General features: G+C 54.0%; 54 protein-coding genes and 1 other RNA gene (2 of these 55 running past the window's edge). 28 read left to right on the top strand and 27 right to left on the bottom strand.

Going from position 1 to position 57126, the window contains the following annotated elements:
* The 4 genes from sdeX to ykgO all read left to right on the top strand — a co-directional run.
* Positions 1-1139, top strand: the 3' portion of a protein-coding gene (sdeX, locus tag H5P17_RS05810) for a multidrug efflux RND transporter periplasmic adaptor subunit SdeX (protein ID WP_044548725.1). The gene continues 49 nt to the left of window position 1, outside the view; only the last 1139 of its 1188 coding nucleotides appear in the window; its start codon lies beyond the left edge, outside the window; its stop codon occupies positions 1137-1139.
* Between the two features lie 17 nt (positions 1140-1156).
* Positions 1157-4303 carry a multidrug efflux RND transporter permease subunit SdeY gene (gene sdeY, locus H5P17_RS05805; RefSeq protein WP_044548724.1) on the top strand — a complete coding sequence of 1049 codons (3147 nt, stop codon included), beginning with the start codon at positions 1157-1159 and terminating at the stop codon, positions 4301-4303.
* Between the two features lie 178 nt (positions 4304-4481).
* On the top strand, positions 4482-4736 hold the full coding sequence (locus H5P17_RS05800; RefSeq protein ID WP_020825521.1) for a type B 50S ribosomal protein L31: 255 nt from the start codon (positions 4482-4484) through the stop codon (positions 4734-4736).
* 12 nt (positions 4737-4748) lie between these two features.
* Positions 4749-4889: a type B 50S ribosomal protein L36 gene (ykgO, locus tag H5P17_RS05795; RefSeq protein WP_012005563.1), complete on the top strand. Its 141-nt coding sequence runs from the start codon at positions 4749-4751 to the stop codon at positions 4887-4889.
* Positions 4890-5001: 112 nt separating this feature from the next.
* Here ykgO and H5P17_RS05790 read toward each other — a convergent pair whose 3' ends face one another.
* Genes H5P17_RS05790 through H5P17_RS05775 form a run of 4 tightly spaced genes read right to left on the bottom strand, consistent with a single transcriptional unit; the run spans position 5002 to position 7615 of the window.
* Complete coding sequence (locus H5P17_RS05790) at positions 5002-5880, bottom strand: metal ABC transporter substrate-binding protein (protein ID WP_044548723.1); 879 nt, start codon at positions 5878-5880, stop codon at positions 5002-5004.
* Positions 5881-5905: 25 nt separating this feature from the next.
* Entirely contained in the window at positions 5906-6763 is an 858-nt protein-coding gene (locus H5P17_RS05785) for a metal ABC transporter permease (protein WP_044548722.1), read from the bottom strand.
* Entirely contained in the window at positions 6750-7472 is a 723-nt protein-coding gene (locus tag H5P17_RS05780; protein WP_044552824.1) for a metal ABC transporter ATP-binding protein, read from the bottom strand. The genes H5P17_RS05785 and H5P17_RS05780 overlap by 14 nt, the downstream gene beginning before the upstream one ends.
* Complete coding sequence (locus tag H5P17_RS05775) at positions 7469-7615, bottom strand: hypothetical protein (RefSeq protein WP_182821803.1); 147 nt, start codon at positions 7613-7615, stop codon at positions 7469-7471. Before H5P17_RS05775 ends, H5P17_RS05780 begins: the two co-directional genes overlap by 4 nt.
* Positions 7616-7944: 329 nt before the next feature.
* Between H5P17_RS05775 and H5P17_RS05770 the strand changes: the two genes are divergently transcribed.
* From H5P17_RS05770 to H5P17_RS05760, 3 genes are all read left to right on the top strand, one after another.
* Positions 7945-8271, top strand: a complete 327-nt coding sequence (locus tag H5P17_RS05770) for a hypothetical protein (protein WP_182821801.1) — start codon at positions 7945-7947, stop codon at positions 8269-8271.
* A gap of 162 nt (positions 8272-8433) precedes the next feature.
* The gene (gene tomB / locus H5P17_RS05765) at positions 8434-8802 is read left to right on the top strand and encodes an Hha toxicity modulator TomB (protein WP_044548720.1); all 369 of its coding nucleotides are present in this window, start codon (positions 8434-8436) and stop codon (positions 8800-8802) included.
* Between the two features lie 56 nt (positions 8803-8858).
* Entirely contained in the window at positions 8859-9062 is a 204-nt protein-coding gene (locus H5P17_RS05760; RefSeq protein ID WP_044548719.1) for an HHA domain-containing protein, read from the top strand.
* Positions 9063-9139: 77 nt separating this feature from the next.
* Here H5P17_RS05760 and H5P17_RS05755 read toward each other — a convergent pair whose 3' ends face one another.
* Positions 9140-10072, bottom strand: coding sequence for a LysR family transcriptional regulator (locus H5P17_RS05755; RefSeq protein ID WP_182821799.1), 933 nt, complete (start codon positions 10070-10072; stop codon positions 9140-9142).
* Between the two features lie 138 nt (positions 10073-10210).
* On the opposite strand from H5P17_RS05755, the gene H5P17_RS05750 reads away from it, so the two are divergent.
* The 3 genes from H5P17_RS05750 to H5P17_RS05740 all read left to right on the top strand — a co-directional run bounded on the left by H5P17_RS05750 (position 10211) and on the right by H5P17_RS05740 (position 15320).
* Positions 10211-11998 (top strand): adenine deaminase C-terminal domain-containing protein, encoded by a 1788-nt coding sequence (locus tag H5P17_RS05750; protein ID WP_182821798.1) that lies wholly within the window; start codon positions 10211-10213, stop codon positions 11996-11998.
* Between the two features lie 40 nt (positions 11999-12038).
* Positions 12039-13382, top strand: coding sequence for an NCS2 family permease (locus H5P17_RS05745; protein WP_044548716.1), 1344 nt, complete (start codon positions 12039-12041; stop codon positions 13380-13382).
* Positions 13383-13664: 282 nt separating this feature from the next.
* Positions 13665-15320, top strand: coding sequence for a hypothetical protein (locus H5P17_RS05740; RefSeq protein ID WP_182821796.1), 1656 nt, complete (start codon positions 13665-13667; stop codon positions 15318-15320).
* 139 nt (positions 15321-15459) lie between these two features.
* Here H5P17_RS05740 and ffs read toward each other — a convergent pair.
* Positions 15460-15556, bottom strand: an RNA gene (gene ffs / locus H5P17_RS05735) — signal recognition particle sRNA small type.
* 157 nt (positions 15557-15713) lie between these two features.
* Here ffs and H5P17_RS05730 point away from each other — a divergent pair.
* Positions 15714-16028: an MGMT family protein gene (locus H5P17_RS05730; RefSeq protein ID WP_182821794.1), complete on the top strand. Its 315-nt coding sequence runs from the start codon at positions 15714-15716 to the stop codon at positions 16026-16028.
* 65 nt (positions 16029-16093) lie between these two features.
* Here the strand turns inward: H5P17_RS05730 and H5P17_RS05725 are convergent, their stop codons facing one another.
* Complete coding sequence (locus H5P17_RS05725) at positions 16094-16585, bottom strand: YbaY family lipoprotein (protein ID WP_044548713.1); 492 nt, start codon at positions 16583-16585, stop codon at positions 16094-16096.
* Between the two features lie 230 nt (positions 16586-16815).
* Here H5P17_RS05725 and tesB point away from each other — a divergent pair, with 230 nt between their 5' ends.
* On the top strand, positions 16816-17679 hold the full coding sequence (gene tesB, locus H5P17_RS05720) for an acyl-CoA thioesterase II (protein WP_020825508.1): 864 nt from the start codon (positions 16816-16818) through the stop codon (positions 17677-17679).
* Between the two features lie 101 nt (positions 17680-17780).
* Here tesB and H5P17_RS05715 read toward each other — a convergent pair whose 3' ends face one another.
* The 8 genes from H5P17_RS05715 to H5P17_RS05680 all read right to left on the bottom strand — a co-directional run bounded on the left by H5P17_RS05715 (position 17781) and on the right by H5P17_RS05680 (position 26242).
* Entirely contained in the window at positions 17781-18359 is a 579-nt protein-coding gene (locus H5P17_RS05715) for a peroxiredoxin (RefSeq protein WP_182821792.1), read from the bottom strand.
* 57 nt (positions 18360-18416) lie between these two features.
* Positions 18417-19265 carry an archaetidylserine decarboxylase gene (asd, locus tag H5P17_RS05710; protein ID WP_182821790.1) on the bottom strand — a complete coding sequence of 283 codons (849 nt, stop codon included), beginning with the start codon at positions 19263-19265 and terminating at the stop codon, positions 18417-18419.
* A 1-nt stretch (position 19266) separates the two neighbouring features.
* Positions 19267-19953: an MOSC domain-containing protein gene (locus H5P17_RS05705; RefSeq protein WP_182821788.1), complete on the bottom strand. Its 687-nt coding sequence runs from the start codon at positions 19951-19953 to the stop codon at positions 19267-19269.
* A gap of 230 nt (positions 19954-20183) precedes the next feature.
* Positions 20184-21470, bottom strand: coding sequence for an ammonium transporter AmtB (gene amtB / locus H5P17_RS05700; RefSeq protein WP_020825504.1), 1287 nt, complete (start codon positions 21468-21470; stop codon positions 20184-20186).
* A 36-nt stretch (positions 21471-21506) separates the two neighbouring features.
* Complete coding sequence (gene glnK / locus H5P17_RS05695; RefSeq protein ID WP_012005549.1) at positions 21507-21845, bottom strand: P-II family nitrogen regulator; 339 nt, start codon at positions 21843-21845, stop codon at positions 21507-21509.
* A 291-nt stretch (positions 21846-22136) separates the two neighbouring features.
* The gene (gene smdB, locus H5P17_RS05690) at positions 22137-23915 is read right to left on the bottom strand and encodes a multidrug efflux ABC transporter permease/ATP-binding subunit SmdB (protein ID WP_182821786.1); all 1779 of its coding nucleotides are present in this window, start codon (positions 23913-23915) and stop codon (positions 22137-22139) included.
* On the bottom strand, positions 23908-25683 hold the full coding sequence (locus H5P17_RS05685; protein WP_182821784.1) for a SmdA family multidrug ABC transporter permease/ATP-binding protein: 1776 nt from the start codon (positions 25681-25683) through the stop codon (positions 23908-23910). Before H5P17_RS05685 ends, smdB begins: the two co-directional genes overlap by 8 nt.
* 97 nt (positions 25684-25780) lie before the next feature.
* Entirely contained in the window at positions 25781-26242 is a 462-nt protein-coding gene (locus H5P17_RS05680; RefSeq protein WP_182821783.1) for an Lrp/AsnC family transcriptional regulator, read from the bottom strand.
* A gap of 122 nt (positions 26243-26364) precedes the next feature.
* Here H5P17_RS05680 and H5P17_RS05675 point away from each other — a divergent pair, with 122 nt between their 5' ends.
* Positions 26365-27405, top strand: coding sequence for a PLP-dependent cysteine synthase family protein (locus H5P17_RS05675; protein ID WP_182821781.1), 1041 nt, complete (start codon positions 26365-26367; stop codon positions 27403-27405).
* 61 nt (positions 27406-27466) lie between these two features.
* On the opposite strand, the gene cof is transcribed toward H5P17_RS05675, so the two are convergent.
* A complete protein-coding gene (gene cof / locus H5P17_RS05670) occupies positions 27467-28291 on the bottom strand; it encodes an HMP-PP phosphatase (protein WP_182821779.1) in 825 nt (274 codons plus the stop codon).
* Between the two features lie 103 nt (positions 28292-28394).
* On the opposite strand from cof, the gene H5P17_RS05665 reads away from it, so the two are divergent.
* The gene (locus tag H5P17_RS05665) at positions 28395-30143 is read left to right on the top strand and encodes an SgrR family transcriptional regulator (RefSeq protein ID WP_182821853.1); all 1749 of its coding nucleotides are present in this window, start codon (positions 28395-28397) and stop codon (positions 30141-30143) included.
* A gap of 97 nt (positions 30144-30240) precedes the next feature.
* Complete coding sequence (gene queC, locus H5P17_RS05660; protein WP_182821777.1) at positions 30241-30939, top strand: 7-cyano-7-deazaguanine synthase QueC; 699 nt, start codon at positions 30241-30243, stop codon at positions 30937-30939.
* Positions 30940-30973: 34 nt separating this feature from the next.
* On the opposite strand, the gene H5P17_RS05655 is transcribed toward queC, so the two are convergent.
* From H5P17_RS05655 to bolA, 9 genes are all read right to left on the bottom strand, one after another.
* A complete protein-coding gene (locus tag H5P17_RS05655; protein ID WP_020825496.1) occupies positions 30974-31387 on the bottom strand; it encodes a thioesterase family protein in 414 nt (137 codons plus the stop codon).
* A gap of 155 nt (positions 31388-31542) precedes the next feature.
* Positions 31543-31926: a ComEA family DNA-binding protein gene (locus tag H5P17_RS05650; protein ID WP_182821775.1), complete on the bottom strand. Its 384-nt coding sequence runs from the start codon at positions 31924-31926 to the stop codon at positions 31543-31545.
* A gap of 139 nt (positions 31927-32065) precedes the next feature.
* Positions 32066-33949 carry a peptidylprolyl isomerase gene (gene ppiD / locus H5P17_RS05645; RefSeq protein WP_182821773.1) on the bottom strand — a complete coding sequence of 628 codons (1884 nt, stop codon included), beginning with the start codon at positions 33947-33949 and terminating at the stop codon, positions 32066-32068.
* A 182-nt stretch (positions 33950-34131) separates the two neighbouring features.
* Entirely contained in the window at positions 34132-34404 is a 273-nt protein-coding gene (gene hupB, locus H5P17_RS05640; protein WP_006319790.1) for a nucleoid-associated protein HU-beta, read from the bottom strand.
* Positions 34405-34620: 216 nt separating this feature from the next.
* Positions 34621-36975, bottom strand: coding sequence for an endopeptidase La (gene lon, locus H5P17_RS05635; RefSeq protein ID WP_044548697.1), 2355 nt, complete (start codon positions 36973-36975; stop codon positions 34621-34623).
* A 194-nt stretch (positions 36976-37169) separates the two neighbouring features.
* On the bottom strand, positions 37170-38441 hold the full coding sequence (gene clpX / locus H5P17_RS05630; protein ID WP_182821771.1) for an ATP-dependent protease ATP-binding subunit ClpX: 1272 nt from the start codon (positions 38439-38441) through the stop codon (positions 37170-37172).
* 163 nt (positions 38442-38604) lie between these two features.
* Positions 38605-39228: an ATP-dependent Clp endopeptidase proteolytic subunit ClpP gene (gene clpP / locus H5P17_RS05625; RefSeq protein WP_020825491.1), complete on the bottom strand. Its 624-nt coding sequence runs from the start codon at positions 39226-39228 to the stop codon at positions 38605-38607.
* Positions 39229-39655: 427 nt separating this feature from the next.
* Positions 39656-40960 (bottom strand): trigger factor, encoded by a 1305-nt coding sequence (gene tig / locus H5P17_RS05620; protein ID WP_044548696.1) that lies wholly within the window; start codon positions 40958-40960, stop codon positions 39656-39658.
* A gap of 366 nt (positions 40961-41326) precedes the next feature.
* Positions 41327-41641: a transcriptional regulator BolA gene (gene bolA, locus H5P17_RS05615; protein WP_004940361.1), complete on the bottom strand. Its 315-nt coding sequence runs from the start codon at positions 41639-41641 to the stop codon at positions 41327-41329.
* Positions 41642-42006: 365 nt separating this feature from the next.
* Between bolA and H5P17_RS05610 the strand changes: the two genes are divergently transcribed.
* The 8 genes from H5P17_RS05610 to H5P17_RS05575 all read left to right on the top strand — a co-directional run bounded on the left by H5P17_RS05610 (position 42007) and on the right by H5P17_RS05575 (position 51063).
* On the top strand, positions 42007-42585 hold the full coding sequence (locus H5P17_RS05610) for a lipoprotein (protein WP_006319785.1): 579 nt from the start codon (positions 42007-42009) through the stop codon (positions 42583-42585).
* 53 nt (positions 42586-42638) lie between these two features.
* Entirely contained in the window at positions 42639-44117 is a 1479-nt protein-coding gene (gene ampG, locus H5P17_RS05605; RefSeq protein WP_182821769.1) for a muropeptide MFS transporter AmpG, read from the top strand.
* A gap of 441 nt (positions 44118-44558) precedes the next feature.
* Complete coding sequence (cyoA, locus tag H5P17_RS05600) at positions 44559-45506, top strand: cytochrome o ubiquinol oxidase subunit II (RefSeq protein ID WP_041414273.1); 948 nt, start codon at positions 44559-44561, stop codon at positions 45504-45506.
* 4 nt (positions 45507-45510) lie between these two features.
* Positions 45511-47502 carry a cytochrome o ubiquinol oxidase subunit I gene (gene cyoB / locus H5P17_RS05595; RefSeq protein WP_020825487.1) on the top strand — a complete coding sequence of 664 codons (1992 nt, stop codon included), beginning with the start codon at positions 45511-45513 and terminating at the stop codon, positions 47500-47502.
* Positions 47492-48109 (top strand): cytochrome o ubiquinol oxidase subunit III, encoded by a 618-nt coding sequence (locus tag H5P17_RS05590; RefSeq protein WP_044548686.1) that lies wholly within the window; start codon positions 47492-47494, stop codon positions 48107-48109. The genes cyoB and H5P17_RS05590 overlap by 11 nt, the downstream gene beginning before the upstream one ends.
* On the top strand, positions 48106-48444 hold the full coding sequence (locus tag H5P17_RS05585; RefSeq protein ID WP_020825485.1) for a cytochrome o ubiquinol oxidase subunit IV: 339 nt from the start codon (positions 48106-48108) through the stop codon (positions 48442-48444). The genes H5P17_RS05590 and H5P17_RS05585 overlap by 4 nt, the downstream gene beginning before the upstream one ends.
* 17 nt (positions 48445-48461) lie before the next feature.
* A complete protein-coding gene (gene cyoE / locus H5P17_RS05580) occupies positions 48462-49352 on the top strand; it encodes a heme o synthase (protein ID WP_020825484.1) in 891 nt (296 codons plus the stop codon).
* A gap of 346 nt (positions 49353-49698) precedes the next feature.
* On the top strand, positions 49699-51063 hold the full coding sequence (locus tag H5P17_RS05575) for an MFS transporter (protein WP_020825483.1): 1365 nt from the start codon (positions 49699-49701) through the stop codon (positions 51061-51063).
* Positions 51064-51262: 199 nt separating this feature from the next.
* Here H5P17_RS05575 and H5P17_RS05570 read toward each other — a convergent pair whose 3' ends face one another.
* A complete protein-coding gene (locus H5P17_RS05570) occupies positions 51263-51754 on the bottom strand; it encodes a YajQ family cyclic di-GMP-binding protein (RefSeq protein WP_182821767.1) in 492 nt (163 codons plus the stop codon).
* 167 nt (positions 51755-51921) lie between these two features.
* Between H5P17_RS05570 and panE the strand changes: the two genes are divergently transcribed.
* Together panE and yajL are read left to right on the top strand one after the other, a co-directional pair.
* Positions 51922-52833, top strand: a complete 912-nt coding sequence (panE, locus tag H5P17_RS05565) for a 2-dehydropantoate 2-reductase (RefSeq protein WP_182821765.1) — start codon at positions 51922-51924, stop codon at positions 52831-52833.
* Positions 52796-53386 (top strand): protein deglycase YajL, encoded by a 591-nt coding sequence (gene yajL, locus H5P17_RS05560; protein WP_044548681.1) that lies wholly within the window; start codon positions 52796-52798, stop codon positions 53384-53386. Before panE ends, yajL begins: the two co-directional genes overlap by 38 nt.
* Positions 53387-53419: 33 nt before the next feature.
* On the opposite strand, the gene thiI is transcribed toward yajL, so the two are convergent.
* Positions 53420-54868 carry a tRNA uracil 4-sulfurtransferase ThiI gene (thiI, locus tag H5P17_RS05555; RefSeq protein WP_182821763.1) on the bottom strand — a complete coding sequence of 483 codons (1449 nt, stop codon included), beginning with the start codon at positions 54866-54868 and terminating at the stop codon, positions 53420-53422.
* A gap of 232 nt (positions 54869-55100) precedes the next feature.
* Between thiI and xseB the strand changes: the two genes are divergently transcribed.
* The 3 genes in view from xseB to dxs are tightly spaced (at most 34 nt apart) and all read left to right on the top strand, a layout consistent with a single transcriptional unit that may run on beyond the window.
* A complete protein-coding gene (xseB, locus tag H5P17_RS05550) occupies positions 55101-55364 on the top strand; it encodes an exodeoxyribonuclease VII small subunit (RefSeq protein ID WP_044548677.1) in 264 nt (87 codons plus the stop codon).
* Positions 55365-55369: 5 nt separating this feature from the next.
* Positions 55370-56290 carry a (2E,6E)-farnesyl diphosphate synthase gene (gene ispA / locus H5P17_RS05545; RefSeq protein ID WP_182821761.1) on the top strand — a complete coding sequence of 307 codons (921 nt, stop codon included), beginning with the start codon at positions 55370-55372 and terminating at the stop codon, positions 56288-56290.
* Between the two features lie 34 nt (positions 56291-56324).
* Positions 56325-57126 carry the 5' end (the start) of a 1-deoxy-D-xylulose-5-phosphate synthase gene (gene dxs / locus H5P17_RS05540; RefSeq protein WP_182821759.1) on the top strand. It continues 1064 nt past the right edge of the window, so only the first 802 of its 1866 coding nucleotides appear in the window; the start codon lies at positions 56325-56327; the stop codon falls past the right edge of the window.

Here is a 57126-nt window from a genome sequence, read left to right as displayed (position 1 = left end):
CAGGCAGCTTAGTGCTAACAGGATGTAACGATAAAGAAACCCAACAGCAAGGCGCCCAGGCACCGGCTCCCGAAGTGGGTGTAGTGACATTGAAGGCAGAACCTCTCAACATCACCACCGATCTTCCTGGCCGCACCGCTGCGTATCGTATCGCCGAAGTTCGCCCTCAGGTTAGCGGCATTATCCTGAAACGTAACTTCGTAGAAGGCAGCGATATCAAGGCAGGGACTTCCCTGTATCAAATCGATCCTGCTACCTACCAGGCGGCCTATGACAGCGCTAAAGGCGATTTGGCGAAAGCCCAAGCCAGCGCGTCTATCGCACGCGTGACGGTCAACCGCTACAAACCATTGCTGGGTACCAACTACATCAGTAAGCAAGATTACGATAACGCCGTTTCTACTCTGCAGCAGGCTGACGCCGCCGTGGTCGCCGCAAAAGCGGCCGTTGAAACTGCCCGCATCAATCTGGCTTACACCAAGGTGACTTCGCCAATCTCCGGCCGCATCGGCAAATCTGCCGTGACCGAAGGGGCTCTGGTTACCAACGGCCAAGCCACTGCTCTGTCCACCGTGCAGCAGCTTGATCCGATGTACGTCGACGTGACTCAGTCGAGCAACGACTTCCTGCGTCTGAAGCAAGAACTGGCAAGCGGTGCGCTGAAGCAAGAGAACGGCAAAGCCAAAGTGAAACTGCTGCTGGAAAACGGCGCGCAATACGCTCAGGAAGGCACGCTGGAATTCTCTGACGTCACCGTTGATGAGACCACCGGTTCCATCACCATTCGTGCGGTGTTCCCTAACCCGAACGATACGCTGTTGCCGGGCATGTTCGTTCGCGCCCGTCTGGACGAAGGCGTGCGCAGCGACGCATTGCTGGTGCCGCAGCAGGGTGTGACGCGTAACCCACGTGGCGATGCTACCGCACTGGTGGTAGGTGCTGACGACAAAGTTGAATTGCGTACGCTGAAGGCCGATCAGGCTATCGGCGACAAATGGCTGGTTACCGACGGTTTGAAAGCCGGCGACCGCGTGATTGTCACCGGCTTGATGAAAGTCCGTCCGGGCGCTCAGGTAAAAGTGCAGGAAGTTGACACTCAGGCGCAAAAGCAGCCGCAGTCTGAAGCGCAGAAGTCATAAAAAGGAGCCGGTAAGACATGGCTAAGTTCTTTATAGATCGCCCGATTTTCGCCTGGGTAATCGCCATCATCATCATGTTGGCGGGTGTGTTGTCAATAATGAAACTGCCGATTGCGCAGTATCCTACTATTGCACCACCGGCGGTCAGTATTTCCGCAAACTATCCAGGCGCGGATGCCAAAACGGTGCAAGATACCGTCACTCAGATTATCGAACAGAACATGAACGGTATCGATAATCTGATGTACATGTCTTCCACCAGCGATTCCTCTGGTAGCGTCACCATTACTTTGACGTTTGAATCCGGTACCGACCCTGACATTGCGCAGGTTCAGGTCCAGAACAAACTGTCGTTAGCCACCCCGTTACTGCCGCAAGAAGTGCAGCAACAGGGTCTGAAAGTAGAAAAATCCAGCAGCAGCTTCCTGATGGTGGCCGGCTTCGTTTCCGACGATCCGAACATGACCCAGGATGACATTGCGGACTACGTAGCTTCCAACATCAAAGATCCTATCAGCCGTTCATCCGGCGTGGGTGAAGTGCAGCTGTTCGGTGCCCAGTACGCCATGCGTATCTGGCTGGATCCGAACAAACTGAATAATTTCCAGTTAACCACTTCAGATGTCACCTCATCCATTACCGAGCAAAACAACCAGATCGCCGCAGGGCAGCTGGGGGGGATGCCACCGGTACCGGGGCAACAGTTGAACGCCTCGATCATCGCGCAGACTCGCCTGACCTCTCCTGAAGAGTTCGGTAAAATTCTGCTGAAGGTGAATAGTGATGGTTCTCAGGTTCGCCTGAGCGATGTTGCGCACATTGAACGCGGTGCAGAAAGCTACGCGGTAACCGCACGTTACAACGGTAAACCGGCAGCAGGTTTGGGGATCAAACTCGCCACCGGCGCCAACGCCCTGAATACCGCTAAAGGCGTAAAAGATGCACTGACCAAAATGGAACCGTTCTTCCCGCAGGGGATGAAAGTGGTTTACCCATACGACACCACCCCGTTCGTTAAAATCTCCATCAACGAAGTTGTGAAAACGCTGATGGAAGCGATCTTGCTGGTGTTCCTGGTTATGTATCTGTTCCTGCAGAACTTCCGTGCGACGTTGATCCCAACTATCGCGGTACCGGTAGTATTGCTGGGGACCTTTGCGATCCTGGCGGCGTTCGGCTTCTCGATCAACACACTGACGATGTTCGGTATGGTGTTGGCGATAGGCTTGTTGGTGGATGACGCCATCGTGGTGGTGGAAAACGTCGAGCGCGTAATGTCCGAAGAGGGACTGTCGCCGAAAGAAGCCACCCGTAAATCGATGGGCCAAATTCAGGGTGCGTTGGTCGGTATCGCCATGGTGCTGTCAGCGGTATTCGTACCTATGGCGTTCTTCGGTGGTTCAACCGGTGCCATCTATCGTCAGTTCTCGATCACCATCGTTTCCGCGATGGCCCTGTCGGTTCTGGTAGCGATGATCCTGACGCCGGCACTTTGCGCCACCATGCTCAAACCGGTTCCGAAAGGCGATCATGGGATTAAAACAGGCTTCTTCGGCTGGTTTAACCGCATGTTCGAAAAGAGCACCAACCACTACACCGACAGCGTAGCCAATATTCTGCGCAGTACCGGGCGTTATCTGGTGATCTACCTGCTGATCGTCGTTGGCATGGGCCTGTTGTTCCTGCGCCTGCCGTCCTCGTTCCTGCCGGAAGAAGACCAGGGCATCCTGTTGACCATGGTTCAGCTGCCGGCGGGTGCGACTGAAGCGCGTACCGCTAAAGTGCTGGAAGAAGTCACCGACTACTTCATGACCAAGGAAAAGGACAACGTGGTCTCGGTGTTTACCGTAGCGGGCTTCGGCTTCAACGGTAACGGCCAGAACAACGGTCTGTCATTCGTCAGCCTGAAAGACTGGTCCGAACGTTCCGGTGAGCAGAATAAAGTGCCTGCGATTGCCGGCCGCGCGATGGGTGCGTTCTCTCAGATTAAAGAAGGCCTGGTGTTCCCGTTCAACCTGCCGGCGATTATCGAACTCGGCACCGCGACAGGCTTCGACTTTGAACTGATCGATCAGGGCGGCTTAGGCCATGAAAAACTGACCGAAGCGCGTAACCAGTTGTTGGGTATGGCGGCCGAACATCCGGACCTGCTGGTGGGCATGCGTCCTAACGGCCTGGAAGATACGCCACAGTTCAAACTGATCATCGATCAGGAGAAAGCCAAGGCGCTGGGCGTGAGCATCACCACCATCAACAGTACGCTGACTACCGCGCTGGGTGGCACCTACGTTAACGACTTCATCGACCGCGGTCGTGTGAAGAAGGTCTACGTTCAGGCTGATGCGCCATTCCGTATGCTGCCAGAAGACATCAATAAATGGTTTGTTCGTGGCGGCACCGGCCAGATGGTTCCTTTCTCCGCGTTCTCTACGGCGAAATGGGAATACGGTTCTCCGCGTCTGGAACGTTATAACGGCCTGCCATCCATGGAAATTCTTGGACAAGCAGCACCGGGTAAAAGTACCGGTGAGGCGATGAACATGATGGAAGAGCTGGCATCCAAACTGCCAAGCGGTATTGGTTACGATTGGACCGGTATGTCCTATCAGGAACGTCTGTCCGGTAACCAGGCGCCTGCACTGTACGCCATTTCGATTCTGGTGGTGTTCCTGTGTCTGGCAGCGCTGTATGAAAGCTGGTCGATTCCGTTCTCGGTCATGCTGGTACTGCCGTTGGGGGTTATCGGTGCTCTGCTGGCAGCAACCATGCGCGGCATGAACAACGACGTTTACTTCCAGGTGGGGCTGTTGACCACCATAGGTCTGTCGGCGAAGAACGCCATCCTGATAGTGGAATTCGCCAAGGATCTGATGGAGAAAGAGGGCAAGGGTCTGATCGAAGCGACGCTCGATGCGGTACGTATGCGTCTGCGTCCAATCCTGATGACCTCACTGGCCTTCATCCTCGGGGTACTGCCGCTGGTTATCAGTAACGGTGCAGGCTCCGGCGCACAGAACGCGGTCGGTACCGGCGTTATGGGCGGGATGATTACCGCCACCGTGCTGGCCCTGTTCTTTGTTCCGGTGTTCTTCGTGGTGGTTCGCCGCCGCTTCGGCAAGAAGTCTGAAGACATAGAACACAGCCATCCGGTCGAGCATCACTGATAACTCAGTGCTGTTTCCCTCCTGAAAAAAGGCCGCTTATGCGGCCTTTTTCTTTTGCTTCATCTGCTTAATGCAAATCACTCTCATTAAATTATCTGCGGGTGCATTTTGTACTTGATCCTCTGAGCCGTGCGGCGCATAATTATTGTTATAGTATAACATTACATGAGAGTGCATCATGAAAGCAGGTATCCATCCAAATTATCGTACCGTGGTGTTCCACGATCTGAGCGCCAATGCCTACTTTAAAGTGGGTTCGACCATCAACACCGACCGCACCATTGAGCTGGACGGTGAAAACTGGCCGTATGTCACTATCGACGTCTCTTCCGCTTCGCATCCGTATTACACCGGCAAGCAGAAAGAGTTCTCTAAAGAGGGCAGCACTGCACGTTTCCAGCAGCGTTTCGGTCGCTTTCTTGGCAAGAAGTAAAAGGGAATCAACATGCAGGTTTTGAGTTCATTGCGTTCGGCGAAAAATCGCCATCCGGATTGCAAAGTCGTGCGCCGCAAAGGTCGCATCTATGTGATCTGTAAAACCAACCCGCGTTTTAAAGCGGTACAGGGACGTAAGAAAAAGCGTTAACTTCCGTAGTGTCATCTGTCGCAAAGCCCCGTTGCTGCTCAACGGGGCTTTTTTTATGGAGAAAGCCGGAGTGTCATCAGTGTCCCCGCCTTCATAACGGGGACACGAAGGTTTATTTCATACTGCTCAGTAAGGTATCGACATTGTGTTTGAATGCCTGCACGTAGTTCGCTGCCGGCCCCTGCGGCTGGGATAGCGCCTCAGGATACAGCTCACCACCGGCTTTTGCTCCGGTCGCCGCAGCAATCTGCTTCACCAGGCGCGGGTCGGTCTGGTTTTCAATAAAATAGGCGGTCACTTTTTCCTGTTTGATCTGCTTGATCAGACCGGCCACGTCGCTGGCGCTGGCCTCTGCTTCGGTAGAGAAACCGACCGGGGCAAGGAAGGTGACGCCATATTCTTGCCCAAAGTAGCCAAAAGCATCGTGGCTGGTCAGCACCTTACGCTTTTGCTGCGGTACAGCGGCAAACTGCGTTTTGGCCCACAAATCCAGCTTCTGCAACTGTTGGATATACTCTGCGCCGCGCTGGCGGAAATAATTGGCGTCTTCAGGATCGGCGGCAATCAGCGCGTTCATCACGTTAGTGGCGTACTGCGCACCATTTTTCATGCTGTTCCAGGCATGAGGATCGGTGATCTCTTTGCCGTCGTCTTCCATCTGGCGCGAGTTTATTCCCTGTGATGCGGTGATAACCTGCCCTTTATATCCCGAGGCGCTAACCAGCCGATCGATCCAGCCTTCCAATCCCAAACCACTGACGAACACCACGTCGGCCTGTGACAGCACCTTGCTGTCCTTAGGCGAAGGCTCAAAGCTGTGCGGATCGCCGTCCGGCCCCACCAAGGTGGTGACCTTAACGTGCTCCCCCCCTACTTGCTTGACGATATCGCCCAGGATGGAAAAACTGGCAACGGCATCAACGGTTTTCGCCATCGCCAACGGGCTGGACAGCAGAGCAGCGACTGCCAGCGTAATAGGTAAACGTTTCATACTTTCTCCTTGCACATGACACTTCTCAACGGCGCGCCAGGGAAAAGATCCCCCCACGCGTCCCAAACAGAATCGACCCAAAAAAGATCACGCTGGCACTGAGCACAATAGCCGGGCCGGCAGGCAACGAGGCGTAATATGACCATTCCAGGCCGATCAAACTCGATAGCATGCCGATGCCCATCGCCACCGCCAACGTATGTGGCAGATTACGGGCCCAAAAACGAGCGCTGGCGGCGGGCAGCATCATCAGCCCCACCGACATCAAGGTGCCGAGGATTTGGAAACCGGCCACCAAATTGATCACGACTAGCGCCAGAAATAGTCCATGGATCAGTGCCAACCAGCGCGGTGCGCTAACGCGTAAAAAGATGGCGTCGAAAGATTCAATCACCAGAGCGCGATACAGCGCCGCCAGTGCCAACAGCGAAAAACTGGCTATCGCCCCAACCATGAAAATAGCCTGTGTATCTACCGCGAGGATCGAACCAAACAGCACGTGCAGCAAATCGACACTGGAGCCGCGCAGCGAAACCAACGTGACTCCCAACGCCAAGGATCCCAGATAGAAACCGGCGAAACTGGCATCCTCTTTCAACGGCGTGCGGCGGCTGACCAGCCCTGAGAGCATCGCCACGGCGAGCCCGGCGATAAACCCGCCTACGCCCATCGCCACCAGCGACATACCGGAAATCAAATACCCTATGGCGGCACCGGGCAGTACCGCATGCGACAGTGCGTCACCCACCAGGCTCATGCGCCGCAGCAACAAAAAAACGCCCAGCGGCGCGGCGCTGATCGACAAGGCGAAACAGGCCACCAGCGCACGCCGCATAAAGCCAAAGGAAGCAAAGGGATCGATTAATGCCTCAAGCAACATCATTACGCTCCCCACTGCGGCAGAGCGGAGCACTGGCGATATTCAACGCGGGAATGTGTTCCAACACGTTCTCGGCAGCGCCCCAGTGGCAGCACTGTGGCGTCAGCAACAAAGCCTGGGGAAAGTGATTCGCCACCATCGACATATCGTGCAGCACGGCAATCACCGTCTTTCTCTGTTGGTGCAGACGATCAATCACCTGCAACAGCAATTGAATGGTGGCGCTGTCAATGCCGGTAAAAGGTTCATCCAGCAAAATAAGCGGCGCCTGCTGCACCAACAAGCGGGCGAACAATACCCGTTGAAGTTGACCACCGGAAAGTTCGCCGACGGGGCTGCGTGCCATCGAGGTCATACTCACCGCATCCAGCGCCTCGGCAATTTGCCGCGCAGCTCGCTTGTTCAATCCGCCGAACATGCCGCTCAACGGCCAGCTCCCCATGGCCACCAAATCGCTGACCAGGATCGGAAACTGGCGATCCAGCTCCGCCTGTTGGGGCAAATAAGCCATACGCGGTAATTTATTGCCGCTAAAACGCAGGCTCCCGCCCTGCAACGGCAAAAGCCCCGCCACTGTTTTCAGCAACGTAGACTTGCCGGCCCCGTTAACACCGACCACGGCGGTCAGCGATCCCACGGCGAAATGTCCGCTAAGCGGGGGAAACAACGGCGCTCCGCCATAGCCGACTACGGCTTTTTGCAGGGTTATCATGGCAATGCCACCGCCCAATGGATGCCCAACCAAAGCAATGCCAGTAACGCAGCGGCAATGCCGCAACGCAGCCCTGCTGAAGCGGTGAACAGCGAGTTCAATGACGGCAGATCGCCATCTTGTGGTGTGGATGTCAGTTTCATGGCCAAACGAGAGAGGATTTATTGTTACAATATAACATCACAATCATTTCATTCACTCAAGCGCCCGTTCGGGGATTAATGCAACTGAACGTAACAATCAAGCTCTGCTTGCACCGGCAACTCACCGAATTTGACACTCAGGGAGTACTTCTTTCGAGATAGACAGAGAAACATCAGGGTTATTAACCGGTAAACAACGTTGAGATACTGTAAAAAAGCCTCCAGTTAACGAAAAGTTTACCGACGAAGTGATAAAAAAGGAGTAAGATTAATAGATAGATCGCGATACGCTCAGGCATTAAATGCACGTAACTCTTAGCTGCAGCACAATGACGGAAGCACTTTCTGTTAAAAAACTAAAGAAAGTGATTAATGATAAAATATCAGAGCTGGTGCCGGCATTGACCAGCGGATTGAGTTTTTATTCTGAAAACGCGCGCTATACCGAAGGTTCATTAGAAATATTTGATATTCATGAATTGAGCGACAGCCAGTATTCAATGAGTTACCGCTATAAATGGACAATTTTCAATGCCTGTCTGGATATCAGCGCCGAGGAATACATCAGAGAGAGTGTCACTTTCAGCCTGGCCGAGTCGGGGCTAATCTTTGACATCATCGATAACTCCCGCCCATCTACCGCAGATGAATTGTAAGTTTACGTAATAACAGCAGGCCAGACGCGGAGAAATGATTTATATTCATTATATGAGAAGTTTATTTTACCACCGTCATTAAGCTACCTCTGTCCATGATGTAAATCAGCTTACTCACAGAGTGTTATCAACACTGAAATTAAGACTTACGGAGGGGATGATATGGATGAGTATTCGCCTAAAAGGCACGATATTGCTCAGCTGAAATTCTTGTGCGAAAATTTGTATGATGAAGGCATTGCCACGCTGGGCGACAGCCACCACGGCTGGGTGAACGACCCAACGTCTTCCGTCAACCTCCAGCTTAATGAGTTGATTGAACATATTGCTTCGTTTGTGATGAGTTATAAAATTAAATACATGGACGAAAGTGATTTATCGGAGTTAGTCGAGGAATACCTCGATGATACCTACACGCTGTTCAGCAGCTACGGTATCAATGATTCCGATCTGCGTCGCTGGCAAAAAACCAAGGCGCGATTATTCAGAATGTTCTCAGGAGAGGGCGTCTGTACGACAATGAAAACTTAGGGGATAATTATCCCTAAATTGATTCTATTCTACGGTTTATTACACCAAAGGTTATCATGACTAAAATTGATTATCTGATGCGTTTACGTAAATGCACCACGATCGACACCCTTGAACGCGTTATTGAAAAAAATAAGTATGAGCTTTCGGATGACGAGCTGGAGCTGTTTTACTCCGCAGCCGATCACCGTCTGGCTGAGCTCACCATGAATAAGCTATACGATAAAATCCCAACGGCCGTGTGGAAATTCGTTCGTTAATCCTGGCTGAAGCTGCGTTGAGCCGATACATTTGTCGGCCTCAATGTAAAACCTATTCCCGTATTTATCTCATTGACTTACTGCACTTTCATCCGCTGTTGAAAATCCTGCAATAACAATTGGAAACACGCCTCAATTAACACCGGACGATTAGGTTGCGCGCTGCGCATTAACGCCACTGTGCGGCTAAGCATCGGCTGCTGCAGTTGAACGACGGTTAATTCGTCGTCTTTCAAATGAGTGGTGTAAAGCTCGGGTAAAATAGCGACCGCTAATGCGGAACGTACCAATCCGTATAACGTCTCCAGAAAATCCACCTGATAGCGTGCGGTTAAATCCAGACGATGGCTTTCCGCCAAAGCCAATACCAACCGACTGATGTTCCCCTTGGAAAAAACCGCGATATCGCGCCGGGCTAATTGCCGCCACGGCAAATGGTGTGATTCCGCCAGAGGATCGTCACGGCGCATGACCACCACAAAGGGATCTTCCTGCAGGGGGTATATTTCCAGCGACTGCGGCACTGAACTGTCGAGCGCACCGATACCAAAATCAATCAGGCCGTTCTCCAATTGCAGTAGCAGCGAATCATTGGTTTGATCGTGAAACTCTACCCGCAGCCGTGGAAAGTTCGCCGCCAGCAATTGCGGCACGGCCGGAAACAACAGGCGACTGACCGAAGGCACCAACCCGATACGTAAAGTCCCGTCGCCCCCCGCCAACATAATGCGCTGCATATCGTCAAAAGACGCCTGCGCCACATTCAGCAACCGCTCGGCATGCGGCAAAATTGCCGCGCCCTGTTCGGTCAGGGTCACTGCGGAAGCGGTACGGTTCACCAATTTACCGCCCAGCACCAACTCTATCTGCCGCAGCGCGCTACTCAGTGCCGGTTGGCTGATCGCCAAACGGTTCGCGGTATCGGTAAAATGCCGAAGCCGCGCCAGAGTAACGAAATATTGGATCTGCTTCAGAGACAGCGCGGGCAAGCGGCGCCAGGGTTCAGACATGTCAGGTTTCCATTCGCCAACCAAGTAAACGTTTGCGACAGCATAAACGTTTCTTATCAGGCAATAAATTAAATCATCTGTGCAAAGCCTGCCCTCCCCCCTAGAGTAACAACCCTGTCATCATGCCGGGTAATTACCATGACCACTTCTTGTACCAGCGCGGTCGAACGCCGACGCGCGGTGAAGGCCGCATTAGGCCAACTTCCTTTTGATTTATTGCTGACAAACGCCTCGCTGGTCGATATGGCCACCGGTGAAATCCGCAGCGCTGATGTCGGCATCGTTGGCGCACTGATTGCCAGCGTCCATCCCTGCGGCACAATGACCGAAGCCTTGCAGACACAAGATTTGGCCGGCGCTTATCTGAGCCCCGGTCTGATCGACACCCACGTACATGTTGAAAGCTCGCACCTGCCTCCGGAAGGTTACGCCGAAATCGTCGTTGCCCAAGGCACCACCACCATTTTCTGGGATCCGCACGAACTGGCCAACGTGCTCGGCGTTGAAGGCGTGCGTTACGCGGTCGACGCCAGCCGTGGTCTGCCGCTCAGGGTGATCTGCGCAGCACCTTCAAGCGTCCCTTCCACTCCAGGGTTGGAAATGTCCGGCGCTGATTTCGGCGGCCATGAAATGGAAACCATGCTGGCCTGGCCGGAAGTCGGCGGAGTTGCCGAGGTCATGGACATGCACGGCGTGTTGAACGGCAGCGAGCGCATGCTGGATATCCTCAACGCCGGGCTGAACAGCGGCAAGTTAATCGAAGGTCACGCACGTGGGCTGAATGGCGCTCAGCTTCAGGCCTATCTGGCCGCGGGCGTGACGTCCGACCATGAGCTGACCTCCGGAGCCGACGCGCTGGAGAAACTACGCGCTGGACTGACGCTGGAGATCAGAGGCTCTCACCCTTACCTGCTGCCCGAGATCGTTGCAGCGCTGAAAACGTTGCCACACCTGTCCTCGCAGGTCACCGTCTGCACCGACGATGTGCCGCCGGATATGTTGCTGCAAAAAGGCGGCATTGTGGCATTACTCAATATGCTGATCGAGCAGGGGATGTCGGGAACCGACGTATTGCGGATGGCGACACTCAACGCCGCTATTCGCTTGCAACGCAACGATCTCGGGTTGATTGCCGCGGGCCGCATTGCCGATCTGGTGGTCTTTGATTCGCTCACTCAACTGAGTGCAAGGCAGGTCTACGTCGCAGGAAAGCTGATGGCGCAGAACGGAAAAATGCTGACACCGCTCAGTGCAAACCCGAAAGTAACGGTGCCGCGCGATACGCTGCGGCTTCCCCCGCTGGCTGCAACAGATTTCATCTTGAAAGTCCCGGCGATCCGCCACGGTAAAGCCACCCTGCGCCACATTAAAGGCGCGCGTTTTACCCAGTGGAACGAAACCACCGTCGAGGTTCGCGACGGCGAAGTGCAGATTCCGGACGGCTTTAGCCTGATCTGGGTGCAACATCGCCATGGTCGCCACCAGGCCACCCCGCAACTTGCGCTGTTGGAAGGCTGGGGGGAACTGCGCGGTGCCATCGCCACCAGCTACTCACACGACTCGCATAACCTGGTGGTTCTGGGCCGTGACGCAGCCGATATGGCGCGGGCGGCCAATGCCCTGATCGCCTGCGGTGGCGGCATGGCCTTAAGTCAAAACGGGGAAATCCTGGCCCAGGTGGCGATGCCGATTGCCGGCATGCTTTCCGATCTGCCTGCCGCAGAACTGGCACAACAATTTAAAAAACTGCGCGATCTGAGCGCACAAATCGCCGACTGGGAACCGCCCTACCGGGTTTTCAAGGCAATTGAGGGCACCTGCCTGGCGTGCAACGCCGGGCCGCACCTGACCGATCTCGGCCTGACCGACGGCACCACGCGCCAAATTGTCGATCCGCTGATCGCCTGCTGGGAAACCCCGGCGTAAAAATAATCATAATAATGAGATAGCAACGGAGATTGTCTATATGGCTGAAAACTCAGTAAATGCTCCAACACCAGGGGGCTGGCTGCAACGGCGTTTTCAACTGCATGCGCGGCAAAGTAATGTCAAAACCGAATGCCTGGCCGGTATCACCGGTTTTCTGGCTGCGGCCTATTTGTTGGTGGTGATCCCCGGATTGCTGGCCATCGGCGGCATGGATAAGGGGGCAGTGACCACCGGTACCATTCTGGTGTTTGTGATCGGCACCCTGCTTATGGCGTTTTACGGTAATCTGCCGTTTATCGTTGGCCCGGGTATCGGCGGTTCGGTGTTGGTCGGCGTGACGCTGGCGGGCAGTGAAGGCATAGGGTGGCAGATTGGTCTGGGTATCGCCTGCTGGTCCGGCATTTTGTTTTTTGCCCTGACTCGTCTTGGGCTGCGCGAGGTGGTTACCCGCTCGGTGCCGCAGTCCATCAAGCTGGGGCTGACCGCCTCTATCGGATTATTTGTTGCGGTGCTGGGATTTCGTAACGCCGGGCTGGTGCTGGCCAATGCCAAATCCAATGCGCTGATGCTGGGTGACTTCACGGCACCCGGTGCGCTGGTTGCCCTGTGCGGCCTGTTTCTGGCCATTGCCCTACAGGCTCGACGCATCCCCGGCGCGATTTTGTGGGCGATCCTAGTCGCGACCCTGGTGGGGATTCCATTCGGCGTCACGCACCTCCCCGCCAGTCTGATGGCAATGCCACACTCATTGGCCCCAGTGCTCGGTCACGTCGATATGATTGGTGCATTGAATATCGCCTTCCTGCCCTACCTGTTTGTCTTTTTCGCCTCGGAGTTTTTCTCCACCATGGGGACCACGCTCGCCGTCGGCGGTGAAGCCGGATTACTTGACGAACACGGCAACATGCCGCACATCAACCGGCCCTTTATGGTGGATTCTATCGCTGCAGCACTGGGGCCCTGGGTTGGTATACCAGCCGCCACGGCGCTGATCGAATCGTCAGCCGCCGCCGAAGCCGGTGGCAAGACTGGATTAACAGCGCTGGCGGCAGCCATCATGTTCTTGCTGATGCTGCTGTTTACCCCCATTGCCCTGATGATCCCGAAAGAGGCCACTGCACCGGCATTGATCCTGATCGGCCTGAATATGTTCAGTGGATTGCGCAAAGTCGATTTGGCCAACTTTACCGACGGCCTGCCTGTACTGATGATGGTGATGATCACGCTGATTGCCAACAGCTTCGGTACCGGTATCGCCGGTGGACTGCTGTTTTATATCATCATCAAGGTGATTGCCGGCAAATGGCGTGAAGTCCCGGTCGGACTTTATCTGTTGGCTATCCCGCTGGCGTACTACTTCGCTACGTTGGTGAAGCACTGAGGTTAAAGGTTCAAGAGATGTGCTTGCAATATATTAGCACATCTCTTGAATAGTGATAAAACGCCCTCCCACCTATTAAATTTTATTACTCCCCCTCCTTATACATCAAATTCAAACAAATTATTTCACCTATCCACCACACAGCATCGAAAACTAGACGAACAACACCTAATTAATTAACATTTTAACCACTACAAATAAAGGCTTCTAATTAAAACCTGAAATTAAGGGATGGAATATATATTTCCTTAGTAAAAAACAATCTAGAGCAAAGAGGTACTTATGACACAGCAACTCATTTCCAGCATAGAAAATTTAAGAATTCTTGAGCCATCACTGACCGGGCAGCGTGTATTCCTATGTTCTTATTATGACGATAGCAAGACACCTTTTGGTGGTGGTGATTTCTATTATGATGAGACAGATACAAAAACACCTGATGATGCGGGCACCACTATCGTAACTGCAACAGGGAAAAGGTGGAAACGAGTCGAATCACAAAAGAGAGAGTGGTACGCTTCATGGTTTGGCCTGGATCCGAGCTTGCAAGATTGCTCGCCTGCATTACAACGAATTGCCTCCAGCGCGCGAAAAAGAACAGTCATTCTTCCTCAGGCACCCAGAGCCAATCCCATGCGATTGATGAGTCCCATTTATTTTCAGAATAACTGCGGTATTCATCTAATAGGGCATGGAGCAAAAGACAGAACTGTATTTTCTGACATGAGAGGAACTGATAATGAAAACCAAGCATTGCTAAATTTTCCATCTAAAAACAATCCCCTATGGGGCGGATCAGAACAAGGCTATGCTGGCATCATTCTTGAGAATTTTAGTCTCTTGGGTAACCCTTTATACTTGGGTGATGGCCTTTATCTGCAGGCGCAGTATCGCGCAACATACCGCAACATAACCATTGAGGACTTCAATGGTTGCGCATTGTTCATAGATAAATGCCAAGACAGTGTGTTCGATGCGGTCGATATTTGGGGGAGCGGCTCCAGTTCAGGAGATAGGAAAAATCCTGTAGATAGTTTCAATATTTCAAAAACACTAAAAAACCCTATAATGATTAGAAGTAGTTACGGCAGCGATAGGGCCAACTTTCTTCGTTTTAATAACTGTCAGTTTGAAGACAACTGGGTTTGCCCCGTCTTTAGTACTATTGGCGGAATTTGTTGTGAGTTCAACTCTTGCCACATTGAATACAATGCTAACGTTGATGTCACTAATACCAATGGAGGAACTTTCTTCCAAGGAAGTGAAGGAGTTTATACATTTAACGATGGAGGCATAGCTGAATACAGAGTTATCAGCATCGGTCATTGTGAATTATATATGTACAATGTCAGATGCACACCAGGAATTGATTTATCCATGACATCAGGAAGCAATAGTAGAGTTTACATTCATCGTACAAACATCTCCAGCCTATCAGCATTAGCCACCAGCTCATTTAAAGTATTTGATAACTGCATTTTTACCAAAGATATAGCAATTAGTTACCCAGACAACCTTACTTACTTCGACAACTGTGAGTTTCGGGGGAAAGTTACAGGCACAAGTTCATCCAATGGTAATATTGGTGTTTATTTTAAATCCTGTCATTTCTCTAGCGAAATTAACTTTAATAGTGCAGCAAGAAATATTTTCATAATTGGTGGTTATGTCATTGGTGATGTATCCTTTGGTTCTGGTGGTGGGGTATTCAATCCAACAAAACACAATGGGGCTTTGATCCAGAGCAGCGTGGATCCCTACTACATTCAACCCACTAGAAAACAATCCATCGGAGCCAACGCACCGGCTTCCGGCACCTATCGTATTGGAGATATCAGATATAATACAGCACCAACAGCTGGAGCATTTATAGGCTGGATTTGTATCAGCGCTGGTTCACCTGGCGTCTGGAAAGGGTTTGGTGCCATAGCTGCATAATGTGCAACTGCAAGTTATCGCAGCAAGCGGACAATAAGTTTAAAAGTGAGTTCTTTCAGCTATTTCCATCCAAGGGGACTATGCCAAGGCAAGGGCTAGGCTAGAGAAAAGTATGGTGTGACGCTGAAATTGGTGGAGGCCCTGCCAGCTACATCCCGGCACACACGTCACCTGCTGCGGCTGCTTCCTTCCGGATCTGACCGAGTTCACAAGTTAGTGTTGCGGGAGAACCAACAGGGCCCCCATTGACGGCTTCTGGTACTGCGAAGCGGTGGGCATTATCGGTGATGCCCAGCCAAATAGCAAGCCAACCGGGGCCAACCGCTGTTTTCTTACCCACCTCGGCTGTGGCACACTTTGATCTTGGGATTTCGCTGCAGCAGGAACACAGAAATGGAACCAGAAGACGCCTCGTTCAGCCAGCGCGTGTTTCACGTGGTGGCCGCCATTCCTTATGGCAAAGTGACGACCTACGGTGAGGTAGCGCGCCTGACCGGTTCACCACGTGCGGCACGTCAGGTGGGGGGCGTATTGCGTCGCCTACCGGAAGGCAGCAGCCTGCCCTGGCATCGGGTGATTAACCGCCACGGGCAAATTTCGCAGCAGGGGGAGGATTTCCAACGCCAACGTCAGGCATTGCTTGCGGAAGGGATCATTTTTGGCGCCCATAGCACGGTGGATCTGTTGGTTTACGGCTGGCGCTGGTGATAAAAAAACAGCCTTTGGCCGGAGCACAAAGGCTGTTGATAGCTTACGGCTTCAGGACCACCGGATTACGGCATCGCCGTTGGTGTCGCCTGAACCGGAATGCCTTGCACCGGAACCAGCAGCAGGTCGGCACGGGTGCCGTTACGGTTCACCACTTCCTGGATAGTGTCGGTAATAAAGATCAGTTGCCCATTAACCGTGATTGCCGCGCTCAGGATAATGCGCGCATTAGGCTGAATATCGGCCGGGTTGAACGGCAGTACAAAATTAAACGGCGCTTGTTTGCCGTCGGTACGTACCGCACGCTGGGCGATCACTTTAGACGGAGCGTCCGCCAGTGAAGCATCAGAGAGCGTGACGGTCAGTATCGCATCCGGCGGCAGCGCAATGCGCTGGCGAATGTTAACCGAACCAGTCACCGCCGGGCCCTGAATCTGCGTTTGTGCAATCGCCGCGCTTCCCGCCGTTGGAGTAGGCACATTGGCACTCTTCTGGGCACAGCCAGCCAGAGTGAGGGTTAATGCTGCAGCTCCACCTACGATTTGCCAGAGTTTCATGGATCGGTCTCCTTTTTTATTATCAACACGTTGGTGGCTTCCACCACCCCACTCATTAAACTTAGCACAAAACACTGAAAAATCCATTTAACACTGCCTATTAATCACTTACCTCCCTAATAATGTTCAGCATTCAGCCAATTTTCTCTGTGCCATAACGCAATATATTGACGTCTTACCGTGATATTCCGCACACTGAACAAAATGATTATTATAAGGGTAGTAACTTTATGAGCCAGGCACTGCAAAACCTCCTTGATCTGCTGGATCTGGAGAAAATCGAAGAAGGGTTGTTCCGCGGCCAAAGCGAAGATCTGGGGCTCCGTCAGGTATTTGGCGGTCAGGTGGTTGGTCAGGCACTTTATGCCGCCAAACAGACAGTTCCGGCAGAGCGGAGCGTACACTCGTTCCACAGCTATTTTCTGCGCCCAGGCGACAGCAGCAAGCCGATTATCTACGACGTGGAAATCCTGCGCGACGGTAACAGTTTTAGCGCCCGTCGCGTCAGCGCCATTCAACATGGCAAGCCGATTTTCTATATGACCGCCTCTTTCCAGAGCCCGGAAGAAGGGTTTGAACATCAGAACACCATGCCGGATGTGCCACCGCCGGAAGGGCTGATGTCCGAATCGGACATTGCCCAAAAGTTGTCGCACATGCTGCCGGATAAAGTGCGTGAAAAGTTTATCGGGCAGAAGCCGATCGAAATGCGCCCGGTCAAATTCCACAACCCACTGAAGGGCAGCGTGGAAGAGCCGCACCGCTACGTTTGGTTCCGTGCCAACGGCACCATGCCGGACGATCAGCGCATCCACCAATATTTGCTGGGTTACGCGTCAGATTTTAACTTCCTGCCGACGGCGTTGCAGCCACATGGCGTAGGCTTCCTGGAGCCGGGCATGCAGGTGGCAACGATCGACCACTCAATGTGGTTCCACCGCCCTTTCCGCATGGATGACTGGTTGTTGTACGTGGTCGAAAGCACCTCCGCTTCCGGCGCCCGTGGATTTGTACGCGGACAATTTTATACCCGTGACGGTGTTCTGGTCGCCACTACGGTGCAGGAAGGCGTCATCCGCCAGCGCGAAGCCTAAGTAACTCCCCTTCAATGGCATGCCAGCCCGGTTGGCTGGCATTTTTGCTTTGTACCTTCACAAATGGGCCGGTGCCCTGATCAGGCAAAGGCTCCCGGAGCCTAATCCCGCTGGTCTTGCAGCCACTTGATGACTTCAGCGGCCGCTCTGTTCGCAGGGAAAACGGGATAGAACACGTGTTCAATCGTGCCATCCTTGATGATCAGCGTTAAACGCTTAATCAGCCGTATGCCTTCCACGTTCATCGTGGGTAAACGCAAGGCGTCGACCAATACAAACTCAGCATCGCTCAAGATGGGGAAAGTCAGCCTGAGTCGGTCAGACAGCTCTCTCTGATAATCCGTGGTTTGCGTGCTCAACCCAAAAATCCTGATCCCGAAGGCGGCAAACATATCCTTTTCGGCCTGAAACGATAAAGTTTGCGCTGTACAGCCGCGGGCACCAGGGATAGCGTCCCAACCTGCCGGTAAATTGACGTGAGGCACACCGGTCCTCGGATAGGCATAGACGACCGTACGCCCCGGCAAGACTGACAGGTCGACCCTCTCACCAAACGTGGAGTGAAAACGCAGGGCCGGCATTGGCATGCCAACCAGATGATCGGCCGCACCGTCATCCAAGGGGCATGGCAGGTCGTCTGGCAAGAACCCGGGATTGTCCAAGTGATGTATATTCGCCATGCTCTGGCTCCCTATTCAAATAAAAATACTTCCTCATAGTCGGCGAAGCGTTAACGCTTACTTTTTCATCACCGTGGCAAAAGCGTCAGAAAACTCAACCTTATCCCCTTGATTTACCCTACTGAAATCAAGATCCCAGCAGGAATCAAACAGAACTATGACAGTTGACCCCATAGTGAAATAGCCTATCTCGGCACCTTTTTTATAAAACAGACAGTCATTATAAAAAGACTCATGGGTGTAGAGACGGTTATAGTTGACCTTTCCTCCCCAGGCCGTGACTATCCCCCCTACCATAAATGCGCCTACAAAAATAACGGCCATCCTGCCATATTCCGTCATAAACTCACAAATCAGCCGTTCGTTGCCAACATATAACTCTTTATCATTTTTTACATTTTTCTCCCTGACCGATTTAAAATCTCCGGGACAATAAATGGTATTAATCAAGAAACCGTCGAACGGCATATGCACCCTGTGATAATCCTCCGGTGCCAGGTATATATTCGCGAAACTGCCGCCATTGTAGCCCTGCGTCATTTCATTGTTAAAACCAAAAAGCCTGAAGAGGGAATACTCAACTCCCTTGGCTTGCAGTAACGTATTCTCTTTTATCTCGCCCAGGGCCCCCATACGCCCGTCGCAAGACATACAAAGCTCCTTTGAGTTCAATAAATTGACTTTACTCTTTGTTTCCTCGCTGAGCTCTCTGCAAAAAAAGTTCTGGAAGCTGCTGTAGTCCCTGATGTTTTTCTTCTGATATCTTGACAGATCGATTGACTTTGCCTTGCACAGGATGAAAATAAAAAAATAGTGAACGTTAAAAAAACTGGCCTCACTGAGGTGCCGCCCAATAGTGAAGAATGCCGTACGTAACAGCGATAAAAAATCAACGCGTCCTTTCATTTTAACCTTTTCTGCCATGCAGCCTTGGCGACCAGTCTTCAACAGTCCCAGTGAGCAATCTTTTCATAAATAGTTTCCGCCAAGAGGCAACCAAGGGTAATTCCAACATACTGGTCAGGGTTTCTTCATCAAGAGATTTGGTAAAAATAACTTTCATTATCTCCTGCAAACTCCATTTATCATTGGTCCTGTTAATCAAGGTAATTTCATCGCCCAGACCGACATTTCCTTGCTGAATCACCCTGAAATACCAACCTGTGCGGTAGTTAATTTGTAGCATTTCCGAAAAATAGGGAATGTCGAATCTGTCATTTAACTTCCAACAGGGTAATCGACCTTGTGAAACCTCCACTACCGCCGTCCCTATACTAAAAATATCGCCGACAAAGACCTGGCTTTCATCCAAACCGAGCGTACTAAAATTCTCGCCAAATGCGCCGGCATTCTCGAAAAAAGGACAGTCGGGAAATTCTGCCTTCCACTTTTTATAATGTTCCAATGGATAAACGTGTATCGCCTTTTCCGGTCCACCATGTACCTTCAGGTCGCCGATCTCATCACCCTCAATGCCTTCATAACCTACTGAAACCAGATGATTAACCTCTTTTTTGAATATGCCGGTAAAGCTGTCAGGACGAGTGAAAGGAACCACTTTTCCTACGTAAACAGAATTCACTATTCCTTTCATCGCTATCTCTCATAATTACGTATTAATACAAACAAATAAAACAAACAGTACAAACCAAGGCCATTATAGAAAAAGCACTTGATAATGCAATTAATATAAGGTCAATAAAAACAATGCATTACTTAAAAATGGGAAATATCGTTAAAAAAGAAAAAGGGCGATGTCTCCATCGCCCTTTCTGCATCATCATTATTTTTCGAGTTATTTAGCGCACTGCCCTTCTTCAAGGCTTATTGGTTGTAGGCACTCTCACCATGGCTGTTGACGTCCAGACCTTCGCGCTCCTGCTCTTCCGGTACGCGCAGCCCGACGATAGCACCTGCCACTTTGAAGGCAATGAAGGCGGCCACTCCGGACCACACCAGCGTGATCACCACGCTCAACAGCTGGATCCATACCTGATGCCCCATGGTAACGCCTTCCGCGTACCCGGTTCCGCCCAGCGAGGCGGAGGTGAACACGCCGGTCAGCAAGCAGCCGACGATGCCGCACACGCCATGCACGCCGAACACATCGCAGGTGTCGTCCACTTTCAGCCATTTCTTCAGCGTGACCACGCCCCACAGACCGGCAATACCGCCGACCAGGCCGATAATCAACGCCCCGCCAACCCCTACGGTACCCGCAGCCGGCGTGATGGCAACCAACCCGGCGATACAGCCGGAACAGGCACCCAGCAGAGAAGGTTTACCGCGCACAATCCACTCGGCAAAAGTCCACGAAAGAATAGCGCCAGCGGTCGCCACTACGGTGTTCAGGAAAGCCAGGGCCGCAATGCCGTTAGCCGCGCTGGCGGAACCGGCGTTAAAGCCGAACCAGCCGATATACAGGATGGAAGCGCCGGTAAATACCATCGGCAGGTTATGCGGTTTGAAAGCTTCCTTACCGAAACCGGCACGCTTGCCCAGCAGATAAGCGCCAACCAGGCCGGCACTTGCCGCATTGATATGCACCACGGTGCCGCCGGCAAAGTCCAGCGCGCCATCAGCGGCCAGGAAGCCACCTCCCCACACCATGTGGGCAATCGGCAGGTAGGAAATGGTGAACCAGATAGCGGCGAAGATCACCACCGCCGAGAAACGGATGCGTTCGGCAAAGCCCCCCACCACCAGCGCAACGGTGATACAAGCGAATGAACACTGGAACGCCACGTGGATCATCTGGCTAAAGGTTCCGGTAACGCTGTCGATACCTATGCCTTTCAGCATTGCCGTCTGGAAACCGCCGAAGAAGGCATTGCCTTCGCTGAAGGCCAGGCTGTAGCCGTAAAGGACCCACAACACGCACACCAAAGCAAAGGTGACGGTGACCTGGGTCAACATGGAGAGCACGTTTTTGGAACGCAGCAAACCACCGTAAAACAGAGCGACACCCGGCAAGGTCATGAACAGCACCAAAGCGGTGCAAATCATCATGAAGGCGTTGTCAGCCTTGTCTGCGACCGCCGGAGCGGCCAGGGCCAAAGAAGGAACCATGGTTACCGTACTCAGGCCCAACATGGATAAAAGTTTTTTCATTATCAATCCATCCCCATTACTTTACTGAGCCTGTGATTACAGTGCTGCTTCGTCTGTTTCGCCGGTGCGAATGCGAATGACACGTTGCAATTCGGCAACGAAAATTTTGCCGTCACCGATTTTGCCGGTGTAGGCCGCTTTGCTAATCACATCAACCACTTCATCCAACTGATCGTCGGCGATGGCGATGTCGATTTTTACTTTAGGTAAGAAGTTGACGCTGTATTCGGCTCCACGATAGAGCTCAGCGTGTCCCTTTTGGCGACCAAAGCCTTTTACTTCGCTTACGGTCAGCCCCTGAATGCCTACAGAGGATAGGGCTTCACGCACGTCCTCCAGCTTGAATGGTTTAATCACCACGGTCACCAGCTTCATATTGCCCCTCCACGAATTAAGCCCAAACTCACCCCGGTACGAGACTTATAAAGCAAAGGCTATGCCACAAATGGTTTTGTACGCAGATTCAGCAAATTAACCGGCAGGATAGGGATCTGACATGCAGCGATCGGCTGGGAACGCGCGAACATCTGATGAACTGATTAAATATTGCGCACTATTTTGGTGCGTGACGCGTCGAAAAAGTGCAGTGAAAGGGATTTAAAAAGGATCTGTGCCTGTTTGTGGTGCGTGGCGCTCAAGAAATAAGGGGGCCGTGGCCCCCTGAGATCATGCGGTTGGTATTTCTTCGCGACTGGCAGCGGCCAATTCTTCGCCCACCAGTTGCAGCTGGTACATCTGGAAGTAACGCCCCTGCTGAGCCAACAGTTGCTGATGATTGCCCTGCTCGACAGCCTGGCCCCGATGCAGAACCAGAATAGAGTCGGCATCCACAATGGTCGACAATCGGTGAGCGATCACCACCAGCGTGGTATGTTCACGGATCAGGCGCAGTGCACGCTGAATCGCTTGTTCGGTGCCTGAATCGATGTTGGCGGTCGCTTCGTCGAGGATCAGGATTTGTGGCGCCTGCACCAACACCCTGGCCATCGCCAAGAGCTGTTTCTGCCCCACCGACAGGTTGTTCCCCTGCTCGCCCAGCCGGGTGTGAATACCCTGCGGGAAACCACGTACCAGCTCAGCCAATTGCACCGTTTCCAGCGCCTGCCACACTGTCTCTTCACTGATGTTACGGCCCAGCGTCACGTTGGCCAGCACCGATTCGGCGATCACCACCGGATCCTGCTGCACCATTGCCACCCCCTGCCGCAACGTGCGATGCGACAGGCTGGCCAACGGACGACCATCAAGACGGACTTCGCCCTGGTTGACCGGGTAATATCCCATCAGCAGGTTGGCCAGCGTGCTCTTGCCGCTGCCGGTATGGCCCACCAGCGCCACAAACCCCCGCGACGGCACCGACAGCGAAATATGCTGCAGCACCTTTTTGTCATCGCGGTAGGCAAAGCTCAGGTCTTCAATATCGATGCGGCCACTCTCCAGCGGGCGATCGTCCGTTCCATAGCTCTGTTGACGGCGATCCATCAGTTCGAAAATACGCTCGCCGGCCACCACCGCCTGCTGCAGAATCGACTGCTGCGACGTCAGTTCGATCAACGGCTCATTCAAACGCCCAAGGTAGTTGATAAAAGCATAGAGCACGCCCACGCCAATGGTGCCCTCGCCGCTGAAGCCGAACAGCATCAGCAGGCCGCACAGCACCAACGCCGAAAACAGGCTGAGCAGCGGACGCAGCAGGAAACCATCCAGCCGCAGAGTCTGCATACGTGCAGTGTAGTGCGAACGGCTGGCGGCACTCATGCGTTCGCCAAAGCGGATCTGCTGGCGGAACTGCTGGATCACGCCCATGCCGTTGATCACTTCGTTAAAGCCGTCGTTGATGTCTGCCAGATAGCTGCGTACCCGACGCACAATCGGGATGCTGTAGTATTGGTAAATGCCCATCACCACAAACACCGCCGGGAAGATGCAGACTGCCACCAGCGCCATGCGCCAGTCCAGGCTGAACATCGCCACCAGCATGGCGCCAATCAGCGCAGCGCTTTTCAGTACGGTGGACACTACCATGACGTACAGGTCTTTAATCACCTCGGTGTCATTGGTCACTCGCGAGATCAACTGCCCCACCGGTTGCGTATCAAAGGCGCTAAGCGGCTGACGCAACGCGGCGTCCATCACGTCGGTACGCAGGCGTTGAACCACTCCGACCGCGGCCTGGTTGAACAACAACGCTTGAAAATAGTGCAGCGCCGCCGCCAACAGCTCCAGCAGAACATAGGCCGCCGCCAGTCCGCAGACAATCATCAGCGGTAACTGGCCTTTAGCGACGTAGTTATCGATAAAATAACTGACCAGGATCGGCCCGGCGACTTCCGCCGCTGCCGCAACCCACAGCATCAACACCGCCAGGCCCAAAGGTTTGCGGTACGGCGATCCATAAGCCAGCAACCGTTTCAACGTCGGCCACAGCTTTTGCATCTTATTCATTGGCTAGCATCTCCTCGCCGCTTTCCGGTGCCTCATCCAGCGCCGCTTCCAATTGCTGATAGCGGTACATATCGCGGTACCAGCCCGGTTGAGCCGCCAGAGACGCATGTTCGCCACGCTGAGCCACGCCGCCGTGTTGTATCACCAGAATTTCGCTGGCTTCGGTCAACGCCGAAAGCCGGTGCGCGCTGATAATCACCGTCCGGTTTTGCCCCCAACTGCGCAGGTTGTGCAGGATCTGATGTTCGGTTCGACCATCTACCGCCGACAACGCATCGTCGAGGATCAGGATTTCTGCATCCAGTAACAATGCACGGGCAATAGAAATACGCTGTTTCTGGCCGCCGGACAGCATCACGCCACGCTCGCCCACTTCGGTTTCATAGCCTTGCGGCAGGCGCATAATGTCTTCATGCACGCTGGCCAACTGGGCCGCACGCTCAATCTGTTCCTGCGTCGCCCCCGGATTCCCCAGCGCAATATTGTTGGCCACGCTGTCCGAGAACAAGAATGGCGTCTGGCTAACCACAGACAGTCGCGAGCGCCAGTCGTCGAGCTTCACCTGGGTCAGCGGCAGTCCCTGATAGCTGATCTGGCCATCATCCACATCAAACTGGCGCTGGATCAACGACAGCAACGTCGACTTACCGGCACCGGTTGGGCCGCACAGGCCGAGCATCTGGCCCGGCTCCAGCTTCAACGTGACATCGTGCAGCGCCGGGTGGTGATTGCCAGGATAGTGGAAGGATCGGATATCGACGGCCAGGCTGCCACGCCCCGCCGGCAATGGATGCTCGCCGTCGGTCACTGCCGGCGCTTCCTCCAGCAAGCTGCGAATGCGACCGTATGCCGCACTGCCGCGCTCAACAATGTTGAACATCCAGGCCAGCGCCAGCATCGGCCAAATCATCAGGCCGAGGTACATTACAAAGCTGGTCAGTTGCCCAAGCGTCAGGGTGCCATTGACCACCATCCAGCTGCCACCGCCAATAGCCAACAGATTGGCGGTACCGATAGCGATATAAATCGTCGGGTCGAAACGCGCATCCACCCGCGCTACGTGCATATTTTTGGCACCGGTTTGGGCGGCCACTTCGGCAAATTGATTGGATTGGTGATCCTCCAGACCAAACGCCTTGATCATGCGGATGCTGGTCATGCTTTCCTGCGCCTGATCGTTCAGGCTGGAGAACGCCGCCTGTGCCGATTTAAAGCGCTGATGCAACTGATCGCCGTAATACTTGATAACGATCGCCATGATAGGCATAGGGATCAACGACAGCAGGGTCAGCTGCCAGCTAATTTGGGTGCTCATCACCACCAGCACCGCCAAGCCCATCACCAGCGAATCGACCAGTGTCAGCACCCCTTCACCGGCAGCGAAAACGACCCGATCGACATCGTTGGTGGCGCGAGCCATCAGATCGCCGGTACGGTGGCGCAGATAAAAAGCCGGGTTCTGGCGGCTGAGCTGGCGATAGAAATTTTCACGCAGTTCGACAGCAAGCTGATAAGACGCGCCAAACAGCAACACTCGCCATACGTAGCGCAGCAGGTACACCACTACGGCTGTGCCGAGCATCAGCCCCAACCATGCCATCAGCACGCCGCCGGACATCTGTTTTTCGGTAATCCCGTCGACAATGATCCCCACCAGCTTGGGTGGCAACAGCTGCAGAATGGCAATGATGATCAGCAGCACCACTGCCCCCAGGTAGCGGCGCCACTCGCGGCGGAAGTACCAGCCGATTTGAGTAAATAATCTCACGCAGTTTTATTCCAGGATGTAGATGTAATAGTTTTTTCTCTCGATCTGCCTCAGCAGAGTAGGATACCACCGTTACTTTGCCAGTTTGGTGAACTTTTCACTCAGGAACCGGCAGGGCGGTGGTGTATTTGATTTTTTCCATCGCGAAGCTGGAAGTGACGTCAATCAACCCCGGAACCCCGTTCACCAGTCGCTTGTAAAAGCTGTCGTAGCTCTTCATATCCGCCACTTCCACCTGCATCAGGTAATCGTACTCCCCCGCCATGCGGTAAAATGCCAGCACCTCCGGCATCTGCTTGGTCAGTTGCACGAACTTCTGATACCACTCGCTGCTGTGCTGCTGGGTTTTGATCAGCACAAATGCCGTCAGGCCCAACCCGAGCTTTTCATTATCCAGCAGCGCGACCCGCCCACGGATATAACCTTCTTCTTCCAGCCGCTTCAGCCTTTTCCAGCAAGGCGTCGACGTCAGATTGACCGCATCGGCCAGCGCCTGCAGCGGCTGGGTGCAGTCCTGTTGCAGCATGCACAGTAATTTACGGTCTGTTTTATCTAACATATCGTCAACCAGGAGAAAATTTTTCTCTCATTAAGCGATTAAACAGGAAAAATGGCAATCCTTTTTTCCCGGCGGCAGGCTATATTATGCAGCAAATAAGCCCCCTATTCTGAGACCAGACGATGACAAACTCTTGGGTAAAATATGCTATCGGTGAAATAGAAGCGGATTTCCAACGCTCCGCCGACACGCACCTGATCCGCCTGAACCTGCCTGAATTTCCCGGCGTCTGTTTGTACCTGAAGGATGAAAGCACTCATCCTACCGGCAGCCTGAAACATCGGCTGGCACGCTCGCTGTTTCTTTATGGCCTGTGTAACGGCTGGATCACCGAGAACACCACGATTATCGAGGCGTCTTCGGGCAGCACCGCCGTGTCCGAAGCTTACTTCGCCCGGCTGATTGGCCTGCCGTTCATTGCCGTGATGCCTTCCTGCACGGCACGCCGCAAGGTTGAGCAAATTGCGTTTTACGGCGGCCGCTGCCATTTCGTCGATCACGCGGCGCAGATTTACGCGGTTTCCGAACAGTTGGCGCAAGAACTGAATGGCCACTATATGGATCAGTTCACCTACGCCGAACGCGCCACCGACTGGCGCGGCAATAATAACATCGCCGACAGCATCTTCCGCCAGATGTCACGCGAACCCTTCCCGATCCCGAAACATATCGTGATGAGCGCGGGCACCGGCGGGACCTCCGCAACGCTGGGACGCTATATTCGCTATCAGGGGCACGACACGCATCTGACGGTCGTCGATCCGGAGAACTCGGTATTCTATGATTGTTTCCACCAGCGCGATCGTACCCTGATCGGCAGCTGCGGCAGCAGAATCGAAGGTATCGGCCGCCCGCGCGCCGAACCCTCGTTTATCCCGTCGGTGGTCGACAGCATGTTGCGCGTTCCGGACGCGGCCAGCGTTGCTACCATTCATTGGCTGGAAACGGTGCTGGGCCGTAAAGTGGGCGCCTCCACCGGCACTAACGTGTGGGGGGCGCTGCAATTGGCGAAGCAGATGCGGGAAAACGGCGAGCAGGGTTCTATCGTCACCCTACTGTGCGACAGCGGTGAGCGCTATCTGGATACCTACTACAACCCTGAATGGGTGAGAAACAATATCGGCGATCTGACCCCGTATCTGGCGCAACTGGCAGACTTGTGATCGCGCCCGTCAGGCGAAAAAAAGCCGGGTAAGTCATACCCGGCCGGCTGCCAATAAAGCCTCATAATTCGGGGGAATAGGTGAGGTAAGGTGAACGCAGCCAATGTTGCAAATAGTGGGCCACCGCCTGCTGTTCGCAGTGGCCGATAACCTGTAGTTGTGGCAGTGAAGACTTCAGTTGCGGCAGGGCATTGCCCATCACCACGCCGTGCCCTACCGTCGCCAGCATTTCCTTGTCGTTCATGGCATCGCCAAACGCCATGCAGTCCGCCATCTTCAGTCCCAGATGGCGGCTCAACGTATCCAGCGCGGTGCCCTTGTTACACCCCATCGGCAACACCTCCAGGCATTCGTAGGCAGAGAAACAGAGATCAACGCGTGTTCCAAACTGTTCTCGTAGCTGAATCTGCAGCTTAAGCAGTTCCACATGTGGTCCAACAAAGCACACCTTGCTGTTGCCGAATGCCGGTAAACGACGCACTTCGGTAAGCTGATAACGGAAGCCGCTCAGATGGTGAGCCCGCAACATTTCTTCCGGTACCGCGAACTCGGTCATCCAGCCTTCGTCACGGAAGACGTGCATACTGGCAACCGTGCGCCAATGGGTGTGCAGCACCTCTTCGGCAATGTCGGCTGGCAAATCGGTGGCGTGAAGCTGTTGCCCCTGATAATCGTAAACCCTCGTACCGTTGCCGGTAATCAAATAGCCCTGCAGGCCCAGCTGCGCCATGATCGGCTGCGCGTCCAGGTAGTGACGCCCGGTAGCGAAGGTGACAACCATCTGCCGTTCAACCAGTTGCTTTAGCACCGCCAGAGTTTCCGGCCCGACCCGGTGATCCGGTGTCAACAATGTGCCATCCATATCAAAAGCCGCCAGGCGATACATAAAGACCTCATGAATGTGAACGCGATTACAGTCCCTGCAGTATGAGATGGTATTTGCGGAAGTAATAGTGAACAATTCTGGAAAACTGTTCCGGATTTCCATCATGCGCCTGACCCATCGTCTCAGCCAGTATCAACGCCTGTATCAACAGCTCGGCGCTGCGCCGGTGGCCATCACCATCGGCGAACTGGCAGCCCTGTTCTATTGCAGCGAACGCCATGCCCGCACGCTGGTACAACAGTTGCAGGATCAGGGCTGGCTAAGCTGGCAGTCACAGCCCGGTCGCGGCAAGCGGGCACGCCTGCAGTGCTTGAAAACCCCAGACGAGCTGCGCGCCGCCCACTTGCAACGCTTGCTGCATGACGGCGATCACCAGGGCGCGTTGGAAATGGCGCAGCTGGCGCCGCAGCATTTGCAGGAGTTGCTCAGCCCGCATCTCGGCGGCCAGTGGCAGGCAGGTAGCCCGACGCTACGTATCCCCTATTACCGTACGCTGGAATCTCTGGATCCACTGACCCTGACCGGCCGCGCTGAACAACATTTGGTTGCCACCCTGCATGCCGGCCTGACACGCTTCATTACCGGCAATCCTGAACCACAATCCGATCTGGCCCATCACTGGCAAATCAGCCATGACGGCCTGCGCTGGCAGTTCTTCCTGCGTAGCCAATTGCGCTGGCATAACGGTGAAATGCTGACCGGCCAGCAGCTGTTGCAAACGCTGGAAAAGCTGCAACGACACCCTCGCAGCCGCCCCAGCCTGGCCAACGTTACGGTCATCAGCCTGCCGCATGCACTGTGCCTGCAGTTTGATTTACAGCATCCCGACTACTGGTTGGCACATCGACTGGCAGAGTTACCCTGCCTGCTGACCCACCCGGAAGCCGCAGGCATTGGCGCTGGCCCTTTCAAACTGACGCTGAACGAGGCGCATCTGGTACGGCTGGAACAGCACCCGTTTTACCATTTGCAGCATCCTTATCTTGAGAGCATCGAGTATTGGATCACCCCGGAGCTGCAGGTCGACGCAGCTTACACCAGTTGCCAGCACCCGGTGCGCATAACCATCGGCCGGCAGGAAGAGATGGCGCTGGCACGGCCGGTGCAACGCAGCATGAGCCTGGGCTGGTGCTATCTGGCCGTGAATTTGAAACACGGCGTGCTCAACGAAGCCCAGGGCCAAAAACTGTTGATGTTGATCCAGCAATCTGGCCTGTTGGCCAATCTGCCGGTACCGAACAGCGTCATCACCCCCAGCCACGAAATGCTGCCTGGCTGGGCCATCCCTCGGCATCAGGTCGATGATGAGATAGCCCTTCCCGCCAAATTGACGCTGCTTTATCGGCCACCGGTAGAACTGGAAACGGTCACAGTAGCTCTGCAACAACTGCTGGCGCGCCACGGCTGCGAGCTGGAACTGCGTTATTACGCGGGGAAACGCTGGCAAAGCGCCGAACAAATCGAGCAGGCCGACCTGCTGCTGGCGGATAACCTGATCGGTGAGTCACCGGAAGCGACGCTGGAAAGCTGGCTGCGGCAAGATACGCTGTGGCGAGGTATTCTGCCCGACGATCGCTGGCGACATCAGCAGCAGACGCTGCAGCAGATCCAACAGTTGCCTGCGCAGCAACCGCGTTATGAGCAGTTGAAAGAGTATTATCAGCAGTTGATGAGGGCGGCGATCATCACGCCCCTGTTTCACTATCAGTATCAAATCAGCGCACCGCCGCGCATTCATGGGGTTACCCTGACCGCCCATGGCTGGTTCGATTTCTGCCAGGCCTGGCTGCCGACGCCGCTGGACTCGACCGAGCCGCTTTCCCCAGACTTAATGGGCCCGGCCCAGCGGTAACCCGCTATTTCTGCTACCATTGCTGCCGCAACGCATTTTTATCCTACCGCCCGAGTGTTCATCGGGTAGGGTCTCAGCAATAAATTGAGGTAATTTTATGAAACGCGCGGTTGTCGTTTTCAGCGGTGGACAAGATTCCACGACCTGCTTGATTCAGGCATTGCAACAGTACGACGAAGTTCACTGCGTCACCTTCGATTACGGTCAGCGCCATCGCGCCGAGATTGAGGTGGCTCAAGCGCTGTCGATAGCCCTCGGGGCCAAGGCGCATAAGCTGCTGGACGTTGGCCTGCTCAATGAACTGGCGATCAGCAGCCTGACCCGTGACAATATCCCGGTTCCGGCTTACGGCAGCACCGAAGCCAACGGGTTGCCGAGCACCTTTGTGCCGGGCCGTAATATTCTGTTCCTGACGCTGGCGGCGATTTATGCCTACCAGGTCGAAGCTGAGGCGGTGATCACCGGCGTTTGCGAAACCGATTTTTCCGGTTATCCCGACTGCCGCGACGAATTTGTCAAAGCGCTGAACCAGGCAATAGTGCTGGGCATTGCCCGCGACATCCGTTTTGAAACGCCACTGATGTGGCTGAACAAGGCTGAGACCTGGGCACTGGCAGATTACTACCATCAGTTGGATCTGGTTCGGCAGGAAACCCTGACCTGCTACAGCGGTATTAAAGGCGATGGCTGCGGTGAATGTGCCGCCTGTCACCTGCGCGCCAACGGCCTGAAGCAATACCAAATCAACAAAGCGGAAGTGATGGCGAGCCTGAAACAGAAGACCGGCCTGCTCTGAGTGAATAACGGCGGCAAAAATGCCGCTCGTTGCGTTACCCTTCTTCCGACAGCGTGAGCACCTGCAGGTGTTCGCGCAGTTGCCCTTCAATCGGCAACGCCCGCTGAGTTTTCAAATCGACGCAGACGAAGGTCAGCATCGCATCCGCGACCGGCGCGCCCGTGGCATCCTGCGTCACCTTTTGGCTCAGCACGCCGCTTTTACCGTTGAGCTGCACCATCTGGCTGTCGATGCGCAGCTTGTCCCCCAGCACCGCCGGCGTGCGGTAATTGATATTGATGTTGACCACGATAAAGGCGATGTTGTTTTCCGTCATCCAACGGAAGCCTTCCTGGTTCTCCAGCCAATCCCAGCGCGCCTCCTCCAGAAACTCCAGATAGCGTGCATTATTAACGTGTTGATAAACATCGAGATGATAACCACGAACTTTGATAAAGGTCTGGTGCATAGGGAACGGCCGCTCCTGCCTGGTGATTACAGAAATAAGGAGCCGCTGGCGGCTCCTTCACTCGTTTGGTCAAATCGCCAAACTGGTAAGACCTGTAAAATGTAGCAGAGGAAAAAGGGCTGCATGGGCACTTTGCCACGCAGCCGTGACCGATATCACATTTTGAGCCGAGCACGGTTCCTTTCAAACAGTGCCGGCCCAATGCCTGGCACCTCCTGTAGCTGCTCAATCTGTGTAAAGGGACCATTTTGCTCACGGTAGCGCACGATGCTCTCCGCCTTCTTCAGCCCTACGCCCTTCAACACGCTGGCCAACTGCTCGGCATCAGCCTGATTGATGCTGACCGATGCCTCATCATGGGCGGCAGCTTCAGCGCCTTGTTCAGCATTCACCGCCGGCGCTGATAACACCGTCTGTGCGGCAGGACTCTTTTCCTCAGCGGCAGCCGATGGCCCGGCCAAACAGATCAGGGCCGCTGTCAGCAGGACCTTGAGGCTGAACCCATACCCGTTAACCGCTTTTATTTCTGTAAGTTGCATGCTGTATCCTCCTTGTGTTTAACAGCAAGCTCACCTTGCCGCAGCCAGGGAACTTCAGCAATTGGCGGATAGCAGATATGGAAAAGGCCGCGAAAGCGGCCTTTTAGCATTACATTGCGTTGCAGAAAACTGCGGTGCGTTACTGAGGCTGTTGCTGCTCAGCGGCACCCATGGTGATTTTGGCTTCTTTGCGCAGGCTGGCCAGCAAAGAGTCAAAGGAGACGCCCGTCGCGCCTTCTTCCATTTTGCTGACGAAGGTTTTCATTTCTTCCGCCGACAGGCTGCCTGGCGTCACCGCATCAAGTGCAATCAGTACCACGTTGTCCTGACGGTCTTGCGACATGCCGTAAACCGGTTTGCCTTCCTGCGGGTGCGGCAGCGCGAACACGCTCTGCACCAGCTGGCTGTCTTCCGGCGCACGCGCCATCTTCTGTACGCTGCCAAAGCTCAGGCCGGCCGCTTTCATCGCTTCGTCGCCCTTGCCCTGCTTCAGCTCAACCAGCAGCTTCTCGCCCTGCAGTTTCGCTTCCTGTTCGGCTTTGTTGCGCTTGACCAATTCCGCCACGCGATCTTTGACCTGATCGAACGGCTCAATGCCTTCCGGCTTGTGGCCTGATACGCGGATCACGAAAGCACGGTCACCATCAACGGTGATCACATCGGAGTTGCTGCCCGGAGAGCCGCCTTCGCCAATCAGTGAACCATCGAAAATCGACTGGACGACAGGTTTGAAGTTCAGCGCAGCCGGAATGTTGTCGCGGGTGAACCAATCGGTCTGGGCTGCTTTCACACCAGCGGCTTCTTCGGCTGACGCCAGAGATTCGTTATCGCTGGTTGCCGCTTCACTCACCTTTTGCTGCAGCGCGTAATACGCGTCTACCGCCTTCTCCTGCTTAACCTGCTTGGCGATGGCATCACGCACTTCGCTAAGCGGCTTCACTTTTTCCGGCTCGATGTCGTTCAGACGTACGACCAGATAGCCCACAGAGGACTTCACTGCACCGGAAAGCTGGCCTTTTTCGGTCAGGTTGGCCTGTTTCAGCTCGTCTGCCGTGGTGTCCGGCTCCAGCCAGCCAAGCTCGCCACCGGTACGGCGTGAGATAATGTCGGTGGATTTTTCTTTCGCCAGAGTGGCGAAATCGCCGCCTTTTTTCAGCTCGTCCAGCACCGCATTGGCTTCCGCCTCGGTTTTCAGTTGGATCACGCTGTAATTCTTGCGCTCAGGCTGGCCGTAGCTGCTTTTATGCTGGTCGTAATAGGCGCTGATATCCGCATCGGCTACCGTCACCTTGTCTTGCATCGAGGCGGCGTCCATCGGGATGTAGCTTACCTTGACCTGCTCTGGCGCAATAAAGCTGTTCTTGTTCTGGCTGTAGTAGTCTTTCAGCTCGTCTTCGGTCACGGTTTGCTTGGCCTGCAACGCTTTCAGATCCAGCGTAGCCAGGCGCACATCGCGCTGCTGCAGCACCAGTGACGTCATCCCTTGCGCTTCGGTTGGCAGGATGAAACCTGACTCGCCGAAGGCCTGGATCACCTGCTGGTTAACCAACTGCTGACGCATTGACTGCGCAAAGTTATCGGCGGTGTAACCCATGCGGCTAATCAGATCGAGATATTTGGCGTTATCGAACTGGCCGTTTGTCTGGAAGTAAGGCGCTTTACGGATGGCTTCTTTCACCTGATCGTCACTGACGCTCAGGCCTAATTTCTTGGCATATTGGTCCAGCAGCATGTTGTCGATCAGCTGTGACAGTGCCTGATGGCGCATCTGCTGCATATAGCCTTCGTTGCCCGCCAGTACGGAGAACTGGTCACCCAACTGTTGCTGCATGCGGCTGCGTTCGCTTTGGAAAGCTTGTTCCAGCTGAGCACGCTCGATCACCTGGCCATTGACCTTCGCTGCATAATCACCGGCACTCCCCTGATAGCTGACCACCCCTGTCAAAAGAAATGACAAAATGATCAAGCCCAGGATGATTTTGAGCACGACGTGATTAGCTGCCGCGCGTAAATTGTCCATCATAGTGTGACAACACTCCGCTGTGATGTGGATTAAAAACACCCTTGTGCAGGCGCGTTCCCTGCGACAAAAATAAAAAAAGCGCATCAATCTGATGCGCCTTATATCTTACCTTACCAGCACCGTTGCGTCAGGTGATTGTTTATTGCTAAACCCTGCAACGCTAAACGGTTAGACGCAAACAATCAGTTTACTGCGTCTTTCAGCGCTTTCCCTGCACGGAAGGCCGGAACTTTGGCTGCCGCGATTTTGATCTCTTTACCGGTTTGCGGGTTACGGCCAGTACGGGCTGAACGCTCACGTACGGTGAAAGAACCGAAACCAACCAGCGCCACGTCATCCCCTTCCTTCAAGGATTCGGTAACAGATGCAATCACTGCATCTAAAGCACGCCCAGCTGCCGCTTTGGAAATATCAGCACCTGCGGCAATTTTGTCGATCAGTTGTGACTTATTCACTCTATCATCCCCTCTAGAATTCAATCGTCGCACCGAAAAATCCCTACGGTTGCGACAGCGCAGCTGTTATATCAATCCCATCGAACCTTGGCAAGCCACCGAAAGCGTGACAAAACGTGGGCCGACAGCTTTCTAACTTAGCGGTACAAAAAAAGACTGGCAAGTCCGAAATGACTTGCCAGCATAAGTTTTATCAATGGTTTTTGCGATTCGTCACTATTTTGCCGCTACCGGCAGTGCGCCGAAGGCCGGATTCTGCAAGGCAAGGTTCAAAACCTCATCAATTCGCTGCACCGGATGAATGTCCAGATCGGCGATAACATTGTCCGGAATCTCTTCCAAATCACGCTTGTTCTCATACGGGATCAGCACGGTTTTGATGCCGCCGCGGTGCGCTGCCAACAGTTTCTCTTTCAAGCCACCAATCGGCAGTACCTGACCACGCAGCGTGATCTCGCCGGTCATTGCCACATCGGCACGAACCGGGTTGCCTGTCAGACAGGACACCAGCGCGGTACACATGGCGATACCGGCGCTCGGGCCGTCTTTCGGCGTAGCGCCTTCCGGCACGTGAACGTGAATATCGCGCTTCTCGTAGAAATCGGCGTTGATACCCAGCTTATCCGCACGCGCACGTACCACGGTCAGCGCTGCCTGAATCGATTCCTGCATCACTTCACCAAGGGAACCGGTGTAGGTCAGCTTACCTTTGCCCGGGACGCACGCGGTTTCGATGGTCAACAGATCGCCGCCCACTTCCGTCCAAGCCAGGCCGGTGACCTGACCCACGCGGTTTTCGGTATCGGCACGACCATAGTCAACACGCTGGACACCCAGGTAATCTTTCAGGTTGTCGCCGTTGATCTCGATATGCTTGATCTTCTTGTCCATCAGCAGCGTTTTCACCGCTTTACGGCACAGCTTGGAGATTTCACGCTCCAGGCTACGCACCCCGGCTTCGCGGGTGTAGTAGCGGATAATGCCAATGATGGCGCTGTCGTCGACCGTCAGCTCACCTTTTTTCAGGGCGTTACGCTCAAGCTGCTTCGGCAGCAGGTGCTGTTTGGCGATATTGAGCTTCTCGTCCTCGGTATAGCCGGACAGGCGGATCACTTCCATACGGTCCAGCAACGGCGCAGGAATGTTCATCGAGTTCGAGGTAGCAACGAACATCACGTCGGACAGATCGTAATCCACTTCCAGGTAGTGATCGTTAAACGCCACGTTCTGTTCCGGATCCAGCACCTCAAGCAGGGCAGAAGCTGGATCGCCACGCATGTCGGAAGACATCTTGTCGATCTCATCCAGCAGGAATAGCGGGTTTTTCACCCCGACCTTGGCCATTTTTTGGATCAGTTTACCCGGCATCGAACCGATGTAGGTACGACGGTGACCGCGAATTTCCGCTTCATCACGCACGCCGCCCAGCGCCATACGCACGTACTGGCGACCGGTCGCTTTGGCGATCGACTGCCCCAACGAGGTTTTACCTACGCCAGGAGGCCCCACCAGACACAGGATAGGCCCTTTGATTTTGCTTACGCGGCTCTGTACTGCGAGATACTCAAGAATACGGTCCTTGACTCGCTCCAAGCCATAGTGATCGATATCGAGCACTTCCTGCGCTTTAACCAGGTCTTTTTTAACCTTGCTGCGCGCATTCCACGGCACCTGCAGCATCCAGTCGATGTAACCACGGACCACGGTCGCTTCCGCAGACATGGGTGACATCATTTTTAGCTTTTGCAGTTCCGCTTCGGTTTTTTCACGCGCGTCTTTCGGCATTTTCGCCGCTTCAATCTTGCGCTTCAGCGCTTCATGCTCGTCCGGCGCATCGTCCATCTCGCCCAGTTCTTTCTGAATCGCCTTCATCTGCTCATTCAGATAGTACTCGCGCTGACTTTTTTCCATCTGCTTTTTGACGCGGTTACGGATACGTTTTTCAACCTGAAGCAGGTCAATTTCCGATTCCATCATCGCCATCAGGTATTCCAGACGTTCGGTGATATCGAACATCTCCAGTACCGACTGCTTGTCGCTGAGTTTCAGCGGCATGTGCGCGGCAATGGTATCGGCCAGGCGTGCAGCGTCGTCGATGCTGTTTAATGACGTCAGCACCTCCGGTGGGATTTTCTTGTTCAGTTTGATGTAGCCTTCAAACTGATTGATTGCGGTGCGCACCAGGACTTCCTGTTCACGCTCGTCAATCGCCGGTGACTCAAGATATTCTGCCTGGGCAGCAAAGTGCTCGCCGCTGTCGGAAAGCGTAGTAATACGCGCCCGCTGCAGGCCTTCTACCAGCACTTTTACCGTGCCGTCCGGCAGTTTCAGCATCTGCAAAATCGACGCTACGGTGCCGACAGAGAACAAGTCATTAATGCCAGGTTCATCCGTTGAGGCCTCTTTCTGTGCCACCAGCATGATCTTTTTATCATGATCCATTGCTGCTTCGAGGCACCGAATCGATTTTTCCCGGCCAACAAATAACGGGATCACCATGTGCGGATAAACCACCACGTCGCGCAACGGCAAGACGGGGATTTCAATGCGTTCGGAACGCTCAGGGTTCATAGAGCTCTCTCTTAAGTTTAACTTCCGCCAGGTTGAGGGGAATCTCATGAGACGCAAGCATCAAACGTTTCATAAAATCTGGTTAATGAGTATATGGGGATGAATCTCTTACATTCAACGGCAAGAATGCAGGAAAAAGAAATGGGGGATAAAATCCCCCATTTTGACATTAACTTTCTGGTTTGACTGGCGAATTATTCGCCTGAAGCCTGTGCTTCCGGTTTGCCGTAAATCAGTAAAGGTTTGGACTGGCCGGCGATAACCGATTCATCGATCACCACTTTGTCGACGCTGTCCATGGACGGCAGGTCATACATGGTGTCCAGCAACGCGCCTTCTACAATGGAGCGCAGACCACGTGCACCGGTTTTACGCGTCATGGCCTTCTTGGCGATGGCGTTCAGCGCTTCTTCACGGAACTCCAGCTCCACGCCTTCCAGATTGAACAATGCCTGATACTGTTTGGTTAAGGCATTTTTCGGCTCTTTCAGGATCTGGATCAGCGCATCTTCGCTCAGCTCACTCAGGGTTGCCACGACCGGCAGACGACCGATGAACTCAGGGATCAGGCCAAACTTGATCAGATCTTCCGGCTCAGCCTGCAGCAGCAGTTCGCCTTCGGTCGCCTTCTCGGCTTCCCCTTTCACGGTAGCACCGAAGCCGATACCGGAACCGGTATTGACGCGCTGACCGATCACTTTATCCAGGCCGGCAAATGCGCCGCCGCAGATAAACAGGATTTTCGAGGTATCAACCTGCAGGAATTCCTGCTGAGGATGCTTACGGCCACCCTGAGGCGGAACCGCAGCAATGGTACCTTCGATCAGCTTCAACAGGGCCTGTTGCACGCCTTCACCCGACACGTCACGGGTGATGGACGGATTGTCTGACTTACGGGAAATCTTGTCGATTTCATCGATGTAGACGATGCCGCGCTGCGCTTTCTGCACGTCGTAGTCGCACTTCTGCAGCAGCTTCTGGATAATGTTTTCCACGTCCTCACCCACATAACCGGCTTCGGTCAGCGTGGTGGCATCGGCCATGGTGAAAGGTACATCCAGGAAGCGCGCCAGCGTTTCCGCCAGCAGGGTTTTACCGCTACCGGTCGGGCCAATCAGCAGAATATTGCTTTTGCCCAACTCGATACCGTTGCTGGTATCGCCGTTACGCAGGCGTTTGTAGTGGTTATACACCGCTACCGCCAGCACTTTTTTCGCCTGCTCCTGGCCAATGACATAGTCATCCAGGTGGTGACGAATTTCGTGCGGCGTCGGCAGCGCACTGCGCTCACGATGCGGGGCAACTTCTTTAATCTCTTCGCGAATAATGTCGTTACACAGGTCAACACATTCATCGCAGATATACACTGACGGACCGGCAATCAGCTTACGCACTTCATGCTGGCTTTTGCCGCAGAAAGAGCAGTACAGCAGCTTTCCTGAACCGTCTTTGCGCTTATCTGTCATCAGTAAACCTCTTCTTTAGTCTTTGTCCCGCAGGAATATCACGGCGGCAGTGCGCCCAAAACGCATACCGGGAACGCCGATTATGCTCACCAGAGCGAGCTGCGCCCGCTCTGATTACTATAGCCTATCGGCTCGCACATATACCTCGCCAGCCGCGTGGTACTTACTTGCGGTGCGTCAGAATGCCGTCAACCAGACCGTATTCTACCGCTTCTTCCGCGGTCATAAAGCGATCGCGCTCGGTATCGCGTTCGATCTGCTCCAGTGACTGGCCGGTATGCTCTGCCATCAGCTCGTTCATGCGCGCCTTCACCTTCAGGATTTCACGCGCGTGGATTTCGATATCCGTCGCCTGGCCCTGATAACCGCCCAGCGGCTGGTGGATCATCACGCGTGAGTTCGGCAAGCAGAAACGTTTGCCCTTGGCACCTGCGGTCAGCAGGAAGGAGCCCATCGAGCACGCTTGGCCCATACAAATGGTGCTGACGTCCGGCTTGATGAACTTCATGGTGTCATAGATTGACATGCCGGCGGTGATCACGCCACCCGGGGAGTTAATGTACAGGTAAATGTCTTTTTCCGGGCTTTCCGCTTCGAGGAACAGCATCTGCGCCACAATCAGGTTGGCCATGTGATCTTCAACCTGGCCGGTCAGGAAAATAATGCGCTCTTTCAGCAGGCGGGAATAGATGTCGTAAGAACGCTCCCCGCGTGAAGTCTGCTCTACCACCATCGGCACCAGGGCCATGTTAGGTGCAAATTGATCTCGTTCGCCACTGTATGACATTACCGTCTCCTAATAGAAATTGCCTTGGCGGCCAGGGTTACACCCTTTTACACCGATTCTACTTGAGAACGGTCATGATGACTATGCTCAAGCATTCGACCCGCGCCACACGTACCCGACGGTTTTTCTGATCCCGCGCACTCTGGCAAACAGCATAAATAACTACATTTTACAGATTGGGGCCGCTGGCAGAATTTCAAGCCCGACTGCGTATTTTTACGCGGCCGGCATGTCGACGATGACCATCATGCCAGACTGTCCCAAGAGCAACAGGGTAAATATAGTGCATATTGTCACGCTTAACCTGAGATTAATCAGCAACGTGGCAAAAAGAAAAGCCCGCAACCGAAGGTTACGGGCTTTTTTAACGCCGGGACCGGCAAGCCAGCCCCGAAGGCGCGTCAGATTGCGCCCTGGCGTACAGACATTACGCCTGTTGAGTCTGGTTCATCAGCTCGCTGAAGGTGGTGGCTTTCTCAGTCACTTTCGCTTTTGCCAGCAGGGCTTCAACCGCTTGTTCTTCCAGAGCAACGTTGCGCATGTTGTTCATCAGCTCTTTGTTTTTGCTGTAGAACTCAACAACTTCACTTGGATCTTCGTAAGCGGAAGCCATTTCTTCGATCAGCGTCTTAACGCGATCTTCGTCAGCTTTCAGATCGTTGGTGCTGATCACTTCGCCCAGCAGCAAACCAACCACTACGCGACGCTTGGCCTGCTCTTCGAACAGTTCGCGTGGCAGTTCCAGCGCTTGCTTCTCGTTGCCGCCGAAACGTTGTGCAGCCTGACGGCGCAGAACGTCAACTTCGCCGTCGATCAGCGCAGCAGGTACGTCGATTTCGTTAGCGCTGACCAGGCCGTCGATTGCCTGAGTCTTGATGCGGTTACGCACTGCGCCTTTCAGCTCGCGCTCCATGTTTTTACGCACTTCAGCACGCAGGCCTTCGATAGAACCATCAGCCACGCCGAAACGTTTGATGAATTCTTCAGTCAGCTCTGGCAGCTCACGCTCTTCCACTTTCTTCAGAACGATAGCGAACTTAGCCGCTTTGCCCTTCAGGTTTTCAGCGTGGTAATCTTCCGGGAAGTTAACGTCGATAGTGAATTCTTCACCGGCTTTATGACCGACCAGACCTTCTTCGAAGCCTGGGATCATGCGGCCCTGGCCCATCGCCAGAACGAAGTCAGAGGCTTTGCCGCCTTCAAACTCTTCGCCATCGATAGAACCGGAGAAATCTACGGTTACGCGGTCTTCAGCTTGCGCTGCACGATCGCTGTCTTTCCAGGTCGCCTGCTGCTTGCGCAGGGTGTCCAGCATGGTGTCAACGTCGGCGTCGTTAACTTCAACAACCGGCTTCTCAACTTCGATGCCATCCAGGCCTTTCAGCTCAACTTCCGGATACACTTCGAATTCAACCGCGAAAGTGAAGTCTTCACCTTCTTTGTACTCGCCCGGCACGTAGTTTGGTGCGCCAGCCGGATTGATCTTTTCTTTGATGATCGCATCAACAAAGCTGCGTTGCATCGCTTCGCCCAGCACGTCCTGGCGAACGGAAGCGCCATAACGTTGCTCAACGATGTTCATCGGTACATGGCCTTTACGGAAGCCATCGATACGAACGCTTTTTGCCGCGTTGATCAGCTCTTTTTTAATAGCCTGCTTGATAGTATCAGCGGGTACAGTAATAGAGAGACGGCGCCCAAGGCCTTGAGTGGTTTCTACTGAAACTTGCATCTTGTTACCTCAAAAAAATCACAGTGCTCGGTCAACTCCGTTCCAAGAACCAGGACGGCTACATTACAGAACCGAGTTTCCTGATGACAGAAGCGTCCCGAAACCATTCCGGAAAAATAAGACGCGACATTATAGCGGCGCAAGCGGAGCGAGTCGAGGAAAGCAAGGCGGCGGCGGCGCGCTAAAACTCACACTTTTGCCGATTTGATCGCCAAAAGGCCGCCGAAGCCGACCTAGCCTTCGCTGCATTACGCATCGGCTATGTCGTCGTCAAAAACAGAAACGGCCCGCAGGCCGTTCCAAAATTCGTCTGTAGTAATACCCCAAATCGTGGTCAAAGTTCCACTGATACCGCAAATTTAGCCGTCAGGCCAAGGTTCCGGCCCCACGGCAAGGCGGGGAAGCCGGTACGGTATCCTGCAGCCCTTCCCACTCTTTCAGGGTGTAGGTGTGCAACGCCAGCGCATGTACGCCATCCGCCAACTCCTCTGACAGCACGCCGTAAATCGAACGATGCCGCGTCAGAAAACGTTCGCCGACGAAGCGATCGCTGACCAATACCACCTTGAAATGGCTTTCTGAACCCGCCGGAACGTTATGACGATAACTTTCATCAACGACTTCCAGATACGCGGGCTCAAATGCCGCCCTTAACTTTGCTTCTATTTGCTCGCGAATCATAGGATCTCCTTACTACACCGGCAGAGGACCGCCCCCATCTATTTCAATCTTAGCCGCTTTCGTCCCTTTTAGACCATTCCTCAGGTAAATTTCTCTTTTTTGCGGACAAAAAACGGTCAACATCCGCCGTCGCTTGGGGTTTATCCGATTGAGACGGGCAAAAAAGCATGTTTTTATCAACGGCAGGTAAAAATTTGTCACTCCGGAGCGTTCTGCGCTTCCTCCGGCCGGCGGCGATGCTATGATGTCGACAATTTGTTGTTGGCTATCCCGCTCTGATTATTACAGAAAGCCTGCTCAAACCCGCTTCGTTAATCTTGGCAGTTTGCGGCAGCTTAAAATCCATCGAGAATGAGACAGTAACTATGTTAAAAAAACTTTGCCTTCCACTGTTGGCCGCACTGATGCTGGCCGGCTGTGCCACCAGCAGCAATACTCTGAACGTGACGCCAAAGATCGTCCTGCCACAGCAGGATCCGACCCTGCAGGGCGTGACCATCAGCATTAACGGCGCGGATCAGCGTCAAGACCAGGCGCTGGCGAAAGTGAACCGCGACGGCCAGTTGGTGACGTTGACGCCATCACGCGATCTGCGCTTCTTGCTGCAGGAAGTACTCGAGAAACAAATGGGCGCGCGCGGCTACATGATTGGCGCTGACGGCGCGGTTGATCTGCAAATCGTCGTCAATAACCTGTATGCGGACGTCTCTGAAGGCAACCTGCGCTACAACATCACCACCAAGGCCGATATTTCTATTACCGCCCAGGCGAAAAACGGCAACAAACAGGTGAAGAACTACCGTTCAACCTATAACGTGCAGGGTGCCTTCACAGCAACCAACGAGAAAATCACTAACGCGGTCAACACCGTGCTGGGTGACGTTATTGCCGATATGGCGCAAGACACCAGCGTCAACGACTTTATCAAGCAAAACGCGCGTTAATCCGCGAACGCCTTGTGCCGCCCGGATCATCGGGCGGTGCAGACAGGGAACTCATGTCGAAACAGTATCTGAATATCTTTACCCAGCGTAATTCCGCCATCCTCCTGCTGCTGGGCTTCGCGTCGGGTCTGCCCTTGGCACTGACCTCCGGCACGCTGCAAGCCTGGATGACCGTCGAAAATATCGATCTGAAAACCATCGGCATTTTTTCGCTGGTCGGTCAGGCCTATGTGTTCAAATTCCTGTGGTCGCCCTTTATGGACCGCTACACCCCGCCCTTTCTCGGGCGGCGGCGCGGCTGGCTGCTGATCAGCCAACTGTTGCTGGTGGTATCGATTGTCGCAATGGGCTTTATGCAGCCGGCACAGCACCTTTGGTGGCTGGCGGCATTGGCGGTACTGGTGGCTTTCTGTTCCGCGTCGCAGGATATTGTTTTTGACGCCTATAAAACCGATCTGCTGAGCGCCGAAGAGCGCGGCACCGGTGCCGCAGTTTCGGTATTGGGTTACCGGCTGGCAATGCTGGTGTCCGGTGGGTTGGCGCTGTGGCTGGCGGATCGCTATTTAGGCTGGCAGTCGACCTACTGGCTGATGGCCGGGCTGATGCTGATCGGAATTGTCGCCACCCTGCTGGCACCTGAACCCGACGACAGCATTCCGGCACCGCGCACCATGGAGCAGGCGGTAGTCGCTCCGCTGCGTGATTTCTTTGCGCGTAACAATGCCTGGCTGATTTTACTGCTGATCGTCATGTACAAGATGGGCGATGCCTTTGCCGGCAGCCTGAGCACCACCTTCCTGATCCGTGGCGTCGGCTTCGATGCCGGTGAAGTCGGGCTGGTCAACAAAACCCTCGGCCTGTTCGCCACCATCGTCGGTGCGCTGTTTGGCGGCGTGCTGATGCAACGCCTCAGCCTGTTCCGCGCCCTGATGCTGTTCGGCATCCTGCAGGCGGTTTCCAATCTCGGTTATTGGATCCTGGCGGTCACCGATAAAAACATCATGACCATGGGCAGCGCCATCTTCCTGGAAAACCTGTGTGGCGGCATGGGCACCGCGGCCTTTGTCGCGCTGCTGATGACGCTATGCAACAAGTCATTTTCCGCCACCCAGTTCGCCCTGCTGTCGGCGCTGTCCGCCGTTGGGCGGGTGTATGTCGGGCCCATTGCCGGTTGGTTTGTTGAAGCACACGGCTGGCCGTTATTCTATTTATTCTCGATCGTCGCCGCGGTGCCGGGCCTGCTGCTGCTGCACCTGTGCCGTCAGACGCTGGAATATACCCAGCGCACCGATGACTTCATGCCGCGCACCGAATTCCGCCAGTTTTACCGGTGGGCATTGCGCCTGCTGACGCTGGGCTGTACCTTGCTGGGCCTGTGGCTGCTCCTGCTGATCACCAATGCGCTCGACTGGACCCTATTGCCGAACCTGGCCGATCGGCTGCTGCAAATGGGTGCCGCGCTGAGTCTGGTGGGCATTGCGATGGGCAGTTTGCTGGACTATCTGGCACTGCGCCGTACCAAACTGGCCTGATAATCGCCGACCGGTCATCGTGCCGGTCGGCAAAAATGCATCAGGGTGATGTATTTATTTAGTTAAAAAATATAATTCCCGCCCAAATTATTTTTTTATTCGAATAGCGAGATCGGGAAATAAAATTAAATTCACCTTTAAGACACAATTATTTTACATTAAATAAACCTTTCACTCGTATTTCAAAAAAGCGTTTTCAGCTGCAAGATTCATCATACCTTTAGTTTTCCTTAACATACGGATTGCTCGGCACGATTCAGCGCGCCAACGCGTTGTTGCCATTGGTAAATTGTCACGTAGCGTGACATCTGTGACACCCTTAACAGAAAGTGTCAACAAGGCGCTGACACTCCCTTAAGCATGTTTACAGTACTGCAACCTTCCCGTAAAATGCCCGCACACATGAAACGACAATAGAGCCTTTGTAATTGAGGTCGTTAGATGAGACTTAAGAAATACAATAAAAGTATTGGGATGTTGTCATTAATTGCCTCCACTGTAATGCTCAGTGGTTGCAATATGGTATTGATGAACCCCAAAGGAGCAATTGGTGTTGAGCAACGGACACTGATTATCACTGCAATCGCGTTGATGCTGATCGTGGTGATACCAGTTATCTTTATGGCGTTCGCCTTTGCCTGGAAGTACCGTGCTTCCAACAAAGACGCCAAGTACAGTCCGAACTGGTCACATTCCAACAAGATCGAAGCGGTCGTCTGGACCATTCCTATCATTATCATCGCCATCCTTGGCACCATTACCTGGAAGACTACCCACGAGCTGGATCCGTTCAAGCCGATTGTCACTGACAAGAAGCCGATGACGATCGAAGTGGTGTCGCTCGACTGGAAATGGCTGTTTATCTACCCGGAACAAGGCATCGCGACGGTTAATGAGCTGGCTTTCCCGAAAGATGTTCCAGTCGAATTCAAGATCACCTCTAACTCGGTAATGAACTCGTTCTTTATTCCTCAGTTAGGTGGGCAGATTTATGCGATGGCCGGGATGCAGACCAAACTGCACCTGATCGGCAATGAAGCAGGCAAATACGACGGTATTTCAAGCAGCTTCAGCGGTCGCGGGTTCTCCGGCATGAAATTCACCGCCATTGTCACCCCAACCGAAGGCGACTTCGATCAGTGGGTTGCCAAGGTGAAAGCATCGTCGAATAACCTAAACGCCACCAGCGACTTTAACAAACTGGCAGAGCCGAGTGAAAACAACCCGGTCGAGTACTTCTCCAGTGTCAAACCGAATTTGTTCAAAGAAACTATTGGCAAATTCATGGGTGATATGGACATGCACAAAGGCGCTACCGCGCACGAAGGCATGGACATGAGCCAGGGTATGGACATGGGTGAACATGCTCACGCCGGAGCCGAGGAATAAACTGATGTTGGGAAAATTAACGATTGATGCGGTTCCGTACCACGAACCGATCATCATGGTCACCGTCGCTGCAATTGTTATTGGGGGCCTGGCACTGCTGGCGCTGATAACCTATTTCGGCAAGTGGAAATGGCTATGGAGCGACTGGTTGACTTCGGTTGACCATAAAAAAATTGGTATCATGTACATCATCGTGGCAATGGTTATGCTGCTGCGTGGTTTTGCCGATGCCATCATGATGCGTAGTCAGCAGGCGCTTGCGTCCGCCGGCGAGGCCGGATTCCTGCCGCCGCACCACTACGACCAAATCTTCACCGCCCACGGCGTTATCATGATCTTCTTCATGGCGATGCCTTTCGTGGTAGGTCTGATGAACGTAGTGGTACCTTTGCAAATCGGTGCGCGCGACGTTGCCTTCCCGTTCCTGAACTCCCTGAGCTTCTGGTTCTTCGTGGTGGGCGTAGTGCTGATCAACATCTCTCTGGGGGTTGGTGAGTTCGCGCAAACAGGTTGGCTGGCGTATCCGCCGCTGTCGGGTAAGGAATACAGTCCTGGCGTCGGGGTCGACTACTGGATCTGGAGCCTGCAGATTTCCGGTATTGGTACCCTGTTGACCGGTGTGAACTTCTTCGCCACCATTCTGAAGATGCGTGCTCCTGGCATGCCTCTGATGAAGATGCCGGTGTTCACCTGGGCGGCACTGTGTACTAACGTCCTGATTATCGTTTCTTTCCCAATTCTGACCGTAACCATCGCGTTGCTGACCCTGGATCGCTATCTGGGCACCCATTTCTTTACCAATGATATGGGCGGCAACATGATGATGTACATCAACCTGATTTGGGCCTGGGGTCACCCAGAGGTGTATATCCTGGTTCTGCCGGTGTTCGGTGTGTTCTCCGAGGTCACCGCGACCTTCTCGAGAAAGCGCCTGTTCGGCTATACCTCACTGGTATGGGCAACCATCGCGATTACCGTTCTGTCGTTCATCGTATGGTTGCACCACTTCTTTACCATGGGGTCCGGCGCGAACGTAAACGCCTTCTTCGGTATCGCCACCATGATCATTTCCATCCCTACCGGGGTGAAAATCTTCAACTGGCTGTTCACCATGTACCAGGGCCGCATTCAGCTCAACTCCGCTATGCTGTGGACCATCGGCTTCATCATCACCTTCTCCGTGGGTGGGATGACCGGCGTTCTGCTGGCCGTGCCGGGTGCGAACTTCGTGCTGCACAACAGTCTGTTCCTGATTGCCCACTTCCATAACGTTATCATCGGTGGTGTGGTGTTCGGTTGCTTCGCAGGCCTGACCTACTGGTTCCCTAAATCCTTCGGCTTCACGCTGAACGAAAAATGGGGTATCCGCGCGTTCTGGTTCTGGATCATCGGCTTCTTCGTGGCCTTTATGCCGCTGTATGCTCTGGGCTTTATGGGTATGACTCGTCGTATCAGCCAGAACATCAACCCAGAGTTCCACCCACTGCTGCTGGTAGCGGCGGGCGGCGCGGCTCTGATTGCCTGCGGTATCCTGTGCCAAGTGATTCAGGTGTTCGTCAGTGTGCGTGACCGTGAGCAGAACCGTGACCTGACCGGTGACCCATGGGGTGCTCGTACGCTGGAGTGGTCGACTTCGTCTCCACCGCCGTTCTATAACTTTGCCGTAGTGCCACAGATTCATGACCGTGATGAATTCTGGGACATGAAAGAAAAAGGCGTAGCTTATAAGAAACCGGCTAAATACGAACCGATTCATATGCCGAAGAATACCGGTGCCGGTGTGATTATTGCTGGCTTCAGCCTGGTATTTGGTTTCGCGATGATCTGGGACATCTGGTGGATGGCGATCGCTGCCTTCGTAGGTATGATCGTGACCTGGATTGCCAAGAGCTTCGATGAAGATGTTGATTACTATGTGCAGGTTGATGAGATCGAGCGCATTGAAAACCAACACTATGAACAAATCAGCAAAGCAGGCGTGAAACATGTCAACTGATACTCTGACTAACCATAACGCAGCCCATGCAGAGCATGGGCACCACGACGCAGGAGAGACCAAAGTCTTCGGATTCTGGATCTACCTGATGAGCGACTGTATTTTGTTTGCGAGCTTGTTCGCGACTTATGCAGTACTGGTGAACGGGACCGCTGGCGGTCCCTCTGGCAAAGACATCTTCGATCTGAAGTTTGTCCTGGTTGAAACCTTCCTGCTGTTGTTCAGCTCCATCACCTACGGTATGGCGATGATCGGCATGAACAAAGGCAAGGTTGGCAGCGTTAACACCTGGCTGTTCCTGACTTTCCTGTTCGGTCTGGGCTTCGTCGCGATGGAGATCTACGAATTCCATCACCTGATCGCTGAAGGCTATGGTCCGGATCGCAGCGCGTTCCTGTCCAGCTTCTTCGCGCTGGTTGCGACCCACGGTCTGCACGTGACTACCGGTCTGGTCTGGATCATCATCATGATGATTCAGGTCAGCAAGCGTGGCCTGACCGCAACCAACAAAACCCGTTTGATGTGCCTGAGCCTGTTCTGGCACTTCCTGGACGTGGTCTGGATCTGCGTCTTCACCGTTGTTTACCTGCTGGGGGTTATGTCATGAGTCATTCATCCCATGAAACTTCTCACGGCGGCGCAAGCCACGGTAGCGTCAAGACCTATCTGATCGGCTTTATTCTGTCGATCATCCTGACGGTGATTCCATTTGCGATGGTGATGAGCGGTACCGCCTCTCACTCCACCATCCTGGCGGTTGTAGTTGGCATGGCCGTGATTCAGGTGGTTGTTCACCTGATTTACTTCCTGCACATGAATACCTCATCGGAAGAGCGCTGGAACCTGGTGGCATTGCTGTTCACCGCTATGATCATCGGTATCGTTGTTGTGGGTTCACTCTGGATTATGTACAACCTCAACATCAATATGATGGTCAGTTAAGAGTCGAGCTGCACGTGATGATTAAGCAATACCTGCAAGTAACTAAACCAGGAATTATTTTCGGCAATTTAATTTCTGTCGTCGGGGGATTCCTGTTGGCTTCCAAAGGAAGCATCGACTATCCCCTGTTTCTCGCCACCCTGGTGGGTGTCTCGTTGGTTGTCGCTTCGGGCTGTGTGTTTAACAACTACATTGACCGCGACATCGACAAGAAAATGGAGAGAACGAAGAATCGGGTGCTGGTGAAAGGCCTGATCGCGCCGAGTGTAAGCCTGGTTTACGCTACCGCCCTGGGTATTGCGGGCTTTGCGTTGCTGTATATTGGCGCCAACCCGCTGGCCATGTGGCTGGCGGTGATGGGCTTTGTGGTTTATGTCGGCGTCTACAGCCTGTACATGAAACGCCACTCGGTATACGGCACGCTGATCGGCAGCTTGTCGGGCGCTGCGCCACCGGTTATCGGTTATTGCGCGGTCACCAACGAGTTCGATGCCGGTGCGTTGATCCTGTTGGCTATCTTTAGCCTGTGGCAGATGCCGCATTCCTATGCGATTGCCATCTTCCGCTTTAAAGATTACCAAGCAGCCAACATTCCGGTACTGCCGGTCGTCAAAGGCATTTCGGTGGCGAAGAACCACATCACCGTCTACATCGTGGCGTTTATGGTTGCTACGCTGATGCTGACTTTGGGCGGCTACGCCGGCTACAAATACCTGATCGTCGCTGCGGCGGTAAGCGTATGGTGGCTGGGGATGGCGCTGCGTGGTTACAAAGCCGAAAATGACAGCGTTTGGGCGCGCAAACTGTTTGTGTTCTCGATTGTTGCCATTACCTCGCTCAGCGTGATGATGTCTATCGATTTCAGCGCTTCGGCCTCGCCGGAAACGTTGATGACTTACGTCTGGTAAGCCAAATCATCTGTGAATGGGCCGCTTAGCGGCCCATTAAATTGATGAAAACACCCGAAAAACGTGGTTTTCGGATGTTTGGGGCAAGGCAGAGATATAATCCTTTGTTTCTATTAGTACTCAATGTATTACTACTAGCTACTGAGGTCTTTGTCCGCTCTCTATGGGCCGCTTAGCGGCCCATTTTATTTGTCTCGCAGAAAAACCGACGAACTGTAATATCTGCTAAACAACATTAGATTTACCCCCCCTGCCCTTCACACTAAAATGACGCAGTTTTAACAGAAGCTATCCCATCAGGCGTTATCACCGATAACCTGACGGAATGGCTTTTAATGAGGTTTTAATGAACGATAATGCAATGACCCCGCTGGAACGACGAGCGACCTGGGGGCTAGGAACGGTATTCTCACTGCGCATGCTCGGCATGTTTATGGTGCTGCCGGTACTGACGACCTACGGTATGGCGTTGAACGGCGCCAGCGAAACGCTGATCGGCATCGCCATTGGCATTTACGGCCTGGCGCAAGCGGTGTTCCAAATTCCCTTCGGCCTGATTTCCGACCGTATCGGCCGTAAACCGCTGATTGTCGGCGGACTGTTGATTTTCGCATTGGGCAGCGTGATTGCCGCGGCTACCGATTCCATCTGGGGGGTTATCCTCGGCCGGGCATTGCAAGGTTCCGGCGCTATCGCTGCGGCAGTGATGGCGCTGTTGTCCGATCTCACCCGGGAACAGAACCGCACCAAAGCGATGGCATTCATCGGCGTCAGCTTCGGTATTACCTTCGCCATCGCCATGGTGGTCGGCCCGATCGTCACCCACGCTTTCGGCCTGCACGCACTTTTTTGGATGATTGCCGTGCTGGCATTGGCCGGTATCGTTATTACCCTGGCGGTCGTGCCTTCCGCCAGCAGCCACGTGCTGAACCGTGAATCCAGTATCGTACGCGGCAGCTTCAGCAAAGTGTTGAGCAACTCCCGCCTGCTGAAACTGAATTTCGGCATCATGTGCCTGCATATCTTGTTGATGTCCAGCTTCGTGGCGCTGCCTTTGGCAATGGAAAAAGCCGGTCTGGCCCCCAGCGAACACTGGATCGTCTATCTGGTCACCATGCTGGTGTCTTTCGCCGCCGTGGTGCCCTTTATCATCTATGCCGAAAAGAAGCGCCGCATGAAGCAGGTCTTCATGGGCTGCGTGGCGGTCTTATTCTGTGCCGAAGTGCTGCTGTGGCTGTCTGGCGCGCACCTGTGGGGCATCATTGCCGGCGTGCAATTGTTCTTTATGGCGTTTAACGTGATGGAAGCAATCCTGCCGTCGCTGATCAGTAAAGAATCTCCGGCGGGCTACAAAGGCACGGCCATGGGGGTTTACTCCACCAGCCAGTTTATCGGCGTGGCGATTGGCGGCAGCCTGGGCGGCTTTCTGTACGGCTTGCAGGGCGCGGGATTGGTCTTTATCGCCGGGGCCGTTTTAGCCGCAATCTGGTTCATGGTCAGCAGCACCATGCAGGAACCACCGTACGTGAGCAGCCTGCGTATTACGCTGTCGGAACTGGCAGTGAAAGACTCCGCGTTGGAAAGCCGCCTGAAGGCCCAGCCGGGCGTAGCTGAAGCGATTGTGGTACCGGAAGAACGCAGCGCCTACGTGAAGGTCGACACCAAGCAAACCAACCGCGGTCAGTTGGAAGCACTGGTGAATTCGCTGTAAAGAAATGGGCCGGCAAGCCGGCCCCCAGATTGCTGACAAAGTCCTTTGCAGTTAAAAGTCCTGAGCTTGGAGTTAATAAAACAAAGGATTATATCTTCTGATTTACCCCAAACATCCGAAAACCACGTTTTTCGGGTGTTTGTCTCAGACTAAGGGCCGGCAAGCCGGCCCCATCAATATATTGGTCTTCGCGAAAGGATCAGTCGCGGAAGTTTTTGAACTGGAAAGGCTGTCCCAGATCGGCACCGCGCACCAGCGCCATCACGCCCTGCAGATCGTCACGTGATTTACCGGTTACACGCACTTCATCCCCCTGGATCTGTACCTGCACTTTCAGCTTGCTGTCTTTGATCAGCTTGACGATTTTCTTCGCCTGGGCGGCTTCAATTCCCTGCTTCAGCTTGGCTTCCACGCTGTAGGTTTTCCCGCTGTGGGTCAGCTCCTCCGGGATCTCCAGCGCGCTGCCGTCAATGCTGCGCTTGCTGAGCTTTTCACGCAGGATATCGAGCAGTTGCTGCACCTGAAAATCAGATTCACTGGCAACCTTGATGCTTTCGTTCTTTTCGTTCAGCTCAAAGCTGGCCGGCACGTTGCGGAAATCCCAACGGGTGCCAAGATCGCGCGTGGCGTTCTCAACGGCGTTACGTACTTCTTGCATATCAATTTCGGAAACAATGTCGAAAGATGGCATACTTCTTCCTCCTGAATTAGAGCCTAATGCGATAGGCGATTTCGATGCCGAGCATGATAACCGCTTTAGCGCCTCAGACAAAATTTGCCGGCCCCGCCGCGCAGCAGAAAAGTCTATAATTATAGGATAGATACTGAGCGTTTTTCCCGTTACCCCAAGGAGTCTGGATGAAAATAACTGTTCTTGGCTGCGGCGCGCTCGGACAACTGTGGCTCTCCCGGCTTTATCAGCAGGGCCACGACGTGCAGGGATGGTTACGAGTACCGCAACCCTTTTGCGCAGTGAACGTCATCGAGCCTGAAGGCCTCTCGTTCAACCGTAATTTACCCACTAACGATCCTGAACATCTGGCCCAGAGCGAACTGTTGCTGGTCACGCTGAAAGCCTGGCAGGTTTCCGGGGCGGTCAGTGCCCTGTTGCCTAAGCTGAACCCGCGTTGCGCCATCCTGCTGTTGCATAACGGCATGGGCACGCAGGACGAGCTGCCGCCGAACAATCAGCCGATATTGCAGGGCACCACCACCCATGCCGCACGCCATGACGGCAGCACCATTATCCATGTGGCCGGCGGTACCACCCATATCGGCCCGACATCCCCGGCGGCGACTTCGCTCAGCCATCTGGCGGAAGTGCTGCATCAGGCGCTGCCTGACGTCGCCTGGCATAACAACATTACTTCGGCGAACTGGCGCAAGCTGGCAGTAAACTGCGTGATTAATCCGCTAACGGCGCTGTATAACTGCCGCAATGGCGATTTGCAGCGCTATCCTGAGCAGATTGAGGCCATCTGCCGTGAAGCCGCCAGCGTGATGGCGATGGAGGGTTATTCGACCTCCTGTGAAGGCTTGCAGCAGTATGTGATGGAGGTGATCCAGAGCACTGCGGACAACGTCTCTTCGATGCTGCAGGACATCCGTACTCAGCGTCACACCGAGATCGACTACATTACCGGCTATCTGCTGCGGCGCGCACGCAGCCACGGCGTGACTCTGCCGGAGAACGCGCGACTGTTTGAATTGATTAAGCGAAAGGAAAATGAATATGAGCGTATCGGCGCTGGTCTGCCTGGCACCTGGTAGCGAAGAAATCGAAGCCGTCACCACGATAGATCTGTTGGTGCGGGCGGGCATCAAAGTCACCACCGCCAGCGTGGCCGGCGACGGCAACCTGACCATTGTCTGCTCACGCGGCGTCAAGCTGCTGGCAGATGCGGCGCTGGTGTCGATTGTCGATGACCCCTTCGACGCGATAGTGCTGCCCGGCGGCCTGAAAGGTGCCGAGTGTTTCCGCGACAGCCCGCTGCTGGTGGAGAAAGTGCGCCAGATGCATCTGCAGGGTAATATCGTCGCCGCCATCTGCGCTGCGCCCGCGTTGGTGCTGCAACACCACGATCTGTTCCCCGTCGGCAATATGACCGGCTTCCCTGGGCTGAAAGAACAGATCCCGGCCGACAAATGGATGGAACGACGTGTAGTGTACGATGCGCGCGTCAACCTGCTCACCAGCCAGGGGCCGGGAACCTCAATGGAGTTCGCGCTGAAGCTGATTGATTTGCTGCTGGGTAAAGCAAAAGCGGCGGAGATCGCCGCTCAGTTAGTCTTGATTCCAGGGATGTACGATTTCCGCGATTAAATCACAGGGGCGGTTAATCCGCCCCTTGATCGATTACGGGCGGTAGACCTTCACGTTGCTGTAGCCCTGCTCCAGCAAATACAACGCCTGTAGGCGGCTCATCACGCCACGCTCACAGTACAGCAGGTAGGTTTTGCTCTGGTCCAAATCGCCAAACTGGGTGCTGAGCTTGTAGAACGGCAGCGGTTTCACCTCAACCTGATCCAGCTTCAGCGGCTTGTCTTCCTGCTCGTCATTAGAGCGAATATCCAGAATCACCTCGTCAGCGCCAAACGCCGCCACGGTTTCCACTTCGGTAACCTGTTCCTGCGTCTGCTCGGCGATGGTGCGGATGTCCACGTTCTTGGCTTCGCTGACCACGCGGTCGAGAATGCTGAAGTCAAAATTAGCTTCTTCTTCTTCGATTTTGGCTTTAACCGCCTTCACAGTCGGGCTTTTCGAGATCACGCCGCAGTATTCCGGCATGGTCTTGGCGAAGTCTTCGGTGCCAATCTCACGCGCCACTTTGATGATGTGCTCTTTATCGTGGGAGATCAGCGGACGCAGAATCAGCGTATCGGATGCGTTGTCGATCAAACGCAGGTTAGTCAGCGTTTGGCTGGAAACCTGCCCCAGCGCCTCACCGGTCACCAGAGCCTGTACACCATAACGCTCAGCTATCTGTGAAGCGGCGCGCACCATCATGCGCTTAAGCACCACGCCCATTTGACCGTCTTCGACTTTCTCGAGGATCTCGCCGACCACGGGTTCAAAATCGATGGCGATAAAGCGCACCTTGTGCGAACTGGCAAAACGGTTCCACAGGTAGTGAGCCACCTGCCGCACGCCAATTTCATGCGCGGCACCGCCCAGATTGAAGAAGCAATAATGCACGCGGCAACCGCGACGCATCAGCATATAGCTGGAAACGCCCGAGTCGAAACCACCGGAAATCAGCGACAATACGTCTTCCTGGGTCCCCACCGGATAACCGCCGATACCTTCACGACGGGCTTTGACCAGCATCAGCTTGTCATCTTCGATTTCCAGGTTAACCGTCACCTGTGGATGCGACAGCTTAACGCGCGCGCTCTCAATGTGCTGGTTCAGACCGCCACCGACGTAACGCTCCACGTCCTGCGAATTGAAGTCCTGTTTGCCGCGGCGCTTCACACGCACGCAGAAAGTTTTCCCCTCCAGTTGCTCGCGGTAAGCTTCCAGCGTCTGCTCGAAAATATGGTGGATATCAGTATAGTCGCGGTCTTCCACTTCCAGAATATGATGAATACCGGGGATGCGCGTCAGCGCATCGGCAATCACCGGCCGCTGGTTTTCATCTTTGGCGCGAACTTCGATATGATCCCAGTGACGGACGACCGCCAGTGTTTCATCATACTGCTTCAGGACGTTGCGGATACTGGTCGAGAGGATCTTGATAAAGCGCAAGCGCACAGATTGGCTCTTGATGGTGATTTCCGGGAACAATTTAATGATAAACTTCATGGCGGTCTTTATTGTCAGAATTACGAGGGAAAAGGATTTACAATGTATATGCGATTGATAAAACCCACGGTACTGCCGAATGTTTTATCAATCGCATTTGCGGCGCAGAGTATACCACTATCTGGTGGAGCCCGGTGCACAAAACCACACATGCGCGCCATGATTTGCTAATCAAGATCCGCTAGGATAGGCTCTAGCGCTACTGTTCACATGATGATGTAAAAAGAAAATTATGCCGAAAAAACCTGCACAATCAGACAGTACAGAGCAAAGCGTCAGCTTTGAAAGCTCCCTCAGCGAGCTGGAAAATATCGTGACGCGTCTGGAATCGGGTGAATTACCGCTGGAAGACGCATTGAATGAGTTCGAACGCGGCGTACAGTTGGCGCGACAGGGCCAGCAGAAACTGCAACAGGCGGAGCAACGCGTACAAATTTTGCTTAACGACAGCGCCGATGATGACGCGCTGACGCCTTTCACACCGGATGCCGAGTAATCACCATGTCCGAAACTGTCCAACAGACCGCTTTTTCTGACCAGTTGCAGGCCTTGCGCCAGCGGGCCGACCGCACGCTGCTGGATTTTATCGCACCGCTGCCGTTCAACGATGGCAATATGGTGGCGGCAATGCGTCACGGTGCGCTGCTGGGCGGTAAACGCCTGCGCCCGTTTCTGGTGTACACCACCGGGCAGATGTTTGGCGTATCACTGAATAATTTGGATGCGCCCGCGGCTGCGGTAGAATGCATTCACGCCTATTCACTGATCCATGACGACTTACCGGCCATGGACGACGACGATCTGCGTCGCGGTCAGCCAACCTGCCACATCAAATTTGGCGAAGCCAATGCCATTCTGGCCGGAGATGCGCTTCAGACGCTGGCATTCACCATTCTGGCCGATGCGGAGATGCCCGAGGTGGCGCTGCGCGATCGGCTGGCGATGGTCTCCGAACTAGCTACCGCCAGCGGCGTGGCCGGCATGTGCGGCGGGCAGTCGCTGGATCTGGAAGCCGAAGACAAGCAGATAGGTCTGGAGGCGTTGGAACAGATCCATCGCCACAAAACCGGCGCGTTAATTCGCGCGGCCGTTCGCCTTGGGGCCTTGGCCGCCGGTGAACCCGGCCGTAAAGCCCTGCCGCAGCTTGATCGTTATGCCGCCGCGATAGGCCTGGCGTTTCAGGTGCAGGATGATATTTTGGACGTGGTCGGCGAAACCGAAAAAATCGGTAAACGCCAGGGGGCGGACCAGCAACACGGAAAGAGCACCTATCCAGCTTTGCTCGGGCTTGACAGCGCGAAAGCAAAAGCGTGGGATCTCTATCAGGAAGCTTTAGCTGCATTAGACACTTTGGCAGCACAATCTTATAACACAGCGCCATTGCGAGCGTTAGCCAGCTTCATTATTGAACGCGACAATTAACGTGTGACGTTAACTCCTCTGATATGAGTATCGAATGAGTCTTGATATAGCCAAATACCCGACCTTGGCGCTAGCGGAAAATCCCGATGAACTCCGCTCGTTGCCGAAAGAGAGCTTGCCGAAGCTGTGTGACGAACTTCGGCAATACCTGCTGGACAGCGTCAGTCGTTCCAGCGGCCACTTTGCGTCCGGGCTGGGTACCGTCGAACTGACGGTGGCGTTGCACTATGTGTACCACACCCCCTTCGATCATCTGGTATGGGACGTCGGTCACCAGGCCTACCCTCACAAAATTCTGACCGGGCGCCGCGACAAAATTTCCACCATTCGCCAGAAAAATGGCCTGCACCCTTTCCCTTGGCGTGCGGAAAGTGAGTATGACGTGTTATCGGTTGGCCACTCCTCTACCTCGATCAGTGCCGGTCTCGGCATGGCGGTAGCGGCCGCGCGCGAAGGTAAAAATCGCCGTACCGTTTGCGTTATCGGCGATGGCGCGATCACCGCAGGTATGGCGTTTGAAGCCATGAACCACGCCGGTGATATCGACCCGGATATGCTGGTGGTACTGAACGATAACGAAATGTCGATTTCGGAAAACGTCGGTGCGCTTAACAACCATCTGGCGCAGCTGCTGTCCGGCAAGCTTTACTCCACCCTGCGTGAGGGCGGGAAAAAAGTGCTGTCCGGCCTGCCGCCAATCAAAGAGCTGGTCAAGCGTACCGAAGAACACCTGAAAGGCATGGTAGTACCGGGCACGCTGTTCGAAGAGCTGGGCTTTAACTACATTGGCCCGGTCGACGGCCACGACGTTCAGGGGCTGGTCGCTACGTTGAAAA

The organism is Serratia sp. OS31 (genome assembly GCF_014164835.1).
In the GTDB taxonomy this organism is placed as follows: Bacteria; Pseudomonadota; Gammaproteobacteria; order Enterobacterales; family Enterobacteriaceae; genus Serratia; species Serratia liquefaciens_A.
This window is presented reverse-complemented; position numbering and strand designations above follow the sequence as displayed.

Excerpts from the sequence above, each read along its gene's own strand:
- sdeY (WP_044548724.1), top strand. The coding sequence starts at position 1,157 with ATGGCTAAGTTCTTTATAGATCGCCCGATTTTCGCCTGGGTAATCGCC.
- H5P17_RS05800 (WP_020825521.1), top strand. The coding sequence starts at position 4,482 with ATGAAAGCAGGTATCCATCCAAATTATCGTACCGTGGTGTTCCACGAT.
- ykgO (WP_012005563.1), top strand. The coding sequence starts at position 4,749 with ATGCAGGTTTTGAGTTCATTGCGTTCGGCGAAAAATCGCCATCCGGAT.
- H5P17_RS05790 (WP_044548723.1), bottom strand. The coding sequence starts at position 5,880 with ATGAAACGTTTACCTATTACGCTGGCAGTCGCTGCTCTGCTGTCCAGC.
- H5P17_RS05785 (WP_044548722.1), bottom strand. The coding sequence starts at position 6,763 with ATGATGTTGCTTGAGGCATTAATCGATCCCTTTGCTTCCTTTGGCTTT.
- H5P17_RS05780 (WP_044552824.1), bottom strand. The coding sequence starts at position 7,472 with ATGATAACCCTGCAAAAAGCCGTAGTCGGCTATGGCGGAGCGCCGTTG.
- H5P17_RS05775 (WP_182821803.1), bottom strand. The coding sequence starts at position 7,615 with ATGAAACTGACATCCACACCACAAGATGGCGATCTGCCGTCATTGAAC.
- H5P17_RS05770 (WP_182821801.1), top strand. The coding sequence starts at position 7,945 with ATGACGGAAGCACTTTCTGTTAAAAAACTAAAGAAAGTGATTAATGAT.
- tomB (WP_044548720.1), top strand. The coding sequence starts at position 8,434 with ATGGATGAGTATTCGCCTAAAAGGCACGATATTGCTCAGCTGAAATTC.
- H5P17_RS05760 (WP_044548719.1), top strand. The coding sequence starts at position 8,859 with ATGACTAAAATTGATTATCTGATGCGTTTACGTAAATGCACCACGATC.
- H5P17_RS05755 (WP_182821799.1), bottom strand. The coding sequence starts at position 10,072 with ATGTCTGAACCCTGGCGCCGCTTGCCCGCGCTGTCTCTGAAGCAGATC.
- H5P17_RS05750 (WP_182821798.1), top strand. The coding sequence starts at position 10,211 with ATGACCACTTCTTGTACCAGCGCGGTCGAACGCCGACGCGCGGTGAAG.
- H5P17_RS05745 (WP_044548716.1), top strand. The coding sequence starts at position 12,039 with ATGGCTGAAAACTCAGTAAATGCTCCAACACCAGGGGGCTGGCTGCAA.
- H5P17_RS05740 (WP_182821796.1), top strand. The coding sequence starts at position 13,665 with ATGACACAGCAACTCATTTCCAGCATAGAAAATTTAAGAATTCTTGAG.
- H5P17_RS05730 (WP_182821794.1), top strand. The coding sequence starts at position 15,714 with ATGGAACCAGAAGACGCCTCGTTCAGCCAGCGCGTGTTTCACGTGGTG.
- H5P17_RS05725 (WP_044548713.1), bottom strand. The coding sequence starts at position 16,585 with ATGAAACTCTGGCAAATCGTAGGTGGAGCTGCAGCATTAACCCTCACT.
- tesB (WP_020825508.1), top strand. The coding sequence starts at position 16,816 with ATGAGCCAGGCACTGCAAAACCTCCTTGATCTGCTGGATCTGGAGAAA.
- H5P17_RS05715 (WP_182821792.1), bottom strand. The coding sequence starts at position 18,359 with ATGGCGAATATACATCACTTGGACAATCCCGGGTTCTTGCCAGACGAC.
- asd (WP_182821790.1), bottom strand. The coding sequence starts at position 19,265 with ATGAAAGGACGCGTTGATTTTTTATCGCTGTTACGTACGGCATTCTTC.
- H5P17_RS05705 (WP_182821788.1), bottom strand. The coding sequence starts at position 19,953 with ATGAAAGGAATAGTGAATTCTGTTTACGTAGGAAAAGTGGTTCCTTTC.
- amtB (WP_020825504.1), bottom strand. The coding sequence starts at position 21,470 with ATGAAAAAACTTTTATCCATGTTGGGCCTGAGTACGGTAACCATGGTT.
- glnK (WP_012005549.1), bottom strand. The coding sequence starts at position 21,845 with ATGAAGCTGGTGACCGTGGTGATTAAACCATTCAAGCTGGAGGACGTG.
- smdB (WP_182821786.1), bottom strand. The coding sequence starts at position 23,915 with ATGAATAAGATGCAAAAGCTGTGGCCGACGTTGAAACGGTTGCTGGCT.
- H5P17_RS05680 (WP_182821783.1), bottom strand. The coding sequence starts at position 26,242 with ATGTTAGATAAAACAGACCGTAAATTACTGTGCATGCTGCAACAGGAC.
- H5P17_RS05675 (WP_182821781.1), top strand. The coding sequence starts at position 26,365 with ATGACAAACTCTTGGGTAAAATATGCTATCGGTGAAATAGAAGCGGAT.
- cof (WP_182821779.1), bottom strand. The coding sequence starts at position 28,291 with ATGTATCGCCTGGCGGCTTTTGATATGGATGGCACATTGTTGACACCG.
- H5P17_RS05665 (WP_182821853.1), top strand. The coding sequence starts at position 28,395 with ATGCGCCTGACCCATCGTCTCAGCCAGTATCAACGCCTGTATCAACAG.
- queC (WP_182821777.1), top strand. The coding sequence starts at position 30,241 with ATGAAACGCGCGGTTGTCGTTTTCAGCGGTGGACAAGATTCCACGACC.
- H5P17_RS05655 (WP_020825496.1), bottom strand. The coding sequence starts at position 31,387 with ATGCACCAGACCTTTATCAAAGTTCGTGGTTATCATCTCGATGTTTAT.
- H5P17_RS05650 (WP_182821775.1), bottom strand. The coding sequence starts at position 31,926 with ATGCAACTTACAGAAATAAAAGCGGTTAACGGGTATGGGTTCAGCCTC.
- ppiD (WP_182821773.1), bottom strand. The coding sequence starts at position 33,949 with ATGATGGACAATTTACGCGCGGCAGCTAATCACGTCGTGCTCAAAATC.
- lon (WP_044548697.1), bottom strand. The coding sequence starts at position 36,975 with ATGAACCCTGAGCGTTCCGAACGCATTGAAATCCCCGTCTTGCCGTTG.
- clpX (WP_182821771.1), bottom strand. The coding sequence starts at position 38,441 with ATGACAGATAAGCGCAAAGACGGTTCAGGAAAGCTGCTGTACTGCTCT.
- clpP (WP_020825491.1), bottom strand. The coding sequence starts at position 39,228 with ATGTCATACAGTGGCGAACGAGATCAATTTGCACCTAACATGGCCCTG.
- tig (WP_044548696.1), bottom strand. The coding sequence starts at position 40,960 with ATGCAAGTTTCAGTAGAAACCACTCAAGGCCTTGGGCGCCGTCTCTCT.
- bolA (WP_004940361.1), bottom strand. The coding sequence starts at position 41,641 with ATGATTCGCGAGCAAATAGAAGCAAAGTTAAGGGCGGCATTTGAGCCC.
- H5P17_RS05610 (WP_006319785.1), top strand. The coding sequence starts at position 42,007 with ATGTTAAAAAAACTTTGCCTTCCACTGTTGGCCGCACTGATGCTGGCC.
- ampG (WP_182821769.1), top strand. The coding sequence starts at position 42,639 with ATGTCGAAACAGTATCTGAATATCTTTACCCAGCGTAATTCCGCCATC.
- cyoA (WP_041414273.1), top strand. The coding sequence starts at position 44,559 with ATGAGACTTAAGAAATACAATAAAAGTATTGGGATGTTGTCATTAATT.
- cyoB (WP_020825487.1), top strand. The coding sequence starts at position 45,511 with ATGTTGGGAAAATTAACGATTGATGCGGTTCCGTACCACGAACCGATC.
- H5P17_RS05590 (WP_044548686.1), top strand. The coding sequence starts at position 47,492 with ATGTCAACTGATACTCTGACTAACCATAACGCAGCCCATGCAGAGCAT.
- H5P17_RS05585 (WP_020825485.1), top strand. The coding sequence starts at position 48,106 with ATGAGTCATTCATCCCATGAAACTTCTCACGGCGGCGCAAGCCACGGT.
- cyoE (WP_020825484.1), top strand. The coding sequence starts at position 48,462 with ATGATTAAGCAATACCTGCAAGTAACTAAACCAGGAATTATTTTCGGC.
- H5P17_RS05575 (WP_020825483.1), top strand. The coding sequence starts at position 49,699 with ATGAACGATAATGCAATGACCCCGCTGGAACGACGAGCGACCTGGGGG.
- H5P17_RS05570 (WP_182821767.1), bottom strand. The coding sequence starts at position 51,754 with ATGCCATCTTTCGACATTGTTTCCGAAATTGATATGCAAGAAGTACGT.
- panE (WP_182821765.1), top strand. The coding sequence starts at position 51,922 with ATGAAAATAACTGTTCTTGGCTGCGGCGCGCTCGGACAACTGTGGCTC.
- yajL (WP_044548681.1), top strand. The coding sequence starts at position 52,796 with ATGAGCGTATCGGCGCTGGTCTGCCTGGCACCTGGTAGCGAAGAAATC.
- thiI (WP_182821763.1), bottom strand. The coding sequence starts at position 54,868 with ATGAAGTTTATCATTAAATTGTTCCCGGAAATCACCATCAAGAGCCAA.
- xseB (WP_044548677.1), top strand. The coding sequence starts at position 55,101 with ATGCCGAAAAAACCTGCACAATCAGACAGTACAGAGCAAAGCGTCAGC.
- ispA (WP_182821761.1), top strand. The coding sequence starts at position 55,370 with ATGTCCGAAACTGTCCAACAGACCGCTTTTTCTGACCAGTTGCAGGCC.